56 protein-coding genes, 1 other RNA gene and 3 riboswitches (1 of these 60 running past the window's edge) are annotated in these 57,671 nt (G+C 41.0%); of the genes, 45 read left to right on the top strand and 12 right to left on the bottom strand.

Going from position 1 to position 57,671, the window contains the following annotated elements; all coding sequences use genetic code 11:
* The 7 genes from tpiA to rnr all read left to right on the top strand — a co-directional run.
* Positions 1 to 287 carry the 3' end of a triose-phosphate isomerase gene (gene tpiA / locus FPQ10_RS08580; RefSeq protein WP_144163009.1) on the top strand. 478 nt of this gene lie to the left of the window's left edge, so only the last 287 of its 765 coding nucleotides appear in the window; the start codon falls outside the window, past its left edge; its stop codon occupies positions 285 to 287.
* A complete protein-coding gene (gpmI, locus tag FPQ10_RS08575; protein ID WP_144163007.1) occupies positions 277 to 1,812 on the top strand; it encodes a 2,3-bisphosphoglycerate-independent phosphoglycerate mutase in 1,536 nt (511 codons plus the stop codon). Before tpiA ends, gpmI begins: the two co-directional genes overlap by 11 nt.
* A gap of 266 nt (positions 1,813 to 2,078) precedes the next feature.
* The gene (gene eno / locus FPQ10_RS08570; RefSeq protein ID WP_144163005.1) at positions 2,079 to 3,362 is read left to right on the top strand and encodes a phosphopyruvate hydratase; all 1,284 of its coding nucleotides are present in this window, start codon (positions 2,079 to 2,081) and stop codon (positions 3,360 to 3,362) included.
* Positions 3,363 to 4,286: 924 nt separating this feature from the next.
* Positions 4,287 to 5,540, top strand: coding sequence for a dicarboxylate/amino acid:cation symporter (locus FPQ10_RS08565; protein WP_144163003.1), 1,254 nt, complete (start codon positions 4,287 to 4,289; stop codon positions 5,538 to 5,540).
* 145 nt (positions 5,541 to 5,685) lie between these two features.
* Complete coding sequence (gene secG / locus FPQ10_RS08560) at positions 5,686 to 5,919, top strand: preprotein translocase subunit SecG (RefSeq protein WP_144163001.1); 234 nt, start codon at positions 5,686 to 5,688, stop codon at positions 5,917 to 5,919.
* 180 nt (positions 5,920 to 6,099) lie between these two features.
* Positions 6,100 to 6,846, top strand: a complete 747-nt coding sequence (locus tag FPQ10_RS08555; RefSeq protein WP_144162999.1) for an alpha/beta hydrolase — start codon at positions 6,100 to 6,102, stop codon at positions 6,844 to 6,846.
* Between the two features lie 19 nt (positions 6,847 to 6,865).
* Entirely contained in the window at positions 6,866 to 9,040 is a 2,175-nt protein-coding gene (gene rnr, locus FPQ10_RS08550; RefSeq protein ID WP_144162997.1) for a ribonuclease R, read from the top strand.
* A 48-nt stretch (positions 9,041 to 9,088) separates the two neighbouring features.
* On the opposite strand, the gene FPQ10_RS08545 is transcribed toward rnr, so the two are convergent.
* Entirely contained in the window at positions 9,089 to 9,961 is an 873-nt protein-coding gene (locus tag FPQ10_RS08545) for a GNAT family N-acetyltransferase (protein ID WP_186278619.1), read from the bottom strand.
* Between the two features lie 181 nt (positions 9,962 to 10,142).
* Between FPQ10_RS08545 and FPQ10_RS08540 the strand changes: the two genes are divergently transcribed.
* The 6 genes from FPQ10_RS08540 (at position 10,143) to FPQ10_RS08520 (ending at position 13,554) form a co-directional block, all read left to right on the top strand.
* Complete coding sequence (locus FPQ10_RS08540) at positions 10,143 to 10,481, top strand: hypothetical protein (protein WP_144162993.1); 339 nt, start codon at positions 10,143 to 10,145, stop codon at positions 10,479 to 10,481.
* A gap of 160 nt (positions 10,482 to 10,641) precedes the next feature.
* Positions 10,642 to 11,106 carry an SsrA-binding protein SmpB gene (gene smpB / locus FPQ10_RS08535; RefSeq protein ID WP_144162991.1) on the top strand — a complete coding sequence of 155 codons (465 nt, stop codon included), beginning with the start codon at positions 10,642 to 10,644 and terminating at the stop codon, positions 11,104 to 11,106.
* A 98-nt stretch (positions 11,107 to 11,204) separates the two neighbouring features.
* Positions 11,205 to 11,564: a transfer-messenger RNA gene (gene ssrA / locus FPQ10_RS08530) on the top strand.
* 182 nt (positions 11,565 to 11,746) lie between these two features.
* Positions 11,747 to 12,187: a hypothetical protein gene (locus tag FPQ10_RS08525; protein ID WP_144162989.1), complete on the top strand. Its 441-nt coding sequence runs from the start codon at positions 11,747 to 11,749 to the stop codon at positions 12,185 to 12,187.
* 20 nt (positions 12,188 to 12,207) lie between these two features.
* Entirely contained in the window at positions 12,208 to 12,339 is a 132-nt protein-coding gene (locus FPQ10_RS13340; RefSeq protein WP_255439831.1) for a hypothetical protein, read from the top strand.
* Between the two features lie 228 nt (positions 12,340 to 12,567).
* On the top strand, positions 12,568 to 13,554 hold the full coding sequence (locus FPQ10_RS08520; protein ID WP_144162987.1) for a cation diffusion facilitator family transporter: 987 nt from the start codon (positions 12,568 to 12,570) through the stop codon (positions 13,552 to 13,554).
* 33 nt (positions 13,555 to 13,587) lie between these two features.
* Here the strand turns inward: FPQ10_RS08520 and FPQ10_RS08515 are convergent, their stop codons facing one another.
* Both FPQ10_RS08515 and FPQ10_RS08510 read right to left on the bottom strand, forming a co-directional pair.
* The gene (locus tag FPQ10_RS08515; protein ID WP_144162985.1) at positions 13,588 to 13,860 is read right to left on the bottom strand and encodes a YqhV family protein; all 273 of its coding nucleotides are present in this window, start codon (positions 13,858 to 13,860) and stop codon (positions 13,588 to 13,590) included.
* 70 nt (positions 13,861 to 13,930) lie between these two features.
* Positions 13,931 to 15,136, bottom strand: coding sequence for an MFS transporter (locus tag FPQ10_RS08510; RefSeq protein ID WP_144162983.1), 1,206 nt, complete (start codon positions 15,134 to 15,136; stop codon positions 13,931 to 13,933).
* A gap of 171 nt (positions 15,137 to 15,307) precedes the next feature.
* Between FPQ10_RS08510 and FPQ10_RS08505 the strand changes: the two genes are divergently transcribed.
* On the top strand, positions 15,308 to 16,915 hold the full coding sequence (locus FPQ10_RS08505) for an ABC-F family ATP-binding cassette domain-containing protein (RefSeq protein WP_144162981.1): 1,608 nt from the start codon (positions 15,308 to 15,310) through the stop codon (positions 16,913 to 16,915).
* A 216-nt stretch (positions 16,916 to 17,131) separates the two neighbouring features.
* Entirely contained in the window at positions 17,132 to 18,301 is a 1,170-nt protein-coding gene (gene ftsW, locus FPQ10_RS08500) for a putative lipid II flippase FtsW (RefSeq protein ID WP_144162979.1), read from the top strand.
* Positions 18,302 to 18,577: 276 nt separating this feature from the next.
* Here the strand turns inward: ftsW and FPQ10_RS08495 are convergent, their stop codons facing one another.
* From FPQ10_RS08495 to FPQ10_RS08480, 4 genes are read right to left on the bottom strand one after another with little or no spacing between them, the layout of a single operon-like run.
* Positions 18,578 to 18,988: a Fur family transcriptional regulator gene (locus tag FPQ10_RS08495; RefSeq protein WP_144162977.1), complete on the bottom strand. Its 411-nt coding sequence runs from the start codon at positions 18,986 to 18,988 to the stop codon at positions 18,578 to 18,580.
* Entirely contained in the window at positions 18,985 to 19,839 is an 855-nt protein-coding gene (locus FPQ10_RS08490; RefSeq protein ID WP_144162975.1) for a metal ABC transporter permease, read from the bottom strand. The genes FPQ10_RS08495 and FPQ10_RS08490 overlap by 4 nt, the downstream gene beginning before the upstream one ends.
* 17 nt (positions 19,840 to 19,856) lie before the next feature.
* Entirely contained in the window at positions 19,857 to 20,609 is a 753-nt protein-coding gene (locus tag FPQ10_RS08485) for a metal ABC transporter ATP-binding protein (protein WP_144162973.1), read from the bottom strand.
* 13 nt (positions 20,610 to 20,622) lie between these two features.
* Positions 20,623 to 21,561 (bottom strand): metal ABC transporter substrate-binding protein, encoded by a 939-nt coding sequence (locus FPQ10_RS08480; RefSeq protein ID WP_144162971.1) that lies wholly within the window; start codon positions 21,559 to 21,561, stop codon positions 20,623 to 20,625.
* A 188-nt stretch (positions 21,562 to 21,749) separates the two neighbouring features.
* On the opposite strand from FPQ10_RS08480, the gene copZ reads away from it, so the two are divergent.
* On the top strand, positions 21,750 to 21,956 hold the full coding sequence (gene copZ / locus FPQ10_RS08475; protein WP_144162969.1) for a copper chaperone CopZ: 207 nt from the start codon (positions 21,750 to 21,752) through the stop codon (positions 21,954 to 21,956).
* A 291-nt stretch (positions 21,957 to 22,247) separates the two neighbouring features.
* The gene (locus FPQ10_RS08470) at positions 22,248 to 23,162 is read left to right on the top strand and encodes a proline dehydrogenase family protein (RefSeq protein ID WP_144162967.1); all 915 of its coding nucleotides are present in this window, start codon (positions 22,248 to 22,250) and stop codon (positions 23,160 to 23,162) included.
* On the opposite strand, the gene FPQ10_RS13510 is transcribed toward FPQ10_RS08470, so the two are convergent.
* Complete coding sequence (locus FPQ10_RS13510; RefSeq protein ID WP_144162965.1) at positions 23,155 to 23,490, bottom strand: hypothetical protein; 336 nt, start codon at positions 23,488 to 23,490, stop codon at positions 23,155 to 23,157. The two genes, FPQ10_RS08470 and FPQ10_RS13510, sit on opposite strands and share 8 nt — an antisense overlap.
* A 335-nt stretch (positions 23,491 to 23,825) precedes the next feature.
* Between FPQ10_RS13510 and FPQ10_RS08460 the strand changes: the two genes are divergently transcribed.
* From FPQ10_RS08460 to FPQ10_RS08430, 7 genes are all read left to right on the top strand, one after another.
* Positions 23,826 to 26,228, top strand: coding sequence for a 3-hydroxyacyl-CoA dehydrogenase/enoyl-CoA hydratase family protein (locus FPQ10_RS08460; RefSeq protein WP_144162963.1), 2,403 nt, complete (start codon positions 23,826 to 23,828; stop codon positions 26,226 to 26,228).
* 40 nt (positions 26,229 to 26,268) lie between these two features.
* Positions 26,269 to 27,444 carry an acetyl-CoA C-acetyltransferase gene (locus FPQ10_RS08455; RefSeq protein WP_144162961.1) on the top strand — a complete coding sequence of 392 codons (1,176 nt, stop codon included), beginning with the start codon at positions 26,269 to 26,271 and terminating at the stop codon, positions 27,442 to 27,444.
* A 26-nt stretch (positions 27,445 to 27,470) separates the two neighbouring features.
* Positions 27,471 to 29,255, top strand: coding sequence for an acyl-CoA dehydrogenase family protein (locus FPQ10_RS08450; RefSeq protein ID WP_144162959.1), 1,785 nt, complete (start codon positions 27,471 to 27,473; stop codon positions 29,253 to 29,255).
* Positions 29,256 to 29,412: 157 nt separating this feature from the next.
* The gene (locus tag FPQ10_RS08445) at positions 29,413 to 29,769 is read left to right on the top strand and encodes an arsenate reductase family protein (protein ID WP_144162957.1); all 357 of its coding nucleotides are present in this window, start codon (positions 29,413 to 29,415) and stop codon (positions 29,767 to 29,769) included.
* 77 nt (positions 29,770 to 29,846) lie between these two features.
* Positions 29,847 to 30,233 carry a glycine cleavage system protein GcvH gene (gcvH, locus tag FPQ10_RS08440; RefSeq protein WP_144162955.1) on the top strand — a complete coding sequence of 129 codons (387 nt, stop codon included), beginning with the start codon at positions 29,847 to 29,849 and terminating at the stop codon, positions 30,231 to 30,233.
* Positions 30,234 to 30,303: 70 nt separating this feature from the next.
* Positions 30,304 to 30,663 carry a toprim domain-containing protein gene (locus FPQ10_RS08435; protein WP_144162953.1) on the top strand — a complete coding sequence of 120 codons (360 nt, stop codon included), beginning with the start codon at positions 30,304 to 30,306 and terminating at the stop codon, positions 30,661 to 30,663.
* Between the two features lie 2 nt (positions 30,664 to 30,665).
* Complete coding sequence (locus tag FPQ10_RS08430) at positions 30,666 to 30,995, top strand: thioredoxin family protein (RefSeq protein ID WP_144162951.1); 330 nt, start codon at positions 30,666 to 30,668, stop codon at positions 30,993 to 30,995.
* Between the two features lie 577 nt (positions 30,996 to 31,572).
* On the opposite strand, the gene FPQ10_RS08425 is transcribed toward FPQ10_RS08430, so the two are convergent.
* Entirely contained in the window at positions 31,573 to 31,992 is a 420-nt protein-coding gene (locus tag FPQ10_RS08425; protein WP_144162949.1) for a TlpA family protein disulfide reductase, read from the bottom strand.
* Between the two features lie 87 nt (positions 31,993 to 32,079).
* Positions 32,080 to 32,187, top strand: a riboswitch (SAM riboswitch).
* A 99-nt stretch (positions 32,188 to 32,286) separates the two neighbouring features.
* A riboswitch (SAM riboswitch) is annotated at positions 32,287 to 32,406 on the top strand.
* 73 nt (positions 32,407 to 32,479) lie between these two features.
* Between FPQ10_RS08425 and FPQ10_RS08420 the strand changes: the two genes are divergently transcribed.
* From FPQ10_RS08420 to sufB, 9 genes are all read left to right on the top strand, one after another.
* The gene (locus FPQ10_RS08420) at positions 32,480 to 33,505 is read left to right on the top strand and encodes a methionine ABC transporter ATP-binding protein (RefSeq protein WP_144162947.1); all 1,026 of its coding nucleotides are present in this window, start codon (positions 32,480 to 32,482) and stop codon (positions 33,503 to 33,505) included.
* Positions 33,498 to 34,166, top strand: a complete 669-nt coding sequence (locus FPQ10_RS08415) for a methionine ABC transporter permease (protein WP_144162945.1) — start codon at positions 33,498 to 33,500, stop codon at positions 34,164 to 34,166. The genes FPQ10_RS08420 and FPQ10_RS08415 overlap by 8 nt, the downstream gene beginning before the upstream one ends.
* A gap of 18 nt (positions 34,167 to 34,184) precedes the next feature.
* The gene (locus FPQ10_RS08410) at positions 34,185 to 35,021 is read left to right on the top strand and encodes a MetQ/NlpA family ABC transporter substrate-binding protein (RefSeq protein ID WP_144162943.1); all 837 of its coding nucleotides are present in this window, start codon (positions 34,185 to 34,187) and stop codon (positions 35,019 to 35,021) included.
* A 211-nt stretch (positions 35,022 to 35,232) separates the two neighbouring features.
* Positions 35,233 to 35,403 carry a YuzK family famiily protein gene (locus FPQ10_RS13090; protein ID WP_186278617.1) on the top strand — a complete coding sequence of 57 codons (171 nt, stop codon included), beginning with the start codon at positions 35,233 to 35,235 and terminating at the stop codon, positions 35,401 to 35,403.
* 1,138 nt (positions 35,404 to 36,541) lie between these two features.
* Positions 36,542 to 37,321 carry a Fe-S cluster assembly ATPase SufC gene (gene sufC / locus FPQ10_RS08405; protein ID WP_144162941.1) on the top strand — a complete coding sequence of 260 codons (780 nt, stop codon included), beginning with the start codon at positions 36,542 to 36,544 and terminating at the stop codon, positions 37,319 to 37,321.
* A 27-nt stretch (positions 37,322 to 37,348) separates the two neighbouring features.
* Entirely contained in the window at positions 37,349 to 38,656 is a 1,308-nt protein-coding gene (gene sufD, locus FPQ10_RS08400; RefSeq protein ID WP_144162939.1) for a Fe-S cluster assembly protein SufD, read from the top strand.
* The gene (locus FPQ10_RS08395) at positions 38,656 to 39,882 is read left to right on the top strand and encodes a cysteine desulfurase (protein ID WP_144162937.1); all 1,227 of its coding nucleotides are present in this window, start codon (positions 38,656 to 38,658) and stop codon (positions 39,880 to 39,882) included. The genes sufD and FPQ10_RS08395 overlap by 1 nt, the downstream gene beginning before the upstream one ends.
* Complete coding sequence (gene sufU, locus FPQ10_RS08390) at positions 39,872 to 40,321, top strand: Fe-S cluster assembly sulfur transfer protein SufU (protein WP_144162935.1); 450 nt, start codon at positions 39,872 to 39,874, stop codon at positions 40,319 to 40,321. The genes FPQ10_RS08395 and sufU overlap by 11 nt, the downstream gene beginning before the upstream one ends.
* Positions 40,322 to 40,372: 51 nt before the next feature.
* Entirely contained in the window at positions 40,373 to 41,770 is a 1,398-nt protein-coding gene (gene sufB / locus FPQ10_RS08385) for a Fe-S cluster assembly protein SufB (RefSeq protein WP_144162933.1), read from the top strand.
* 92 nt (positions 41,771 to 41,862) lie between these two features.
* On the opposite strand, the gene FPQ10_RS08380 is transcribed toward sufB, so the two are convergent.
* Positions 41,863 to 42,129 (bottom strand): hypothetical protein, encoded by a 267-nt coding sequence (locus tag FPQ10_RS08380; RefSeq protein WP_144162931.1) that lies wholly within the window; start codon positions 42,127 to 42,129, stop codon positions 41,863 to 41,865.
* A 111-nt stretch (positions 42,130 to 42,240) separates the two neighbouring features.
* Positions 42,241 to 42,546 (bottom strand): DUF3219 family protein, encoded by a 306-nt coding sequence (locus tag FPQ10_RS08375; RefSeq protein ID WP_144162929.1) that lies wholly within the window; start codon positions 42,544 to 42,546, stop codon positions 42,241 to 42,243.
* Positions 42,547 to 42,735: 189 nt separating this feature from the next.
* Here FPQ10_RS08375 and FPQ10_RS08370 point away from each other — a divergent pair, with 189 nt between their 5' ends.
* The 6 genes from FPQ10_RS08370 to FPQ10_RS08345 all read left to right on the top strand — a co-directional run bounded on the left by FPQ10_RS08370 (position 42,736) and on the right by FPQ10_RS08345 (position 49,363).
* Positions 42,736 to 43,725 carry an LLM class flavin-dependent oxidoreductase gene (locus FPQ10_RS08370; RefSeq protein WP_144162927.1) on the top strand — a complete coding sequence of 330 codons (990 nt, stop codon included), beginning with the start codon at positions 42,736 to 42,738 and terminating at the stop codon, positions 43,723 to 43,725.
* A 278-nt stretch (positions 43,726 to 44,003) separates the two neighbouring features.
* Positions 44,004 to 45,230 (top strand): NO-inducible flavohemoprotein, encoded by a 1,227-nt coding sequence (gene hmpA, locus FPQ10_RS08365; protein WP_144162925.1) that lies wholly within the window; start codon positions 44,004 to 44,006, stop codon positions 45,228 to 45,230.
* Positions 45,231 to 45,575: 345 nt separating this feature from the next.
* Positions 45,576 to 46,394 carry a sulfite exporter TauE/SafE family protein gene (locus tag FPQ10_RS08360; protein WP_144162923.1) on the top strand — a complete coding sequence of 273 codons (819 nt, stop codon included), beginning with the start codon at positions 45,576 to 45,578 and terminating at the stop codon, positions 46,392 to 46,394.
* Positions 46,395 to 46,415: 21 nt separating this feature from the next.
* Complete coding sequence (locus FPQ10_RS08355; protein ID WP_144162921.1) at positions 46,416 to 47,783, top strand: bifunctional metallophosphatase/5'-nucleotidase; 1,368 nt, start codon at positions 46,416 to 46,418, stop codon at positions 47,781 to 47,783.
* 99 nt (positions 47,784 to 47,882) lie between these two features.
* Entirely contained in the window at positions 47,883 to 48,191 is a 309-nt protein-coding gene (locus tag FPQ10_RS08350) for a YunC family protein (protein ID WP_144162919.1), read from the top strand.
* A 65-nt stretch (positions 48,192 to 48,256) separates the two neighbouring features.
* Entirely contained in the window at positions 48,257 to 49,363 is a 1,107-nt protein-coding gene (locus FPQ10_RS08345) for an HD-GYP domain-containing protein (RefSeq protein ID WP_144162917.1), read from the top strand.
* Here FPQ10_RS08345 and FPQ10_RS13085 read toward each other — a convergent pair.
* Positions 49,349 to 49,651, bottom strand: a complete 303-nt coding sequence (locus FPQ10_RS13085) for a hypothetical protein (protein WP_186278616.1) — start codon at positions 49,649 to 49,651, stop codon at positions 49,349 to 49,351. The genes FPQ10_RS08345 and FPQ10_RS13085 overlap by 15 nt on opposite strands.
* Before the next feature lie 53 nt (positions 49,652 to 49,704).
* On the opposite strand from FPQ10_RS13085, the gene yunB reads away from it, so the two are divergent.
* From yunB to aceA, 6 genes are all read left to right on the top strand, one after another.
* Positions 49,705 to 50,502, top strand: a complete 798-nt coding sequence (gene yunB / locus FPQ10_RS08340; protein ID WP_255439825.1) for a sporulation protein YunB — start codon at positions 49,705 to 49,707, stop codon at positions 50,500 to 50,502.
* Between the two features lie 62 nt (positions 50,503 to 50,564).
* Positions 50,565 to 50,735, top strand: a riboswitch (Lysine riboswitch).
* A gap of 164 nt (positions 50,736 to 50,899) precedes the next feature.
* Positions 50,900 to 52,453 carry a Na+/H+ antiporter NhaC family protein gene (locus tag FPQ10_RS08335; RefSeq protein ID WP_144162915.1) on the top strand — a complete coding sequence of 518 codons (1,554 nt, stop codon included), beginning with the start codon at positions 50,900 to 50,902 and terminating at the stop codon, positions 52,451 to 52,453.
* Between the two features lie 244 nt (positions 52,454 to 52,697).
* On the top strand, positions 52,698 to 54,221 hold the full coding sequence (locus FPQ10_RS08330; RefSeq protein WP_144162913.1) for a sodium-dependent transporter: 1,524 nt from the start codon (positions 52,698 to 52,700) through the stop codon (positions 54,219 to 54,221).
* Positions 54,221 to 54,325 (top strand): methionine/alanine import family NSS transporter small subunit, encoded by a 105-nt coding sequence (locus tag FPQ10_RS08325; RefSeq protein WP_144162911.1) that lies wholly within the window; start codon positions 54,221 to 54,223, stop codon positions 54,323 to 54,325. The genes FPQ10_RS08330 and FPQ10_RS08325 overlap by 1 nt, the downstream gene beginning before the upstream one ends.
* Before the next feature lie 379 nt (positions 54,326 to 54,704).
* Positions 54,705 to 56,264 carry a malate synthase A gene (gene aceB / locus FPQ10_RS08320; protein ID WP_144162909.1) on the top strand — a complete coding sequence of 520 codons (1,560 nt, stop codon included), beginning with the start codon at positions 54,705 to 54,707 and terminating at the stop codon, positions 56,262 to 56,264.
* A gap of 3 nt (positions 56,265 to 56,267) precedes the next feature.
* Positions 56,268 to 57,542 (top strand): isocitrate lyase, encoded by a 1,275-nt coding sequence (aceA, locus tag FPQ10_RS08315; RefSeq protein WP_144162907.1) that lies wholly within the window; start codon positions 56,268 to 56,270, stop codon positions 57,540 to 57,542.
* Positions 57,543 to 57,671 lie beyond the last annotated feature (129 nt).

The following is a 57,671-nucleotide window of genomic DNA, read 5'->3' as shown; positions in this document are numbered from 1 at the left end:
AAAAAGCAGTCGTTGCCTATGAACCGATCTGGGCGATTGGTACAGGAAAAACGGCATCCAGTGAAGATGCCAACGAAGTTTGCCAAACGATTCGTGAAACACTTCGTGAACTCTATTCCGACGCTGTTGCAGACGAAGTGCGAATTCAATATGGTGGAAGTGTGAAGCCAGAAAATATTGAAGAACTTCTTGCACAATCCGATATTGATGGCGCATTAGTCGGCGGAGCAAGTATGGAACAAGAATCATTTTTGAAATTGTTGGAGGCAGGAGCCAATGCAAAATAATCCACTCGCAGCTTTAATCATCTTAGATGGCTATGCATTAAGAGACGAAGAATTCGGAAACGCGGTGAAGCAAGCACATACACCGAACTTCGATCGTTATTGGAAGCAGTTTCCGACGACAACACTCAAGTCTTCCGGGGAAGCGGTTGGCTTACCGGAAGGGCAGATGGGAAACTCGGAAGTCGGCCATTTGAATATCGGTGCAGGTCGTGTCGTTTATCAAAATTTAACGCGCATTAATGTGTCGATCCGCGACGGTCGATTTTTCAGAAATGAAGCATTTTCAAATGCGATCGAACACGTTAAGAAACATCAAAGCTCCCTGCATATTTTTGGATTGCTTTCTGATGGTGGTGTTCATAGTCATATCGATCATATTTTTGCGTTATTGGATGTAGCAAAACAGCAAGAGGTCCAAAACGTTTATGTACATGCCTTTTTAGATGGTCGGGACGTCGGTCCAAAAACAGCGGTTGATTATTTAGCGCAGCTGAATGAAAAATTGAAAGACGTACCGAATGCGAGACTCGCAACGGTTACCGGGCGTTATTATGCGATGGACCGAGATCATCGATATGACCGCGTGGAAAAAGCGTATCGAGCCATCCGCTTTGGTGAAGGGAACGCAAGTGAGGATGCGATTGAAGCGGTCAAGGCCTCGTATGAAGAAGGCGTCTATGATGAATTCGTCAAACCGATTGTCATGTTAGATGATAACGGTGTGCCTTATTCACGCGTAGATAATGGAGACGCGATCATTTTTGCGAATTTCCGTCCAGATCGTGCAAACCAGCTGACCGATGTATTCATCCACAATCGATTCGAAGTGTTCGTCAATGACTATGAATTGCTGGATGACTTGCATATGGTCACAATGACGCGCTATGACAAAGACTTTCATGTCGGTGTCGCATTTCCTCCGAACCAACCAAAGGATACGATCGGTGAAGTTGTTGCACGTAACGGAATGACCCAGTTACGAATTGCTGAGACGGAAAAATTCCCCCATGTCACCTATTTTATGAATGGGGGTAGGCAGCAGGAATTCGAAGGAGAAAACCGGATATTAATCGATTCTCCGAAAGTTGCAACCTATGATTTGAAGCCTGAAATGAGTGCGTATGGCGTCACTGATGCGCTCATGGAGGTCTTGGCGGAAGAACCGCCGAATTTAATCATTTTGAACTTTGCCAACCCAGACATGGTCGGACATTCTGGAAAACTTGAACCGACGATTAAGGCAGTCGAGGTCGTCGATGAGTGTCTAGGTCGGATTGTCGACCGCATTATTGAGCTCGGTGGGCGTGCTGTTATTACAGCAGACCATGGGAATGCTGATCAAGTAATGAACGAAGACGGTAGTCCAATGACAGCCCATACGACATTCCCAGTACCAGTCATTGTGACCGATGAAGAACTATCTTTACACGATGGCGGTATTTTAGGAGATCTTTCACCAACACTACTGGAGTTGTTAGGAATCAAGCAACCAGGTGAAATGACAGGAACCAGTTTAATTAAATGACTTTTTTGGAGCATGAATGAAGCAGTAAGTTGTATTTTAGATGCGAAGGTGGCGACTCCAGCGGGTCAGCTAAGAACGGCCACGTCCTGTGGCCAACGCTGACACTAGCCCATCCAGGGCTTCGGAATAGCACAGATTGTGCCCGCGGTATAGAAGACACTGCGATTTATCGCAGATGTCGCCCTTATGCCCTTTGGGTAAAAGCGTCCACCGAAAGCGACCTACACTAATTAACAAATAAATAGAACATGAAGGAGCGAGTTTTCATGCCTTACATTATCGATGTTTATGGTAGAGAAGTATTGGATTCACGTGGTAATCCAACAATAGAAGTAGAAGTATTGACTGAGTCCGGTGGTTACGGCCGTGCACTAGTTCCAAGTGGTGCGTCAACCGGTGAGCATGAAGCAGTAGAATTACGAGACGGTGACAAAGACCGCTACCTTGGTAAAGGCGTTGAGCAAGCTGTTCAAAACGTCAATGAAGTCATCGCACCAGAAATCGTCGGATTCGATGTAACCGAACAAGTCGATATTGACCAAGTCATGATTGAGCTTGACGGAAGCGAAAACAAAGGAAAACTTGGCGCAAACGCAATTTTAGGTGTTTCAATGGCCGTAGCTCATGCAGCAGCAGACTACCTCGGCCAGCCGTTATACAAATATCTCGGCGGTTTCCAAGCGACAACCTTACCGACACCGATGATGAATATTTTAAATGGCGGTGAGCATGCGGACAATAACGTCGATATCCAAGAGTTTATGATCATGCCTGTCAGTGCTCCTACCTTTAAAGAAGCATTGCGTACAGGCACAGAAGTCTTTCATGCACTGAAGAAAGTCTTGAAAAATAAAGGCTATAATACAGCCGTTGGTGATGAAGGTGGATTCGCACCAAACTTAAAATCTAACGAAGAAGCGTTGGAAACAATCGTTGAAGCGGTCAAAGAAGCGGGTTATGAAATCGGTACAGATATTAAACTTGCGATGGACGTTGCCGCTTCTGAAATTTACAATGACGGCAAGTATGAATTAAAAGGTGAAGGCGTCACAAAAACAGCTGAGGAAATGGTTGATTGGTATGAAGAGTTAGTCAATAAATACCCAATCGTTTCGATCGAGGACGGCTTGGATGAAAACGACTGGGACGGCTTCAAATTACTAACTGAAAAAATTGGAGACCGTGTACAGCTTGTCGGAGATGACCTTTTCGTCACCAATACGAGGAAGCTTGCAGAAGGTATTGAAAAAGGAATCGCCAACTCTATTTTGATCAAAGTAAACCAAATCGGTACATTGACCGAAACATTCGAAGCAATCGAAATGGCGAAAAAAGCAGGCTATACAGCTGTCATCTCACACCGTTCAGGTGAAACAGAGGATGCGACGATCGCGGACATTTCTGTTGCGACAAACGCCGGTCAAATCAAAACGGGTGCTCCTTCCCGTACAGACCGTGTTGCGAAATACAATCAATTACTACGTATTGAGGACTATCTCGGCGCAACGGCATATTATGCTGGTGACTCAGCTTTTTATAATTTAAAATAAAGTGCGTCTGAGCAAACGATCTGTGGCTGGACAAATTTGTCCAAGCAAAAGATGAACAAGATGAAACCTTGATTGGTGAGTAAAGATACTCATTAATCAAGGTTTTTTTGTGTCTGGATCGTTTTTTAATGTGAGTTCTTAGAGCTTCAGTGTTAAATATGCTGTCTTCAGTGTTTAATCACGAGACTTCAGTGTTAATTTGCGGTTCTTCAGTGTTAATTTGTGAATCTTCAGGGTTAATTTGAAGATCTTCAGTGTTAATCTTCGAAGCTTCAGTGTTAATTTATGGATCTTCAGGGTTAAACCGCGATCCTACAATGTATATCCGCAAACCTTCAGTATACGCCCATCGTCATGATTATCCGCACCTTAGCGGAATATATTTCCGAGTCGGTTTTTCCACTACACTAAATTAGAATGTTAGTACCTGCCTCAACTTGAATGAATTTTTCACAGTCACTTTTTTATTGCTGGGAAAAATTTCTCTTTCATTATAGGAGAAGACACTGTAAAATATAACAGGTGTTATCGGAGGACCATCACGGATAACCTATACGTTCAGCAGGGTTCGACTCTTTTTTATCAATAGAGTCTCGGTAGGAAAGGAAGCAGTGGCAGGCTGAAAATCTACTGGGTTCGTCTATGTTGATACGTGCGATCTATTGTTTTAAGCCGGTTAATCGATCTGCGAGAGAGTACAATAAGCGGTGCAAAAAGCTGTTCGTTTTAACGTTACAAATAAACAGTCAAATGGTGATTCGGAAACATATATATCAGCGACGTAACGGTGTTTAGTTAGCGAGTTTGTTTTATTGAAAAAACTGTATTTTTCACTCGAATAAGAAATCGCTTTCACAAAAAATAATAATTAACTAAATTTTCACATAATTATTAATAACCTATTGTTAAGGAGGGAAATAAAAGGTGAAAAATCTAACGAAAAAGATTGTTATTGCATTATTTTTAGGTATTGCCATCGGTTTAGGCTTAAATATGTTTGCTCCTAGTGCGTTTGGACCGATTGATACGTATTTCTTTACTCCACTAGGAGAAATCTTTCTACGGTTGATTCAAATGTTAGTTGTACCAATTGTTTTCGTATCACTCGTCATCGGGACAGCTTCACTGGGTGATCCAAAAAAACTCGGTAGAATTGGCGGGAAAACAATACTTTTCTTCCTGACATCAACCGCAATTGCGATTACCATTGCTATGTCGTTAGCATTGCTCATCAAGCCTGGTGAGAAAGGATTAATCGATACAACGGGGGTTGAGTATGAGCCGAGCGAAGCACCATCCGTCGTCGATACGTTGCTGAATATTATCCCAACAAACCCAATCGCAGCTATGGTAAATGGGGAAATGCTTCAAATTATCTTCTTTGCGGTTCTGTTAGGCGTTGGGTTAGCAACGTTGAATAAGAAAACCGACCTTATTAAAAAGTTTTTAGATCAAGCATTCGATTTAGTGATGTACGTTGTCAATATTGTCATGTACACAGCTCCATTCGGTGCCTTTGGTCTGATCGCTTCAGCCGTCGGAGGTGCAGGATGGGATGCTATTAAATCATTAGCTGCATACTTCCTCGTCGTCCTTGCTTCTCTCTTGATTCATCTTGTCGTAACTTACGGTTCCGTCGTGAAGTTTATGGCGAAGAAAAGCCCGATTTGGTTCATTAAAAACTTCGCACCTGCCATGAGTGTGGCATTTGGTACTGCGAGTAGTGGAGCGACACTACCGGTATCGATGACGACAGCTCAGAAGCGACTTGGGGTAAAAGAGCCTGTCAGTAGTTTCGTTCAACCACTTGGAGCGACGATTAATATGGATGGTACTGCAATCATGCAAGGGGTCGCGACCGTCTTTATCGCACAAGTATATGCAGAGAGCTTAACGCTTACACAGCTACTGACCGTGCTATTAATTGCCGTTCTCGCGTCCATTGGTACTGCTGCTGTTCCTGGCGTAGGATTGATCATGCTAGCGATGGTTCTCCAACAAGTTGGTCTTCCGGTCGAAGCAATTGGGTTGATTCTCGGGGTCGACCGTTTGCTTGATATGGCGCGAACAGCTGTCAATATCACGGGTGATGCAGCCTGCGCATTATACATTTCGGAAACGGAACCCGATATCGAAGAAGAAACCCACGAACAAGAAGAGTCACCTGCCACAACTTAATAAGCCTTGCTTATAGCCTGAGCGCTTCATATGAGCGTTCAGGCTTTTTCTTTAGTCATAAGCCAATAAAGGGTATTGCAAAATTCAGCTTGTTTATGTAAAATTATTTATATGGATTTGTGTGCAAGCATAGGAGGTCAAAGACATGTACGGTTTCTTAGTGACATTGCTTTTCATTAATACACTCGGTTTGATCATCACCATTCTACTTCAGTCAGGAAAAAGCGCTGGATTATCTGGAGTAATCACTGGCGGTGCTGAACAGTTATTCGGGAAGCAAAAAGCACGTGGTTTAGAAGGCGTTCTACACCGTGTGACAGTTGTGTTAGGGATTACTTTCATGATCATCACGTTCTTGTTAGGCTATATTGTATCTTAATAAATGACGGCAAAACAGTGAGTGAGAAGCTTGCTGTTTTTTTATGAACTAAAAACATTCACCACGAATTAACCTCACTGAAAGAATCACTCACCATTCAAAATACTCACCCATGATTAATTCAATGACAACTCGGGAATCTTAAGATTAGGTATGTCCTGAATAAGGAGGAAATAAACGATGCAGATCAAGAAACCAGAACCATTTACATTCGAAGCAGGAGATCGAGCAGTTTTACTATTACATGGATTTACGGGACATTCAGCAGATGTGCGGATGCTGGGACGTTTTTTAGAGAAAAAAGGTTATACAACACATGCACCAATTTATGAAGGACATGGTGTTGAGCCAGAGGAGTTAGTTGGTACGACAGCCGATCAATGGTGGCAGGATGCCCTTGATGGATACAATCATCTAAAGGAATTAGGTTACGACGAAATCGCTGTAGCGGGCTTGTCACTTGGCGGTGTATTATCCTTGAAGCTTGCGTATCAGAAGCCGTTAAAAGCAGCAATACCTATTTGTACACCGGTATTCTTCGACAATATTAAAGAACTTTCCGGTGGATTTAAGCAATTTGCAAAACAATACAAGCAACTACAACAAAAAAATGAAGAACAGATCGACGAAGAAATTGATCGGTTATTCGAACAATCCGATGAAACATTTGACTCGTTGAGTAAGTTAATTGAAGAGGTTCACGACCATATCGATGAAATTTATGCGCCAACACTTGTGCTGCAAGCTGAAGATGATGAATTAATCAACACGGACAGCGCAAATTATATATATGAACATGTACAAGCGGATGAAAAAGACATCAAGTGGTATGAGGGAGCCCCCCATGTGATCACGTTAAGTGACTATAAAGACCAGGTACATGAGGATGTTTATGCGTTTTTAGAGAAGTTAGATTGGAAATCATAAGGTAAAGAGGTGAATGTAGATGAGTGAGTTAAAAAAAGACCTTCTGAATTACTTTCAAGAGGAAGCCACACACCCGCTGTCTATCGAAGAAGTTCAAGAGATTTTTTCGGCTGAATCGAGCGAAGAGTTGATGGAGTTAATGAAGCGCTTAAATGAGTTGGAAGAAGAAGGCGAACTTGTCCGTACGCGGAAAAACCGGTATGGATTAGCGGAAAGAATGAATCTTGTCCGCGGAACGATTCAAATGCATGCGAAGGGATTTGCTTTTCTGATTCCAGACGATGAGGACAAAGACGATGTTTACATCAATAGCCACGATTTGATGTCGGCAATGAACGGTGATCTTGTACTCGTTCGGGTAAATGTCGATTCAATCGAAGGAAATCGTCCAGAAGGTGTCGTTCTACGAATTTTAGAGCGAAACAATGATAAGGTGATCGGTACGTATCAAGATAATGGGCGATTTGGTTTTGTGATTGCCGATGATAAACGTATTCCGAATGATATTTTTATCCAAGAAGGAAACAACAACGGAGCTGCCGATGGACATAAAGTCATCGTCAAAATAACGGAGTTTCCAAAAGATAAAAAGAGTGCAGAAGGAGAAGTTGTTGAGATTCTCGGTCATGTGAACGACCCAGGAATCGACATCCTATCCATCATTTATAAGCATGGCATCAAGGCTGAATTCGATGCTGAAACGTTAGAGCATGCCAATGAAGTTCCGGAAACAATTGATGAATCCGATATCGAAGGACGCCGAGATTTGCGCAATGAGCAGATTGTCACCATTGATGGCGCAAACGCGAAAGACTTGGATGATGCGATCCGGGTTGAAAAGCTGGACAACGGGAATTTCCTGTTAGGCGTCTATATCGCCGACGTCTCTTATTATGTGACAGAAGGCTCTCCAATCGACCGGGAAGCTTTTGAGCGCGGGACAAGCTCTTACTTGACGGACCGTGTCATTCCGATGATTCCCCACCGCCTGTCCAACGGAATCTGTTCCTTAAATCCGCAGGTCGACCGGTTGACTTTAGGTTGTGAAATGGAAATCGATCAAAAAGGCCAAGTCGTGAAGCACGAAATTTTTGAAGCGGTCATCAAAACGACGGAACGAATGACGTATTCAGCTGTGAATTCGATTCTAGATCGTGAAGAGCCAACGATGCGTGAAAAATATGAAAGTCTAGTTCCGATGTTTGAAGCGATGGAAGAGCTTGCTCAAATTTTACGCAAGAAGCGGATGAACCGTGGAGCAATTGACTTTGATTTCAAGGAAGCTGGAATTGTCGTTGATGATGAAGGTCATCCATTGGATATTAAAATATTGGAACGCGGTGAAGCGGAGCGATTAATCGAAGAGTTTATGTTGGCTGCGAATGAAACAATTGCCGAGCATTTTCATTGGATGGACGTACCGTTTATCCACCGAATTCACGAAGATCCTGAAGCATCGAAATTGCAGCGATTTTTCGACTTCATCGGAAACTTAGGTTACGTCGTTAAAGGAACGAGTGATGATGTCCATCCGAAAGCTCTTCAGCAAGTGTTAGAAGAGATTGAAGGAAGCAAAGAGGATATGGTCGTCAATAAACTCATGTTGCGTTCAATGCAACAAGCGAAATATTCACCAGAGTCGGTCGGTCACTTCGGACTGGCAACAGAGTTTTATACGCATTTTACTTCGCCAATCCGACGGTATCCAGATTTGATTGTCCACCGTTTGATTCGAACGTATTTGATTCATGGTGATTTAAGCGATCAAACGATTGACGAATGGAAAGAAAAACTTCCTGATATCGCACGACATACATCTGCAGCGGAAAGAAGAGCTGTCGATGCGGAACGCGAAACGAATGACCTGAAGAAAGCAGAATATATGACCGATAAAATCGGTGAAGAATTTGACGGTCTTGTGAGCTCCTTGACGAACTTTGGATTGTTCGTGGAATTGCCAAATACAGTTGAAGGTCTTGTGCATATTAGTTATCTAACAGATGATTACTATCACTATGACGACCGTCATCAAGCAATGATCGGTGAGCGAACGGGTAAAATCTTCCGGATCGGAGACGAAGTTCGCGTACGTGTGATTGGCACCAACATCGATGAACGTGCTGTTGACTTTGAAATCGTTGGTATGGACAAACCAAAGCCAAAGGGAAAAAGAAGCGCACGGAAAGTCAAATAAACTAAAAAAACTATCCTTTCGTCTTCTGACGTTAGGATAGTTTTTCGGTTATCGATCGAACCATTTCCCGTGCAGTACCCACGGATCTTGAAAAGTAAAAGCGTCCTCATCTGGCACTTCTGCTCGCTGATTGTCTGTTAAATCGAAGCGGATGTAGATGTCTTCTTCACTTTGTTGAGCAAGTCGATGTTTCGCATGGGAAATGGTTTTCAATAATCCCGGCTGCTCCCACAAATCTTCCCATAAATAAATGGTCTGTGCATATTTATATTTTTTTTGGTCATCTTTTACGATAACGAAACTATCTTCCGCTTCATTTTTAAACATCATCCAATCCTTGATGATTTCATCTTTAAATAACGTCGGACTTGCTGGAAAAGGATAATAGCTTTCATAAGGAAATATTGTTTTTGGATCTTTGGATAGTGGATTCAACCAACGTTTTTTCTCATCGAGTTCAGATATTTCTTTCCACAAAGGACCCGTTTCAGTATCCAGTTTTTTATCATCAACGACGGTCGAAGCGTGCAGGTCAATCAATTGAGGTAACCCTAATTTATTCAACACCTTCATTCCTGAATAATTATGACGTTGGGTATTACCGCCAACCCAATTGACTCCATCTAACTTTTCGATTTCTTGAATGACGCGTTCCAACAATTTTGTTGCCAAACCTTCGCCACGATATCGGACATCCGTCCGCAACCTCCCGAGCATCGAGTATTGATCGGCAAAAATGGTAAAGCCACCAACCGATGCAAGTTGATCACCCACAAACAGCCCATAAACCATATGTTCTTTATGTTCAATTAAGCGATCAAAAATACGAACGACATAATCGTCTTCAATTCCCGTTTCCATTTGCTCAAGCTTTTCCCGATCAACTAAACTAAGTTGTCTAAAATGTATGGTATCAATCACTTGCTGCAACCTCCTATTTCGGCGAACATCACAGTTATTTCCACCCATATCTTGACACAAACTTCCTTTGATTGTCTATTAAATAATTTGTGGTTGTCGTTGAGTTTGTTTTGGCGACTAGAGAGATTGATTGGGCGGCTCCACCCATCTTGTCGAGCGGTTGTAGTGCTTCGTCGAGTGGTTGGAGCTGTTTGTCGAGCGGCTGGAACTGTTTGTCAGGCGGTTGGAGCGTTTCGTCGAGCGGTTGGCACGCTTTGTCGAGCGGTTGGCACGCTTTGTCGAGCGGTTGGCACGCTTTGTCGAGCGGTTGGAGCGTTTCGTCGAGCGGTTGAAGCGCTTCGTCGAGCGGTTGGAACTGTTCGTTGAGCGGTTGGCACGCTTTGTCGAGCGGTTGAAGCGCTTCGTCGAGCGGTTAGAGCGCTTCGTCGAGTGGTTGGAGCGTTTTATCGAGCGGCTAGACGCGCTGGTCGAGCGGCTCGATCGAATTTATGGGTGGCTTGCACATATATCGGGCGTCTAGGCGCTATACTCAAACGAGCAAGTCACAGCCATATGTTTGAACAGTCAGCCCACTTCGTTCTCACACCTTATTGCCTTTGTATACAATGAAGAAATAGTTACAGTTTAAAAGATACACTTCATTTGGTAAAATAACGTTATGCAGTAGAGGAGGAAGGAAAATGGCTAAAAAAGATTCAAATGCCATTGCAACCAATCGGAAAGCCCGTCATGATTTCTTTATAGAAGAAACATACGAAGCTGGATTAGTTTTGCAAGGAACCGAAATCAAGTCCATTCGAGCTGGTCGGGTCAACTTGAAAGATGCCTTCGCAAGGGTATCTAATGGTGAAGTGTATGTTCATAACATGCATATTTCAACTTACGAACAAGGCAATCGATATAACCATGAACCAACCCGTTCTAGAAAGCTGTTACTTCATAGAAGCGAAATCAACAAGCTGATCGGACAGACACAAATGAAAGGGTACTCACTTGTGCCACTAAAGATATACATCAAGAACGGAGTTGCTAAATTACTGATTGGTCTCGGTAAAGGTAAGAAGAAGTACGATAAACGTGAGGACCTGAAACAAAAAGCGGCAAAACGCGATGTCGAGCGTGCGATGAAGGAACGCTTCCAGTAAGCTTCCCTATGTAAGCAACATCTTTTCATTTCCGTGGAAATATGCTATAATATTAATTGTAAGACAAAACATTCATCACAAAATGTTTCCCTTTTTACGGGGACGTTTTGGATTCGACAGGGATAGGTCGAGCTTGAGTTGCAAGCCGAGGCGACGGCTCGTAAAACGTCACTCAGTTAATAATAACTGGCAAACAAAACGATTTCGCTGTAGCTGCGTAAGCAGTTCTACAGGATCCTTCCTGCTATCGCCCGTGTAGCAGATAGAAGGGTCTCAAATGAAGCGGGCTACGCTGAAATCCACCGTCTGAGGATTTCAGAAGAGACTAATCAGACTAGCCACTCGGAAGCCTGTTAGTGGGCCGAAGAGCTGGCGAATGACGAATACGCTAACTAAGCTTGTAGAAGCTTGAGTGCCGATATCTCTGGACGCGGGTTCGAGTCCCGCCGTCTCCATACATCAATACGACGAATAATAAACGTCACATTTCTTGTACATCAAGAGTTGTGGCGTTTTTTATTTTGCTACAGATTTTTTGAAGTAAGTATCAGTAAGTGTGCGTAAATGTTCTGAATAATTGATATATTTATGTTATAATTGTATATTAGCCAACAAACGAACCGTTATAGGGGAGAGCAAAATGAAATTAAAATCAAGTAAGTTCATTTTTATAACAATCTTATTGATCCTTAATTTAGGATATATCTCAATAGAGATTTACAAATCAATTCTAAGCAAACCTTTAGGACCGACCATCACTCAATCAGAGTTTTCCAGAATAAGTACATTATCCGATTTTGCCTATCTGTTCGAAGTTGCTTTTATCCTTGTTTCACTTACATGGATTTTATTAATGTTCATCAAAAGAAACCGGACTCATTTCATACAACACGCTGGTATTCATGCATCATTACTAATATCCTTATTTGTTATTAATTACATTTTAAGTTGGTCCTTTAATGCGCCTGTTGGAAATCTAACGCAATTGTTGTATGGTCCATTTGTATTTGTGATTGGTGCAATGATTTATTTTGTGCTTACTGAATTACTCTTTAAGAAAATTCGCTATAAAAAAGTATAACCCATTAACTGGGGACGCAATTGCTACGGAAGCAATTGCGTTTTTTGTATTTTAAGCTAAACATTCAAAAAAGCGTGCTAACCGTTCAAAAGGTCATTGTCACCGTTCAAACAACTGAGCTAACTGTTCAAAAAGAGGCTGTTACCGTTTAAAAGCTCGTACTAACCGTTCAAAACGTCGTGCCGACCGTTCAAAAAATCGCGCTAACCGTTCAAAAAATCCCAACAGCCGCAAAAAAAATCACTTAAACCACTTAATAAAGCATACCAACCGCTTAATCACACACTCATCCATGAATTTTCCGCTTCCTAATTTTCCATACATGGATAAAAACACACGAAATCGGGTAATTTCTAAAGTAGTAGGAAGGGAAGGAGAAGATGCGGATGATTAAATTATTGAAACGAGGAAACCGTTCTTCTGGTTTGTCTGCTTTAGGTAATGTTGCAATTGCCATTATTAAAGGAATTGCAGCATTGATCAGTGGTAGTGGCGCGATGTTTGCGACGATGATCCACTCCATCGCAGATTCGCTCAACCAGGGAATGGTTTTCTTCGGAAGTGCTTTAGCTGAAAAGAAGCCAACGAAACGTTTCCCGACTGGTTATGGAAGAGTCGTGAATTTATTCGTCTTATTAGCGGTTATCGTCGTATCGATTATGGCTTACGAAACAATTTTAAATGGATGGCATATTATTCAAGATCCTGAACCTTCATCCAATTTGTGGTTAATGGTTATTGTCATGGTCATTTCAATTGCGATTGATGGTGGTGTATTATTGAAAGTCATGAAAGAAGTCGTGCATGAAGCGCGTGCCGAAAAAGACGGGAACTTTATTGTCGAATCGTTTAAAAATATTAAGTATGCCCAACCACCGACACGGTTGGTGTTTTACGAAGATAATGTAGCTACAGTTGGTGGTACGGTGGCTTTGATTGCGATCATCATTTCACATATAACCGGCAATTATGTGTATGATGGAATCGGAACAATGATCATTGGTATTTTATTGATCGGGATTGCCATTAAAATCGGTTACGACAATACGATTGGGCTAATCGGTGTTGCTGCGCCGAAGAAGATTGAGACAGGTGTAGCGCAGATTATCTTAAATGATCCAAAAGACGTCGATATCCAAAAGATGCGCATTCTTCAAGAGGGCGGAGACTATCATGTGGAAGCTTATCTTGAATTGGAAAAAGGTATGACTCTTGCGGACGCGGATGATGTTAAATTCCGTGTAGCCGATCAAATTCTTGAACAATCATATATTGACGATGTTTTTCTCGGGATCATCGAGTCAGATGATCAACAGACATGGACAGACATTAGTCTTGATCAAAATGAAAATGAAGATAAAAAATAAAAAAACGGTTAACGATGTTTCAGTCGTTAACCGTTATTTTATTTTGAGGCTCGTGATAATTAATAAGATGCCTCCAATTAGGCAAACAGCTTTTAATAATGAAATTTTCCCTGCAAGTCCATACAGTCCAATGAGTGTGGTTGAAAGTAACATCGTTGGACCGACCAATGCTAATAAAGAATTGATCACTAACGCTTTGGACAAATCATTGAATTTAAACATCATGAATGCAGCGGTGATTTCAATTCCACCTGAGATGATTCGTAAAAAGATGATGGATAATAATGTTCGTTCCATGACCTGCATAATATCCTCCTTGAACACACGACTTTTTACAAGATATGCGACAAGGAGGAGAACTAGTCCATTTATTCAGTTAGGTACGTTCAGGTCGAATGAATAAAACAATGGAGCCGAGAAGGAGAATGCCGATCCCACCAGCAACAATATAGCTTACTGCCAGGAAATTTTTCATTAACAAAGACATCAACGGAGGTCCAGCCGCAACCCCGATAAACCTTGCAGCACTATAAATCGAAGTAATCGTTCCGCGCGCATCTTTTTGAATATTTTCGGTAATCATGGCGTCCAATGTTGGCAGTAATGCGCCGATAGCGAGACCAGTGATGCTAATGACGAGCAGAAGGATTTCAGCTGAATCGGATGAGCCAACAAAGCTGACACTGACGGAAAGAATAATCATTGATAAGATCATGACCGTTTTCATGACTGTCAAACTGCCCTTGATCCACTTACCGATGGTGAAAGCCGTGATACATAAAACAATTAGCGGAACGGCGAGCAGAACCCCTTTTCGCACGCCTTCGATACCGTATTCTTTTTCAAAAATATCGGATAGAAAGAATAACACACCGAATAAGACGAGCATTACATATGCTCCTATGCCGAAAATCGTATATAACCACGGACCTTCAATACTGAATATCTTTTTCGTTTTCGCCAAAAATGTTCGAAAGGCGGGTGGTTTGGCAATGTCTCTCGGCACTTTGATAAAGAAGACGACCAATATAAAGGAAATTAAGCTAAAGACAGCAATCGAGATAAACGGTAAATACCAAAGAATTGTTGCGAAAAAAGCACCGACAATCGGGCTTAACACTTTACCGAATGTGTTGGACGTCTCAACGACACCTAAGTTCTCACTGGCTTTTTCATCATCGTCTTTATACAAATCACCGACGAGAGGAAGGATAATGGGAGTAGCACCCGATGCACCGACACCTTGTAAAATTCGGCCGACAACAATCCAAGCAAAAGGATTTTCTATTTTCCAAGAAGCGTATGCGGCAATCACACCGCCAATCAAGGTCAAAAGTAAACTCGGCAAAATGACAATCTTTCTGCCGTACCGATCCGATAAATAACCAGCAATAGGTATTAAAAAAATGGCTGAAACGGAATAACTGGTGATGATTAAGCTTGATTGCAATGAAGAGATACCGATTTTTTCCTCAAAAACCGGCAATACAGGAATGAGCATAGAATTGCCTAGTGTCATGACGAGCGGAATGGAAGCTAACGTGATTAGCCCCCAAACACCTAGTGGGTCTTTTGAATTCATTGATTAGCACCTCGGAATTTTTTCATACTATAGTTAATGTGTCCGTGATGAATGTTTCTATGAAGGTAGATGATTGGAAATAAATTTCAAACTGTTCGTTGTTATCTATCGGAAAATCTTTAAAAAGGTGCTATAATGATATTCGTTAAGTTTAATGATGGAGGCTGTTTCATGTTACAAGCAACTAATGTCGGGCTTCGGTTTTCAGATCGCAAGCTCTTTGAAGATGTTTCAATAAAATTTACCAATGGGAATTGTTACGGTTTAATCGGCGCGAATGGTGCCGGGAAATCAACATTTCTAAAAATTCTTTCGGGTGAAATTGAACCCCAAGAAGGTCATGTTTCTGTAGGGAAAGATGAGCGGATCGCTGTTTTGAAACAGGATCACTTTGCTTACGAAGACGAGAATGCCCTCAATGTCGTTATGATGGGGCATGAGCGATTATATGAAGTAATGCAAGAAAAGGATGCAATCTATTCCAAAGGCGACTTTACGGAAGAAGATGGCATGCGTGCGGCAGAGTTAGAAGGCGAATTTGCTGAAATGAATGGTTGGGAAGCTGAAGGTGATGCTGCGACTTTACTACAAGGTCTTGGCGTGAAAGACGAATTCCACGACAAAAAAATGGCGGACCTTCCTGAAACGGAGAAAGTAAAAGTACTTCTTGCACAAGCATTATTCGGTAACCCGGATATTTTACTATTGGATGAGCCGACAAACGGACTCGATTTGCAAGCAATCCGTTGGTTAGAAGAATTCTTGATCCAATTTGAAAATACCGTGATCGTCGTTTCACACGACAGAAACTTCTTGAATAATGTCTGTACACATATTGCTGATTTGGACTTTGAAAAAATCACGCTATATGTCGGTAACTATGACTTTTGGTATGAGTCCAGCCAGTTAGCATTAAAAATGGCGCAGGACCAAAACAAGAAAAAAGAAGAAAAGATTAAGGATTTAAAAGAGTTTATCGCGCGGTTCAGTGCCAACGCGTCAAAATCACGGCAGGCTACGTCCCGTAAAAAGCTATTGGATAAAATTACGTTGGATGATATCAAGCCATCCTCACGGAAATATCCGTACATTGCCTTCCAACCGGAACGTGAAATCGGCAATGACCTATTGGAAGTCAATGGACTTTCTAAAACAATCGACGGTAAAAAAGTATTGAACAACGTCACTTTCCGTTTGAACAAAGACGATAAAGTCGTTCTGCTTGGTGATGACATCGCGAAGACGACTTTGCTTAAAATTTTAGTCGGTGAAATGGAACCGGACGAAGGAAGTTATAAATGGGGAATCACAACTTCTCAATCCTACTTCCCGAAAGACAACAGCTACTACTTTGATGGTGTTGATAAAACGTTGATCGATTGGTTACGTCAATATTCACCGGAAGATGAAAGTGAAACATTCTTGCGTGGATTTCTTGGCCGTATGCTTTTCTCTGGAGAAGATGTGTTCAAAAAGGCAAGTGTCCTTTCTGGGGGAGAAAAAGTACGTTGTATGCTATCCCGCATGATGTTGAGCCATTCGAACGTATTGGTTTTGGATGATCCGACGAACCACTTGGATCTCGAATCCATTCAATCGTTGAACGATAGCTTAATCCAATTTAAGGGTTCTGTGATCTTTACTTCTCACGACCATCAATTTATCCAAACGATTGCCAATCGCGTAATTGAAATCACCGATGAAGGTGTCGTTGATAAATCCGAATCATATGAGGATTATATTGAAGCAGAAAAGAAAATTACAACACCTGTTTTGTAATAGGTGTCATATAAGAAACCATCTTTCGTCTCGTGCGGAAGGTGGTTTTTTATTTCAAAGAAATCATTCGAACGAGCGAATTTTTTACATCGTCTAGTCACCCTGTGTATAGCATTCAAATTGCTGTTTTTCTAGGTAAAATATTAATTTGAGTAAAAAGATACTGTTAAAAATCGGGATAATTCATGTATAGTTATACTATGGGAGTGTTGACCAGTGAAAAACCATTTAAAAAATATAGATTATCCACTTTTCGTTATTATATTATTGTTAGCATCGGTTGGTATTGTCATGGTTTATAGTGCGAGCTTTGTGTTCGCAGGATTAGACCCTGATTTAAATAATCCTGATTTTTTCTTCGACCGTCAGAAACGTTTTTTGATTTTTGGATTTTTCGTTTTTGGCCTCACAAGCCTATTCAATTACCGTAAGCTAGGTCCGTTTATTCCCATATTTATATTAGGAACAATCTTTTTATTGGTGTTGGTTTTAATTCCAGGTGTCGGAGTAACGAGAAACGAAGCGACACGTTGGTTGAATTTAGGATTCATTCTTCTCCAGCCGTCTGAAGTGGCTAAAGTTGCTTTGATCTTATATTTTGCGAAAGCTTACACAAACAAACAAGAGAAGTTGCATCATTTTGGACAAGGCGTTATGCCGCCATTGATTGTGTTGTTACTTGTTTTTATATTAATCGTATTTCAACCCGATTTGGGTACGGCCGTTTCAATCATTATCCCTTGTGGAATTATTTTGATGTTTGCCGGGATCCGATTCCGTCACCTATTCTTGCTAGGAGGAACAGCATTAGCTGGTGTAATATTATTGATTTTGACAGAAGGTTACCGAATGGAACGACTAACCGGGTTTCTGAACCCTTTTTCAGATCCAAGTGGTGAGGATTATCAGTTGGTTCATTCATTGATTGCCATTGCGAGCGGGCAAGTTAATGGTGTGGGGTTAAGCAATAGCGTTCAAAAAGCCGGATTTTTACCGGAAGCGCATACCGATTTCATCATGTCGGTCATTGCTGAGGAACTAGGCTTACTCGGCGTATTGTTTGTCATCGGCTTATACATTGCATTTATGTTTAAAGGGTTAATGATCGCCAAACGAGCGACCGACCAATTTGGACAGTTACTTGCATATGGAATTACTTTTCAGATTACCTCACAAGTATTCATTAATCTAGGTGCGATTACCGGGTTAATGCCAATTACAGGGATTACATTGCCGCTCATCAGTTACGGTGGTTCTTCCTTGTTGATTACCTTTTTCCTTTTAGGGATATTGATGAATATTGCGGTGAAAGGAAACATCCGAAGAAGAGGAATGGAGCCAAAAAAGAAAGAATCTGAACGAACATATCAGGCACAATCACTCTAGACAACAAAGCAAAAACCCGTACGATGATCTAAACGTTCTTTAGCATCAACGTACGGGGTATTGTAGGTTAGTCCGAACTTAAATAAATGTGCCCAATTGCTAGATATATGAACCCAAGCCAAAAATATATGAGCCAATTCGAGCGTATATGAACCCAATTCGAACGTATATGAGCCCAATCCACGGATATATGCACCCGAAACATGTGAATATGCACCCAAATACAAAATATATGAACCCTCGCGCTAACTATATGGCAGAGAGCCATAAAAAATTTTATTTACAAACCGGGCATAACCCATAAACTTCGAATTTATGGCTTTCAATCATATACCCTTGAAACTTCGGTTGAATGAAATCCATCGGACATGTTTCGATGGATTTTGTTTTACCACAATTGTTACAAATAAAGTGGTGATGGTGATGTTCATGCCCACAAGAAAAACGAAAATGTTTTTCACCATCCAATTCGGTTGATTCCAAAATATGCAGATCATGAAACAAATGCAAGTTCCGGTAGATTGTGTCGTAGCTGATTCCAGGATATTTTACGCTCAACTTTTCCCAAAGATCACTTGCGGTCCGGTACCCATCTTCTTCCGCAAAAAACTCTAAAATATCTTTCCGTTTATCGGTAAACTTATAGCCCTCGTTTTTTAATAGATTCAACGCCTCATTCAAATTCATGAATGCTCACCTTCAATTCTTCCGAGTGATTTAATCTTTTTGGCCAATAACGTCAAGCCGAGTAGCAAAACAGCTGTGAGAACAATCGTCCCACCAGGTGGGATCTCTAAATAATAGCCGGAAATCAGTCCGACAATGACAGCTGTTTCTCCATATAGAATACTGTACCAAATCGTTTGTTTAAAGCTTTTTGCCACGCGCATGCTCGTTGCGACAGGAAGTGTCATCAGTGCAGATACGAGCAAAACACCGACAATTCGGATTGAAGCGGCAATCACTAAAGCGGTTAAAATCATGAATAGGTAATGAATGAATCGAGCACGAATGCCGGATACTTCAGCAAATTCTTCGTCAAAAGAAAGGGCAAATAACTTTTTATAAAGAACAGAGACAATTAGGACGACGAATATAGCTGTACCTAAAATCAATAACAAATCATTTCGACTGACGGCAGCGACGGAACCGAATAAATAGGAATAAATATCTGTGTTGATTCCGTTCGCTAAAGCAATAAATACAATGGCTAATCCAACACCGAGTGAGTGAATAATCGGTATCGCAATTTCTTGGAATTCTCGATATACTGAGCGCAACTTTTCAATAATGACGGCACCAGCGATGGAAAAAATCATACCGAATTGAAATGGTGTAATCATGGTCGCCATCGGTTGCTTTTGCATAAACATGCCAAATGCAATTCCCGCTAATGTGACATGGGAAAGACCGTCCGCAATCATCGCTTGTCGCTGTACAACGATAAATGTTCCGAGCAATGGTGCGATCAAACCGACGAGCAATCCGGTAAAAAATGTGTTTCGAAGTAGTTCGTAATTTATTAGGGCTTCTAGCATCTAATTTCTCCCCTCACCTAATGGTCATGATGGATGACATTGAAGTCATGACCATAAAATGTTGATCTTTTTTCATTGCTTAACTGTTCAAATTCGTTTGGGTCTCCGTGATAGTGCAAGTTTTTATTGAGACATAGCAAGTCATTCACTTGTGTTGTAATTGTGCCGATATCATGGGAAACAAGAATTAAGGTAATACCCAGTTCCCGATTTAAAGTGGATAGTAATTGGTAAAATTGCTCAACGTTATCTGTATCGACACCGACCGTTGGCTCATCCAAAATGAGAAGCTTCGGTTTATTGACGAGTGCTCGTGCAATAAATACTCGTTGTTGTTGCCCACCGGATAGTTCACCAATATTTTGATTGGCAAAGTCGATCATGTTGACTTGTTTCAAAGCCTGGTTGATTTGTTCGTTCACATTGGACTGGGAGCGAAAAAGTGAACTGCCAGCGGTCAGCCCCATGCCGACAACTTCTTTAACGGTTGCGGGAAAGCCACGGTTGAAGCTGTTTGCTTTTTGTGAAACAAAGCTAATATGCCCCTTATTCTTAAATCGCTGAATAGGCTTGCCAAATATTTCGATGGATCCTTTTTGGACCCTTTCAATTCCTAAAATCAATTTAATCAACGTTGTTTTACCTGAACCATTTGGACCAACCAAACCAACAAAGCTACCTTCTTCAATATCGAAACTGACATCTTCCAATACTGAGTGATGATTATAGCGATGCGAAAGATGACTGACGGATACTAGCGGTGTGCTCATGAGGCCAACCTCCTTATTTTTTCGTTTCTTTAATGACGTTTAAATTTTCTCGCATTAAATCAAAATAATCTTTGTTTTGCTGAATGTCTCTTTCGGTCAATGATTCGAGTGTGTGAATCTTCAATATACGTAAATCCATTTCTTCCGCAATCGTCTTAGCTAGACGGTCTTGGCTGATTGTTTCTAATATGATGTGATCAATGTCTAGATGATTCACTTCATCAAAAATTTGTTTCAGCTCTTTCTGAGAAGGTTCTTGTGAAGAAGAAACGCCGCGAACCGATAGTTGTTCGACTCCATAACGCTCCGTCCAATAGTCAAATGCTTCATGCGTGACAAACAATGTGTAATCGTGAGTTGTTAACGTAGCATATTCCTGATCTAACTGTGCGAGTTCAGTTTGTAGCGCGGAAAGATTTTGGTGGAAACTTTCTTCAAATTCTGGATAAATTTCAGTCAAGTCACTAGCAATAATTTCTGCCGCATGGCTCATTCGGACGGGGTCCAACCAAAAATGAGGATTATAATCATGTTGATGCCCGTGTGACTCCTCTTCGTGCTCATGCGTATTGTCAGAATGGCTATCATTGTTTGTTTCAAATAGTTCTTCATGATCGGCTAACTGGTAAACAGATAAACCTTGTTCAGCAACCGCACTAGCAAGCGTTTCACCGAAGGCTTCCAATTGATCTCCGATATAAAAAAAAGCGTCATTTGAAGATAATTCAATCATTTTTTTCGATGAAGGCTCGTAAACATGCGGATCTGTACCAGGTGGAATGACCGTATCAACATCTACATGCTCGTTCGCAATTTTAGAGATTAAAAACTCAAGCGGATACATTGAAACAGCGACGGAGTGACTTTTTGTCTGCTGTGATTCATTATTCGAATTGCATGCACTCATTAGTACGATAAATAAAAGCAATGTCGTCAAAAATATTTTCTTCATTTAACGTTACTCCTTATAGACGGATATCGTAATCGTTACGATTTAAAATGAACAAAAAAAGTATAACTTATTCAATCCGACTAGTAAATAGGAATGCTTACGATTTATAAAAATATACAACGCTTTTTCTTGATTTTTATCCATACATACGAAACAATAAAATCACACAAATGAAAGGTGGGAACAAAATGCAAATCACATTAAAAGTATCCGGAATGACTTGCGGTCACTGCAAGCAGTCTGTAAATGATGCACTTAGTAATCTAGAAGGCGTTCAATCCGTAGAAGTTAATTTAGACTCAGGGAACGTAGATGTCGCGTACGAAGATTCCCTCGTTTCAAAGGAACAGTTGATTGAAATCGTAGAAGATCAAGGTTATGATGTCGTCGCTTAAGACATAAAGTGTACAGGTCCCATTTAGGGGCCTTTTTTTATGGGGAAATTTCCGCTAGTTGAATCAGTTACAATAAATTAGAACTTACGGGATTCAAGGGCATTATCGTACAGGGAAACGGTCTAGAACCCATTTTGATTCTTTCAATATGGAGAAATACAACTAGCAACTAACCCTTTTAAAAAAAGAGCAATCATTTTAAAAAAACAAAATTCTGAAAGTACAAAATTCACAAAATCCATGATAGAATGGAAAGCGGTTACATAGTTTCAGACAGAGAGGTTGAGGCAGATGGAGAAAGTCATGAGAAAGTTTTTTCTGTTTTTATCTGATAACAAATTTTTTACGAAAATGGCGAGAAAATATGGATTGAAATTTGGGGCAGGCCGTTTTGTGGCAGGTGAAGAAATCAATGATGCGAAAACGACGATTCAGGGATTAAATGAAAAAGGATTGTCGGTTACGCTTGATTTTCTAGGTGAATTCGTAAGTGAGTCAGACGAAGCGAGATCCAGGGCTGATGAATGTGTAAATGCGATTCAAATGATCGGCGAAAACCAGCTCGACTCTCAGCTTTCTTTAAAATTGACTTCATTAGGATTAGATATATCTGAAGACCTTGTCCTTGAGAACATGGAAAAAATCTTAGAAGCAGGGAAGAAACACGATGTGTTTGTCACCATTGATATGGAAGACTACGCACGACTACAAAAGACATTAGATATATTTGAGAAGTTAAAGCAAAACTATGACGGGATCGGCACAGTCATGCAAGCGTATTTATACCGCGTATCAGATGACGTGGAAAAGCTGGATCAATACAGTCCGAATTTACGCTTAGTGAAAGGTGCTTATAAAGAATCGTCAGAGGTTGCTTTTCCTGAAAAGAAAGATACCGATGAAAACTTCAAAAAAATCATTGCTCAACATCTCCAAAATGGAAATTACACCGCAGCGGCAACACATGATGATGCGATTATTGAATTCACGAAGAAATTTGCAGAAGAACACGATATTCCACGCGATCAATTTGAGTTCCAAATGTTGTACGGGATACGCAACGAACGACAGGATGAATTATCAAAAGAAGGATATAAAATGCGTGTCTATGTACCATACGGAAATGATTGGTATGGCTATTTTATGAGACGTCTAGCTGAACGACCAGCCAACGTAGGATTTGTGGTGAAAGGGATATTTAAGTAATAGAACGATTTTTGAGCCGCCCGATAAGCGGGGCCGAACCGCTCGACAAACGCGTGGAGCCGCTCGATAAACACGTGGAACCGCTCGACGAACGCGTGAAACCGCTCGACGAACGCGTGTAGCCGCTCGACGAACGCGTGTAGCCGCTCGACGAACGTGTGTAGCCGCTCGACAAACGCTTGGAACCGCCCGACAAACGCTTTGAGCCGCTCGATAAACGCGCCGAACCGCTCGATAAATGCGTGAAACCGCTCGACAAACGCGCCGAACCGCTCGATAAATGCGTGAAACCGCTCGACAAACGCGCTGAACCGCTCGACGAACGCATTGAGCCGCTCGACGACCGCGCGGAGCCGCTCGATCAGCTGTTCCAACCGCTCGATAAAAGCGCCGGACCGCTCGATAAACGGTCCAAGCCACCAAATAAAAAACTTCTCGAAGGGTAGCGTAGAAACTATTGCTCTACCCTTCATGCAAGACAAAAAAGCAATTAGATTTGATAAAAAAAGTTAGAAATTTTGAATAATCATTATAAAATGGTTTGCGAATTATCGGAAAATAATTTATAGTATAAGATAGAACACTTTGGATAGTCATTGACTGTCCAAAAAAATTTTCGAGTAAAATGAATGAGTATTCATTCAAAGAATAGGGGGAAGTTTCATGAACCGTCAAATCAAGCGTGCAGCTGTTTTAGGCTCTGGTGTTATGGGAGCTGGAATTGCAGCACATTTGGCAAACGTAGGAATACCTACATTGATGTTGGATATTGTTCCTCGTGAGCTAACGGAAAAGGAAGAAAAGAAGGGTCTCACATTACAAGACGCTTCTGTTCGAAACCGTATAGCGAATGAAAGTAAAGCGAAATTGAAAAAACAAAAACCTTCTCCAATCACGAGTCAAAAAAGCCTTGATCTAATTACGACAGGGAATTTTGACGATGATATGGAGCAATTAAAAGAAGTTGACTGGATTATTGAAGTCGTTGTCGAAAACTTGGATATTAAGAAAAAAGTTTTCGAACAAGTGGAAGAGCACAGAACAGAAGGTACGATCGTTACATCAAACACTTCTGGGATTTCGATTAATGCAATGGTGGAAGGCCGTTCGGAAGATTTTCAAAAGCATTTTCTTGGAACGCACTTTTTCAACCCGCCACGTTATCTGAAGCTTCTTGAAGTGATTCCGACTGAGAAAACAGATCCGGAAGTCCTTTCATTCGTGAAGGCATTCGGTGAAGATGTACTTGGTAAAGGTGTCGTTGAAGCAAAAGATACACCGAACTTTATCGCGAACCGCATCGGAACGTACGGCTTATTAGTGTCCGTTCAAGAGATGCTCAAAGGTGGTTACAGCATTGGTGAAGTTGACTCTGTAACTGGTCCTATGATTGGTCGTCCGAAGAGTGCGACTTTCCGTACGCTTGATGTCGTCGGTTTGGACACGTTTATTCACGTAGCCAAAAACGTGTACGACCAAGTTGAAGGTGAAGAAAAACAAGTTTTTGAAGTGCCAGAATTCATGAAGAAGATGAATGAAAAAGGCATGATCGGTGCCAAAGCTGGTAAAGGTTTTTACCTGAAGAAAAAAGGTGAGAAGGGTAGCGTCATCTACGAATTGAACCCTGAAACCTTAGAGTATGAAGATGAGCAGAAAAAATTGAAAACTGAAGCAACCGGTCAAGCCAAGCAGCAAAAAGGTGCCAAACGAAAAGTAAAAGCACTGGTGAATGCAAAAGGCGACCGTGGTGGCGATCTTGTTTGGAATATCACAAAACCAACGCTCATTTATTCCGCTGAATTACTCGGTGAAATTGCCGATGATGTGAAGGCGATTGATGAAGCGATGAAATGGGGCTTCGGTTGGCAGCTCGGACCATTCGAAATGTGGGACGCAATCGGAGTGAAATCTTCTGTTGAACGAATGAAAGAAGAAGGCGCACAAGTACCTGCTTGGATTGACGAAATGCTTGAAAGCGGATTCGAAACATTTTATAAATCCGAAAACGGAAAAGAGTATTTTTATCACAACGGTGAATATGTGGAAAAAGACGTCAATCCAAAAGAAATTAATTTGAAATTACACAAAGAAACACATGGTGTCATCAAGAAAAATTCAGGTGCAAGCTTGATCGACCTAGGTGATGACGTTGCACTCCTTGAATTCCATTCACAAAGCAACGCGATTGGACCAGACATTCTTCAAATGATCAATTATTCATTGGAAGAAGTGAATAAAAATTATAAAGGGCTTGTCATCGGGAACCAAGGCAAGAACTTCTGTGTCGGTGCAAACCTTGGCATGATGCTGATGGAAGCTCAAGACTTTAACTTCATTGAATTGGAAATGATCGTTAAACAATTCCAAGACACAATGATGAATATTAAATATAATGAAAAGCCGGTTGTCGTCGCACCGTTTGGTATGACGCTAGGTGGTGGAGCTGAAGTCAGCCTTCCAGCTGCGAGCATTCAAGCTTCTCAAGAGACGTATATGGGCTTAGTTGAATTCGGTGTCGGTTTAATTCCAGGTGGTGGCGGAACGAAAGAGCTTTATTTGAAGTCACTACGCGGCTTGCCACAAGGACCTGATTTCGATTTAACGAAAGTAGCGAATGACGTATTTGAGAAAGTGGCAATGGCACAAGTGTCCACTTCAGCCGCTGAAGCACGTGAAAGCGGATTCTTGGATAACCATGACAAAATCAGTGTTAATGGTGATCACCTCATCTATGACGCTAAACAAAGTGTGCTTGGCTTAGCAAAAGCAGGGTACCAAGCGCCAAAACGTGAAAAAGTACCTGTTGTTGGTGAACCAGGCTATGCAGCGATGTTACTGGGAGCTAAAGGCCTTGTACAAGGTGGCTATGCTTCTGAACATGACTTGAAGATTGCTGGGAAATTAGCTTATGTTCTTGCAGGTGGAAAACTTGCATACGGAACACTGGTCGATGAACAATATCTACTTGACTTAGAACGAGAAGCATTCATCAGCTTAATTGGTGAAGCGAAAACACAACAACGTATGCAGCATATGTTGATGAAAGGTAAACCACTACGTAACTAATAAACGGAATAACTCCAATTCGAAAAAAGGGGGAGAAATTGTGAGAGAAGCAGTCATTGTCGCAGGTGCAAGAACACCTGTCGGTAAAGCGATGAAAGGATCATTCGCAAATACACGTCCAGATGATCTTTCCGCTGTAACCGTAAAAGAAGTATTGAAACGTGCGAACAATTATGACGGCCCAATCGATGACATCATTATCGGTTGTGCGATGCCTGAAGCAGAGCAAGGAATGAATATGGCAAGAAACATCGGAGGTCTTGCTGGGTTGGATCATGATGTACCTGGCATTACAATCAATCGTTATTGTTCATCAGGACTACAAAGTATTGCCTATGCAGCTGAGCGAATTATGCTTGGAAATGCGGAAACGATTATCGCTGGTGGAGCTGAATCCATGAGTTTGATTCCGATGGGCGGACACGTTATCAAACCAAACTTGGACTTAGTTGAAAATGCACCAGGCTATTACATGTCAATGGGACATACAGCTGAGGAAGTTGCACAACGATTCGGGATCTCCCGTGAAGACCAAGATGCTTTTGCTGCTCGAAGCCACGAGCGTGCCGAGAAAGCATTAAAAGAAGGTAAATTTGATGATGAAATCGTTCCGGTTGATGTTGTACAACGCAAAGTCGGTCCAGAAAATAAAGTTCATGAAAAGACGGTAACAGTTTCCAAAGATGAAGGTGTACGTCCGGGTACAACACCTGAAGTTTTATCGAAATTGAGACCAGCGTTCACGATGGGTGGTTCCGTCACAGCTGGTAATGCTTCACAAATGAGTGATGGTGCAGCATCTGTTTTAGTCATGGACCGTGAAAAAGCAGAGAAAGAAGGACTGACACCAATTGTGAAATTCCGTTCATTCACCGTACAAGGTGTCGAGCCTGAAATCATGGGGGTCGGACCAGTTAAAGCAATTCCGAAAGCAGTAGAAATGGCTGGTCTTGAATTGTCGGATATCGGATTGTTTGAACTCAACGAAGCATTTGCTTCTCAATCATTACAAGTCATTCGTGAACTTGGATTAGACGAAAACATCGTTAACGTAAACGGTGGAGCAATTGCATTAGGTCACCCACTCGGTTGTACAGGTACGAAGCTGACTGTTTCATTAATGAATGAGATGAAACGTCGTAACGTGAAATATGGCGTCGTCACAATGTGTATCGGTGGCGGTATGGGTGCAGCTGGCGTATTTGAATTACTATAAAACATTCATTATTGGAGGGTAAACGTATGAGCGAAACACAAGAAAAAGTAATTAAAGGCGGAGGCTTCTTAGTAGAAGACATTGCTGCTGAAGATATGTTAACACCAGAGGATTTTACAAGTGAGCATAAAATGATTGCCAAAACGACGGAAGAGTATGTAAAAGGTGAAGTTTGGCCAGTCCTTGATAACTTGGAAAATCATGAGTTCGATAAGTCTGTTGACTTGCTTAAAAAAGCAGGAGAGCTTGGTCTTCTAGGTGCAGACGTACCAGAAGAATACGGCGGACTCGGATTGGATAAAGTCAGTTCTTCCTTGATCACTGAGAAAATGTCCCTTGCTGGTGGATTCTCCATCACTCACGGTGCACACGTTGGTATCGGCTCGCTACCAATCGTTTTCTTCGGTAACAAAGAACAAAAAGAAAAATATCTACCTGTCCTGGCAACTGGTGAGAAGTTAGCGGCTTACGCATTGACTGAGCCAGGTTCAGGATCTGACGCATTAGGTGCAAGTACAACAGCTAAGTTAAATGAAGCGGGAACTCATTACGTACTTAACGGTGAAAAACAGTGGATCACTAACTCAGCATTCGCAGACGTATTCGTCGTCTATGCGAAAGTCGATGGCGATAAGTTCACAGCATTTATCGTTGAACGTGAATTCCCTGGCGTATCTACTGGACCTGAAGAGAAGAAAATGGGAATCAAATCTTCTTCTACACGTACATTAGTGTTGGAAGATGCAGAAGTACCAGTTGAAAACGTACTCGGTGAAATCGGCCGCGGTCACATTATCGCGTTCAACATTTTGAACGTTGGTCGTTATAAACTAGCAATCGGTGGCGTCGGTGGTGCGAAACGTGCCATTGAAGTCGCTACGAAATATGCAAACGAACGTAAACAGTTCAACACACCAATCTCAAGCTTCAGAATGATTCAAGAGAAACTAGCAAATATGGCAGCTCGTACGTATGCCAACGAAAGTTCCGTTTACCGTACAGTTGGTCTTTTTGAACAGCGTATGGGTGGATTATCCCAAGAAGAGTTGAACGACGGATCAGAAGTTGCGAAAAGTATCGCGGAATACGCAATCGAATGTTCCATGAACAAATATATGGCAACAGAACTACTTGATTATGCAGCTGATGAAGCTGTTCAAATCCACGGTGGCTATGGCTTCATGCAAGAATATGAAGTTGAGCGTATGTACCGTGATTCAAGAATCAACCGTATTTTTGAAGGAACAAACGAGATTAACCGTATGCTCGTCCCAGGCACATTCATGAAAAAAGCCATGAAAGGCCAGCTACCACTTCTTGAAAAAGCAACAGCATTGCAAGAAGAGCTGATGACAATGATGCCTGAACCGGTTGGTGACGAAACACTTGAACAAGAGCGTTACCTACTGAAAAACGCGAAGAAGATCGGCTTATTGGCTGCAGGAATCGCTGCTCAGAAGTTCCAAGATAAGTTAGAACAGGAACAAGAGTTATTAGCGAACATTGCTGATATGGCTGGTGAAATTTACAATATGGAAGCCGCAATCCTTCGTACAGAAAAAGCAATCAATAAAGACGGCGAAGAAAAGCATAAACAGAAAGTTCTTTACACACAAGTTTATGTTCAAGAAGCATTTAACAGCATCGAAGCGGATGCAAAAGAAACATTAGTTGCGAGTGACTCTGGGGACAGTCTACGCATGATGCTTGGTGCCCTTCGTAAACTAACTCGTCACGACCCAACAAACGTAATTGAGAAGAAACGTGAGATTGCGAAGACATTAATTGAAGAAGAAAAATATACGGTTTAAAGATAGGTTAATAGATTGACCATTACCTCAGTGGAGTAACTTCTGCTGAGGTTTTATATCGTTTTTCATTTCGTAAGTAACCAAAGCTTACTATACAAGTTGTGTCTTCCCTCATCCAAACGGAAATATGCTAAACTAACGGTGGAGGTGTTTTCAGATGACAGTAACGATCTATCAATATCCAAAATGCGGCACATGTCGGAAAGCATTAAAATGGTTGGATGAGAACAATATAGCTTATGAATCAGTACATATTGTCGACAACCCACCAAGTGAATCCGAATTGAAGAAGATTATCGAACAAAGCGATCTGCCGATCAAGAAATTCTTCAATACATCAGGAAAAAAATACCGTGAATTAGGGTTGAAAGACAAGCTGGATGACATGGCTGACGATGAGAAAATCAAGCTACTTGCATCAGATGGAATGTTAATGAAACGTCCATTGGTGACGGATGGCAAAAAATCAACAGTAGGATTCAAAGAAGAGACTTTTGAATCGGAATGGAAATAAAACAGCAAGAATGTGTCATCCATTCAATAAATATAGTAGAATATAAGTAGTTAAATGGTTATAGGAGGGGTCGAACGATGAATTTACCAAAAGATTTACGTTATTCAAAAGAACACGAATGGGTGAAAGATGAAGACGGTAAGGTTCGAATCGGCATTACGGAATTCGCACAAGACGAACTAGGGGATATTGTGTTTGTTGAATTACCAGAAGTCGGTGACGAATTGGAATTGGATGAGCCATTTGGCAGTGTTGAATCCGTTAAGACAGTGTCTGAATTATACGCACCTGTTTCAGGAAAAGTTGTCGAAGTTAATGAAGAATTAGAAGACAGCCCTGAATTAGTGAACGAATCCCCATACGAAGGAGCTTGGATGGTTGTTGTTGAATTAGACGACTCATCTCAGCTAGAAGAACTAATGGATGCTGACGCATATCAAAAAATGACAGAAGAAGAAGAATAGAACCTTGAAAGCTGATCGATCGTGATCAGCTTTTTCCATAGGTAATGAAAACAAAATTTGGTGATCATACATGGATGAGTTGTCAAAGGTAATTATCGTAGAAGGAAAGCAAGATAAGAAAAAAATTAAACGGGTACTTGAGGATGAAGCTTTTATTTTATGTACATTCGGAACACTTGGTTTACATGCGTTAGATTTAATGATTGAAGAGCACCAGCTAGATGATCGTGATGTGTTTATTTTGACGGACGAAGATGAACCAGGCATCAAATTAAGAAAGTTACTGAATCAAGAAATCTCTCATGCTCAAAACCTCTATATCGACCGAAAGTATCGGGAAGTTGAAGAAACACCTGAGTACGTGTTAGCATCAATTTTACAAGCAGCTGATATAAATGTTGATGTGGATTTTTTGAAAGGGTTTGAATGAGCATGAATGCAATTAACGAAAAGAATGCGCAATTTCTAGTAAAGAAAAAGCAGTATCATATATTATTTATCAATAGTCCCTTCTGCGGTACATGTAAAGTGGCAAAACGAATGCTTCTTTATATAGAAGACACACTGGAAGACAGTAAATTTTATGAACTAAATGGACTGACTGCACCAGATTTTCTACAACAGTACAATATTATGAGTGTTCCATGTTTAATGGTGTTTAAAGACGGCAAGCCAGTCGATCGAATCTATACATTTCACTCTGTGCCATATTTATTAAAAGAACTTGGACCCTACTTGGTCACGGAGAAAAATAAAATATAATTATACTTATACATCTGACATGCCGAACGAAGGATACTCCTTGCGTTCGGTATTTTTTATGGAAGGCAAGAAAATGGAAAGCCGTTGATAAACGTCATGAAGCCGTTGAAAAATGCAGTGAAGCCGCCGAAAAAACATGAGAAGCCGTTGAAAAATCGGTAAAAGCCGTCGATAAAATATGCGAACCCGTTGAAAAACGTCATGAAGCCGTTGAATAATGAGTAGAAGCCGCCGATAAATCCTCCGTTAAGTTCGATCTTTCCATAAAAATAGGCTGTGACAAAGTTATAAACTTAGAAGCACGAATATTAATCTAACTTAGCGTAGGAAATATACGGAGACTTCTGCGGTCAACTAAATGCGGCCACGTCCTGTGGCCAACGTTGACACTAGCCCGTCCTGGGCGTCGGGAGCAAAAGCCTAGGTGAGACCCCGCAGTGCGAAGCACGAGGAGGCTCAACAGCTGCCCGCGAAAAGCGGAGTATATTTCCGAAGCGGGTATTTCCGCATTACTAAATTAGAATGTTCGTATCTGAGTCAACTTTAAAGATATTGTCCCAGCCTCATTTAGAAACGCTTATGCCAATGCTTTACTGATTACCTGCAAAATCTCCACAAAGTCAGCTTGATCACCGAATCGACCGACCACTTCACCATTCTTATCAATGACGATTGTCGTTGGGACGGAAGTGCAATCATAAAGGTCATATACTTCACGACCGTTATCTTTCAAAACGGGCTGGGTTAAAAATTGCTCTTGATATTTCAACGCTTCTTCCTCTGACCGCTCACGACCAGTCACGTTAATCGTAATCATTTCTAATTCATCGTTACGCGTTGTTTTATAAAATTGCTCTTTTTTCGGCAAGTCTCTTGCACAGTCTGGACACCAAGATACCCAAAAAGTAAGAACAATGACTTTTTTGCCGAGTACTTCATCTAGAGAGAATGTTCGGTCTTCATTTAAGTAAGGTAATTCAAACTGAGGTGCTTTCATTTTATATTTCCCCTTTTTCAAAAATAAGATTGACGACCAACTCGCTTCATGCTAATATTAACATTAATACAAATCGCATAGCAAAATTTCTTATCAAGAGTGGCGGAGGGAACGGCCCTGTGAAGCCCGGCAACCATCGAATTTATTCGAAAGGTGCTAATTCCTGTTCATGCTGAGTGCATGGCAAGATAAGAGAGAGATCAAACGTTTCTTTCTTGTTCTTGCAAGGGAGATTTTTTTATGTGTTAACAACGTATCGCTTTAACGTGTTAAATTAACAATTTTATAGATAAACTCTTATCAAGAGAGGTGGAGGGACTGGCCCGATGAAGCCCGGCAACCACTGGATGATGTTTAAAATCATCCAACAGGTGCTAATTCCAGCAAAGCAGGGGATGCTTTGAAAGATAAGGGAACGAAGGCCCGATTCCTTTCTGTTCTCTTATGCAGGAAGGTTTTTTTATTTACTAAAGAAAGAGGGAGTTACATGATATCGATTAAAAAGCTTTCGAAACATTTTCAAACGAAGGATCAAACGGTTCAAGCAGTCGATGATGTTTCATTAGATATTGAAAAAGGTGAAATCTTTGGTGTGATTGGTTATTCTGGTGCAGGTAAAAGTACGTTCGTTCGTCTGTTGAATCGACTGGAAGAACCGACGAGTGGAGAAATCACACTTGACCAGCAGTCATTGACCCAATTAGGAAAAAATGATCTGCGGAAAAAACGACAAAAAATAGGAATGATCTTTCAGCATTTTAACCTACTTTGGTCTCGTACCGTTTATGAAAACATTGCATTTCCTTTAGAAATTGCTGGTGTCGATAAACAGAATAGCAAAGAAAAAGTGAATGAATTGATTGAGCTTGTGGGATTAAAAGGAAGAGAAAACAGTTATCCATCACAGCTAAGCGGTGGTCAAAAACAACGTGTTGGCATCGCCCGAGCGCTCGCAAACGATCCCGAAGTGCTGCTTTGTGATGAAGCAACTTCCGCCCTCGATCCGGAAACGACGGATGATATCTTGGATTTACTTGTATCCATTAATGAAAAACTGAAATTGACGATCATCTTAATTACGCATGAGATGCATGTCATTCAAAAAATTTGTCATCGCGTAGCAGTTATGGAGCAAGGGAAAGTCGTTGAAGTCGGTGATGTGTTGGAAGTGTTCATCAATCCGAAAGAGAAAACGACGAAACGATTTGTTCAGCAATTATCACCGCTTGAACATGACCCTGAACGGTTGAAAGATTTCATTACGGAAGATGAAAGCAAAGAAGTGGTGAAGCTACATTTCGTCGGCGGTACAGCGAGACGGAGTTTGATCAGTGAAGTCGCAAAACAGTTCGATGTTTACGTGAATATATTGCAAGGATCAATTTCACAAACTCAGGAAGGCTCTTACGGTACATTGTTCGTTGAACTGGATGGGGAGCGAAAAGTGATTGAAGCATCGATGGAGTATATTCGCAACTCAGGTGTAGAAGTAGAGGTGGTTACAAATGCTTAACGAATTATTCCCAAATGTCATCATGGATGACTTATGGACAGCAACGTATGAAACATTATATATGACGGTTATTTCAGTAATCGGCACTTTTATTCTCGGAATTATTCTCGGTTTAGTTCTTTATTTAACCGATCGAGGAAATCTTTGGAGCAACCGGTTGGTGAACGGAATCACAGCGACGTTCGTTAACGTTTTCCGTGCCATCCCGTTCATTATATTAATTTTATTGCTCATTCCATTTACAGACTTTTTGATGGATACCATCCGTGGACCGAAAGCAGCTTTACCGGCATTGATTATCGGTTCGGCACCGTTTTACGCACGGTTAGTTGAAATTGCCTTAAAGGAGGTAGATAAAGGGGTAATTGAGGCAGCAAAGTCAATGGGGGCAAAAACCCACACGATTATTTTTAAGGTTTTATTGCAGGAATCAAAACCAGCACTAGTCGGAGGTCTGACGGTTACAGCAATTGCGTTAATCGGTTATACAGCTATCGCAGGAGTGATTGGCGCAGGCGGCCTTGGTGATTTAGCTTATATGAATGGTTTCCAACGAAGAAATAATGATGTTGTCTTTGCATGTACCGTCTTTATCGTCGCCATCGTCTTCATTTTTCAATGGGCAGGCGACTTTACGGCAAAAAAAATGGATAAACGATAAAAGGGGAGTTTAAAAAACATGAAAAAATTATTATTGGTTTTATTAGGAATTACATTGATTGTGACATTGGCAGCGTGTGGATCATCTGATGAAGAAAGTAATGGTGATTCTAACGGAGAAGATACTACTGAAATTGTCGTTGGTGCAACAAGCGTTCCTCACGCTGAAGTGTTAGAGGAAGCAAAACCGCTTCTTGAAGAAAAAGGAATTGACCTAACGATTGAAACGTACCAAGAGTATGTATTGCCAAACGAAGACTTAGATAACGGCACACTCGATGCAAACTACTTTCAACACATTCCTTACTTTGAATCACAGCAAGAAGATATTGGGTATGATTTTGTGAATATTGGCGGCATTCATATCGAACCTTTAGGCATTTATTCTAAGAACATCGAAAGTATCGATAATGTAGAGGAAGGAACAGTCGTACTTCTAAGTCGTTCTGTTGCCGACCACGGAAGAGTTCTTACTTTGCTTGAACAGAATGATTTGATCAAAATAGATGAAAATGTAAACAAAGACGCTGCAACTGTTGAAGATGTGGTTGAAAACCCATTGAATCTTGAGTTTGATGCAAGTATTGAACCAGCAATGCTTCCGGAATTTTATGAAAGAGAAGAAGATGCATTAGTCGCAATCAACACAAACTACGCAATCCAAGCGGGCCTTGAACCGAGAGAAGATTCGTTAATTATTGAAGAGTCCGACTCACCTTATGTGAACATCATCGCAGCGCGCGCAGAAGATGAAAATAACGAAGCGCTCCAAACTTTGGTCGAAGTTCTTCGTTCTGAAGAAATCACGAATTTCATTGAAGAAAAGTATGAGGGCGCTGTCGTACCGGTTAAATAAAATCTGAATCTTTAGCATTCGAGAGAAATGTTCAGTTATCCATACCAATTATAAGAATGAGGGGTATAACATCAAATAAGATGTTTATACCCCTCTTCATTCGGATAAACCTAATCTATAAGGGTTTTTGAATCCTTAACATTCGTGGTATTCTATATAACATCAAAGACGAAAGGAATGATTTTTCATTATTAATGACAATGAGATTGACTTGAATTACACAGAGGATATGGAGAAATCCATGCAGCAATCTCACGGAATGGGGTACAAAGAATACAGTATGAACCTCAATCGAAGACTACAAGTTGAACAAAAGCGAGAGAATGATTATAAGAAGTGTAATAACTTAGTTTCAGAAGTTGGACGACAATTACATCGTTAATGAATAAAAAAAGCCCATCAACTCCAGCCAAATTATTGGTTGGAGTTGTTTAAATTAGGTGGTGGATCTTTAGGTTACATAAGACCTTCTGGGAGTTTTTGTGAAAAATATCCCGTAGTAGAGAGTGGTTATCAAACACGGAAGCCGATCAATATTAGAATCATCCGTTGTTGAGCGTGCCTATCAAGCCCGGAAGCCGACCAATTTTAGAGCCTTCCGTAGTAGAGAGCGCTTATCAAGCACGGAAGGCGAACAATAATTGAATCTTCCGTAGTAGAGAGCGTCTATCAAGCACGGAAGGCGAACAATAATTGAATCTTCCGTAGTAGAGAGTGCTTATCAAGCCCGGAAGCGGATCAATTTTAGAGCCTTCCGTAGCTGAGAGCATCTATCAAGCCCGGAAGCGGATCAATTTTAGAGCCTTCCGTAGCTGAGAGCATCTATCAAGCCCGGAAGCGGATCAATATTAGAAACTTCCGTAGCTGAGAGCATCTATCAAGCCCGGAAGCCGACCAATTTTAGAGCCTTCCGTAGCTGAGAGCATCTATCAAGCCCGGAAGCCGACCAATTTTAGAGCCTTCCGTAGTAGAGAGCGCTTATCAAGCCCGGAAGCCGATCAATTATAGAAACTTCCGTTGTTGAGCGTGCCTATCAAGCCAAGAATTCGAACAATTATTGAAGCTTCCATCAAAGCACGTTCTCGACGGCATTTCGCGCTGCACAAGCACTCATTTAAGTATCGAGACGAGAACGCCAATCAAGCCCGGAAGCCGATCAGTATTAGAATCTTGTTTATAGAAGGCTACTAACCCCGCGTTTAAAAAACTGAGTCGGAGAGTCCTATATAAGCGAGATTCTGATTCTCATCATTCGGCCTTTCATTCTCACCATGAAAAACTCCTTCTATATCAATCTAAAACTCCACAATTCCAATGCCAAGAAATCAACATTTTACGAAAAATCAATAACTTACGTCGTTTCAGTTTAATATTCCTTGTATCTTTACTATAATAGAGGTTGTGCCGAATAAAGGTCATTCTTCGGCGGATGGTTGATTATAAATTATAAATGTTATAAACTAAGAATGAGAATAGATTGGGAATGACCAATATATATCATAGAAAATGGAGGTATTGATATGGCTGGATCAACTTTAGAGATTAAAGATCTGCATGTCGAAATTGAAGGGAACGAAATCCTGAAAGGGGTTAACCTAACGATAAAGGGTGGAGAATTCCACGCAGTGATGGGACCGAATGGTACAGGTAAGTCTACATTGGCGAGTGCTATCATGGGTCACCCGAAGTTTGAAGTGACGAAGGGATCCGTTCATTTAGATGGAGAAGATGTTCTTGAAATGGAAGTAGACGAGCGTGCTAAAGCCGGTCTATTTTTGGCTATGCAATATCCAAGTGAAATCAGCGGTGTCACAAACTCTGATTTTCTACGTTCTTCAATTAATGCGAAGCGTGAAGAAGGCAACGAAATTCCATTAATGCAGTTTATCAAAACAATGGATGAGAACTTGGACTTCTTAGATATAGATAAAGATATGGCTCAGCGTTATTTAAACGATGGATTTTCCGGCGGTGAGAAAAAGCGGAATGAAATCCTTCAGTTAATGATGTTGCAACCAGCAATCGCGATTTTAGACGAAATTGACTCCGGTCTAGACATTGACGCATTGAAAGTTGTTTCTGAAGGAATCAATAAAATGCGTAGTGAAAACTTCGGTTGCTTAATTATCACTCACTATCAGCGTCTACTGAACTACATCACACCAGACCATGTACACGTTATGATGCAAGGTCGTGTTGTGAAGTCTGGCGGACCAGAACTAGCTCAACGCCTAGAATCAGAAGGTTATGAGTGGATTAAAGAAGAGCTTGGAATCGAAGACGAAACTGTAGGCCAGTAAGTGATCATAAAGATTGGAGGGTGAATAATGGCAGTAGATACAAAACTACCATACGATGAACAATATATTACTGAGTATTCTCAGAAACGGAACGAACCTGAGTGGTTTCGTGATATTCGTTTAGAAGCTTTACGTCAATCGGAAGATCTCCCAATGGCGAAAGCAAATAAGACACGGATCATTGATTGGAACTTCACGAATTTCAAACATGATGTAGCTGGTGAACCAATTCAGGACTTCGATACACTTCCTGAACAAGTTCGTGTTCTTTTAGGTGAAGAAGGAAGCGCACAAAACTTGATTATTGTCCGGAATAACGATGTAGCGTATGCAAACCTTTCACAAGAATTGAAAGATAAAGGCGTTATTTTTGAAGACATATTCACTGCAATGAACGAACATAGTGACCTTGTTCAAAAGTACTTCATGAAAGATGGCGTTGCGATCGATGAAAACAAAATGACTGCACGTCATGCGGCGCTAATGAACAGCGGTATATTCGTGTACGTTCCAAAAAACGTTGTTGTCGACGAACCAATCCAGGTTGTTTTTTGGCAAGAAGATGACGAAGCGGGCATGATCAATCATGTTTTATTAGTCGCTGAAGAAAATAGTGAAGTCACGTATCTTGAAAATTATTACTCAGCAAATGCGAATAAAGAATCTGTTGCAAACTTGGTCAGTGAAGTATTCGCTCACCAAAACGCAAAAGTTTCTTATGGTGCTGTCGATCACTTGGCAGAAGGGACAACGGCTTACGTTAACCGTCGTGGCGTTGCAGACCGTGATGCGAATATCGAATGGGCACTTGGTCAAATGAATGACGGAAATACGATTTCTGACAATACTACCCATCTAAAAGGTGACAATTCTTTCTGTAACGCAAAGTCCGTTTCTGTTGGTCGTGGAAAACAAAGACAGAACTTCACAGCGAAGATTGTAAACTGGGGTAAAGATTCTGATGGTTATATCCTTCAGCACGGTGTCATGAAGGATCGATCTACAGCTTACTTCGATGGAATTGGTCAAATTGAGCATGGAGCAACACGAGCGAATGCGGAACAAGAATCTCGCATTTTGATGTTGGATGAAGGTGCACGCGGTGATGCCAACCCAATCTTATTGATTGATGAAGATGACGTAACCGCAGGACACGCAGCTTCTGTCGGCCGTGTTGATCCAATGCAGTTATACTACATGATGAGTCGCGGGATCTCTAAAGAAAATGCAGAGCGTCTGATTATTCACGGATTCTTAGATCCAGTTGTTCGTGAAATTCCAATCAAAACTGTTCAAAAACAATTGAAAGAAGTTATTGAAGGGAAAGTATACTAATGAATATGGCAGAAGTTCGCAAGCAGTTTCCAATACTGGATCAGGAAGTTAATGGTCATCCATTAGTCTATCTCGATAGCGCTGCGACTTCCCAGAAGCCTCAAGTAGTTATCGATGCGATAGATGATTATTACCGTCGCAATAACTCGAACGTTCACCGTGGTGTTCATACACTGGGTTCACGTGCTACTGAAAGTTATGAAGGTGCACGCGACAAGGTGAGAGAGTTCATCAATGCATCATCCATCAAAGAAGTTGTTTTCGTTCGAGGCACAACGACCGCAATCAACATGGTTGCGTCTAGTTACGGCCGACAGAACTTGTCCGAAGGGGACGAAATTGTTCTGACGAAAATGGAGCATCATAGTAACATCATTCCGTGGCAGCAAGTAGCGAAGGAAACAGGCGCTAAGTTGAAGTATCTTCCACTTTATGAAGATGGAACGATTTCACTGGATGATGTACGTGAAACGGTAACCGATCGAACGAAGATTGTTGCTGTGACACATGTTTCTAACGTTTTAGGTACAATCAATCCTATTAAGGAAATTGCCGAAATTGCACATGAGCATGGGGCAGTCATCGCTGTTGACGGTGCACAAAGTGTTCCGCATATGAAAGTTGATGTGCAAGAATTGGATGTTGATTTTTATGCCTTCTCAGGTCATAAAATGATCGGTCCTACAGGAATTGGTGTACTCTACGGTAAGCAATCGTTGTTAGAGAACATGGAGCCGGTTGAATTCGGCGGTGAAATGATTGATTTCGTTCATTTGTATGAATCAACATGGAAAGAGCTGCCTTGGAAATTCGAAGGTGGCACACCAATTATTGCAGGAGCAGTCGGACTGGCCACGGCCATCGACTTCCTGAATGAAGTTGGTTTAGATGAAATTGAAAAACATGAACATGATGTTGTTCAATATGCAATGGAGAAAATGAATGAGATTGATGGAATGACAATCTACGGACCGGATGCACAGGAACGCGCAGGTCTTGTTACGTTCAACTTAGAAGGCGTCCATCCTCATGACTTGGCGACAGCGCTTGACTCACTCGGCATTGCAGTTCGAGCAGGTCACCATTGTGCACAGCCATTAATGCGTGAACTTGAAGTCGTTGCAACTGCAAGAGCGAGCTTTTACCTGTATAATGATAAGAAAGATGTAGATCATCTTGTCGAAGGACTAAAAAAAGCGAAGGAGTATTTCGGAGATGTCTTTTAACAATCTAGATACACTCTATCGACAAGTCATCATGGACCACTACAAAAATCCGCGAAATCGCGGTACAATAGAAGATGAAGGTTCGATTACCGTTGAGATGAACAATCCAACATGCGGAGATCGGATCGATTTACAGATGAAAGTAGAAGATGGAATCGTCCAAGACGCTAAGTTTGAAGGTGAAGGATGTTCCATCAGTATGGCATCTGCTTCTATGATGACGCAGACTGTAACAGGTAAACCAGTAGAGGACGCCCTCAAAATGTCAGAGATTTTCTCTGAAATGATGTTGGGCAAAGATATAGATGAAAAGGAATTTAATCTGGATGACATGGGTGATGTGCAATCCTTGCAAGGAGTAGCAAAATTCCCAGCCAGAATTAAATGTGCGACGCTCGCATGGAAAGCCATGGAGAAAGGCGTCGGTGACGAACAGTAATCAGGCAGTTACGCCTGGTTCACTGTTTAATCATTACAAGGAGGGTGAAGTATGGCTAAGAAAGCACCTGAAGTAGGCGATTACAAGTATGGTTTTAGTGACCGCGACGTATCGATTTTCCGTACTGAACGTGGTCTGACTGAAGAGGTAGTTCGTGAAATTTCTCGCCGTAAAGAAGAACCAGAGTGGATGCTTGAGTATCGTTTGAAAGCATATGAAATATTTCATAGTAAGCCAATGCCACAGTGGGGTGGAGACCTAGGCGAATTGGACTTTGATGAAATCACTTATTATGTGAAGCCATCTGAGCGTTCTGAGCGTTCTTGGGATGAAGTACCTGAAGAGATTAAACAAACATTCGATCGTCTGGGAATTCCAGAAGCTGAGCAGAAATATCTTGCAGGTGTTTCAGCGCAGTACGAATCGGAAGTTGTTTATCACAACATGGAAAAAGAGTTAGAGGAAATGGGTGTTATCTTTAAAGATACGGACTCTGCTCTACGTGAAAACGAAGACTTGTTCCGTGAGTATTTCGGTAAGTTGATTCCATCTGCCGATAACAAATTCTCAGCACTAAACTCTGCAGTTTGGTCTGGTGGCTCATTCATCTATGTACCGAAGAACACAAAAGTGGAAACACCACTTCAAGCTTACTTCCGTATTAACTCTGAAAATATGGGACAGTTTGAGCGTACGTTGATCATTGTAGATGAAGGCGCATCTGTACACTATGTTGAAGGTTGTACAGCACCTGTTTACACTTCCAGTTCACTTCACAGTGCGGTTGTTGAAATCTTTGTGAAAAAAGATGCGTATTGCCGTTATACAACGGTCCAAAACTGGGCGAACAACGTTTATAACTTGGTTACGAAAAGAGCAACAGCAGAAGCGAACGGTACAATGGAGTGGATTGATGGTAACTTAGGTTCTAAGTTGACAATGAAATACCCATCCATTCTGTTGAAAGGCGAAGGTGCTCGTGGTTTGACACTTTCCATCGCATTAGCTGGTAAAGGACAACACCAACACGCTGGTGCCAAAATGCATCACTTGGCTCCAAATACGTCTTCTACAATTGTTTCGAAATCCATTTCTAAACAAGGTGGTAAAGTAACGTATCTTGGATTGGTTCACTTCGGTAAGAAAGCTGACAACGCACGTTCGAACATTGAGTGTGACACGTTGATCATGGATAACGAATCCACATCTGATACGATTCCTTACAACGAAGTGTTGAACGAAAACATTTCCTTGGAACACGAAGCGAAAGTTTCTAAAGTATCAGAAGAGCAGCTCTTCTACTTGATGAGCCGTGGTTTGAGTGAAGAAGAAGCGACAGAAATGATCGTCATGGGCTTCATCGAGCCATTCACAAAAGAACTACCAATGGAATATGCAGTTGAAATGAACCGCTTGATCTCCTTCGAAATGGAAGGATCTATCGGTTAAGGCTATGATAAATCCCCCATCACCAAATTGTGTGATGGGGGATTGTTTAAATTACTGGAACGTGAAGAGGCTGGGATCACATTGAACTAGATTTAAATATTACGAGTGAGTAGGCACTGACTGATGTCAGTGCTTTTTTGTGCGTGAGAAAACGTTAATATTGAAGGCTTTTCAATTAACCCTGAAGCCGCGCGCAAAAACCCTGAAGTTTCACGAATTAACCCTGAAGGGCCGCGCATCAACCCTGAAGCTTCACGAATTAACCCTGAAGCTTCGTGAATTAACCCTGAAGGACCGCGCAATAACCCTGAAGCTGCGCGCATCAACCCTGAAGTTTCACGAATTAACCCTGAAGCCACGCGCATCAACCCTGAAGTTTCACGAATTAACCCTGAAGCCGCGCGCAATAATCCCGAAGTCGAGGAAATGTAACATTTATAGCACTAGAAAGGCATCCGCGAAGTGAAAGTTTAATCGCTTTTCTCGATCAACGTTAACGAATAGTCACCAACTTGGTTTTCTTTATATAAATTTGTAACGGATGTCGTGTATTTCTGAATGGTAGCAGGGAATCTTACGTTTAATGCAGGAACGTTTACGTCGAAGTCGTTTTTGTATAAAAAAGTAGCGACACGATGATAGTCTTCGCTCGTTACTTTGAAATCAACGTGTACTGTTTTTCGCTTTTTTCCCGATTGAGGATCGACCACTTCATCCGTATAAAGATTGGTTGCTTCTATTTTTAAATCATCATTTAATATAACTGTTTGTTTCATCGTTTAATCACCTCACTGATCTGTGGAAACATCTTATCATGTAAGCGTTCTTCCCCCCAAGTCAATTGCTTAGGTCATAATCTCTAAGCAGATTATTCTATATGCCGGTCAACGAGTGATAGAATAAGGTTTGTAATGATGAACATACTTACAATCTAAGACTGAAGTGTTCGTGAAAGGATGTTATATATGAAGTTAAGCGTTTTAGATCAAGCACCAATCACTAGCGGAAATACCGCTGTCGGTGCACTTGAAAAAGCGGAAGAGTTAGCTATTGTAGCTGATGAGTTAGGATATACGCGGATGTGGATGGCAGAGCACCACGGAACGAGAGCATTTGCGAGCTCTGCTCCAGAAGTGACTGCTGCACGATTAGCTGCAAAAACGAATCAAATTCGAATTGGGACAGGCGGCGTCATGATGATGCACTATTCACCATTAAAAATGGCCGAAGTATTTAAAACATTAAGCGCATTCTCGCCAGGACGAATTGATTTTGGTGTTGGACGTGCACCTGGTGGAGACCCTCAATCGATGTATGCATTAGCTGAAGGTCGTCAACCAAGAGTGGATAATATGTATGAAAAATTCGATCACACCTTGCAACTCATCAATGACGAACTGACTGAGGATAAATTGTATGCAATGATTGCAAGTCCACGAGGCGTTACATTACCTGAAGCATGGATGCTCGGTTCAAGCGGAAACAGTGCCCTTGAAACAGCAAGAAGAGGGGTAGGTTACTCGTTTGCACAATTTTTTAATGGACAGTTATCCAACGAAATTTTAAATATGTACCGAGAAAATTTCATTCCATCTCCTTTTATGGAAAAACCTGAAATCAATGTTGCCTATTTAGTGACAGCAGCAGAAACAAAAGAGGAAGCTGAGTATGAAGCAAAGCCACAAGATATCGCTCGATTGTGGTTGATGCAAGGGAAAATGGGGCAATTGCTAACACCTGAAGATGCCAAAGATTATCCGTTGTCTGAAATGGACCTAATGAAAATAGAAGAGAGCAGAAAACTGCACATTGTCGGTTCCGCAAAGGAAGTTGCTGAGAAATTACAAGTTGAGCAAGAACAATATGGATTTGATGAAGCGATGATTTGTAGTATTCAACATTCACAAGAGAAACGATTGCAAGTGTACCGTTTATTGGCAAAAGAGTTATTCTAACAATCGTTTATAAACAGGGTACCTATTCATCACACATGTTAAAAATTTATTCGATAATTTTTGTTGAAAAAACTGCGTACTAATTCTTATTGGATTTGTCTAATCAAGCATACGGTCATCTTTTCGAACGTTCACGCTGAATTAGACATTTTTCCCTCGTTTATTGAACAAAGCAAAGGGAAATCTACATTTATAAGTGGCCTTTTATCACTTGATACATGAATTGCATAAAACTCTGCAACATGTTCAATTTCAACTTAGAGAAGGAGAGGTTTAGCATGTTAGATGAAAAAACAATCAAGACAGTTAAAGAAACAGCTCCCGTATTGAAAGAACATAGTAATGAAATCGGTAAACGATTTTACCAGTTACTGTTTAAGAAAGTGGCCGATCTCTATAACCTTTTTAACCAAACGAACCAAAAACGAGGCATTCAGCAAGAAGCGCTTGCTTATTCGGTTTATGCGGCAGGTGAAAATATAGATCATCTCGAGGCGGTTGAGCCAGTCATTAGACGGGTAACAGAAAAGCATGTGGCAATAGGTGTAGAAGCTGAGCAGTATCCGGTTGTAGGAGAAACATTGTTGGAAGCTGTCAAAGATGTACTTGGCGAAACGGCATCCGATGATATATTGGACGCTTGGGGGAAAGCGTATAAATATATCGCCGATGAATTTATCCGGATTGAGAATGAACGATATGAAGAGTTGGAGAACATGCCGGGTGGCTGGAAAGGATTTCGGGATTTTGTCGTCGACAAGAAAGAAAGTGACTTGATTACATCATTTTACTTAAAACCAAAAGACGGCAAGCCGATTGCTACTTTCAAGCCGGGGCAGTATCTAACAATTAAAGCAGACATTCCAGGAGAAAAGTATACGCATATTCGTCATTATAGTTTATCAGACGCTCCGCGAAAAGATTACTATAGAATTAGTGTAAAAAAAGAAGAAAGTAGTGAGCAAAACCCTTCAGGAATCGTTTCAAACTATTTACACGAATCCGTTGAAGAGGGTGATGTATTATCTTTTTCCGCACCAGCAGGTGACTTTGTTGTCGAGCCATTAGACAAGCCGCTTGTATTAATTAGTGGTGGAGTCGGAATTACACCGATGATGAGCATGTTAAATACGTATACCGAAAAAGATAAAAATCGAAAAATTATTTTCATCCATTCAAGCCGCAATGGAAATATACAACCATTTAAAGAACAATTGACAAACCTTGCACAAAATAATAAGCAAGTTGATTATTATGTTTGTTATGACTCTCCAACTGACGAAGACCAAAGAGAGAAGCGATATAATAAAGAAGGTCATATTGATCTAGATTGGTTAGAGTCAATCTTACCAACGAATGATGCTGACTTTTACCTCTGTGGGCCAATGCCATTCTTAGAAGCGATGGTTGGTCAATTGAATCGTTGGAATGTACCTAAAGAGCAAGTGAAATATGAAGTGTTTAACCCTGTTGCGATTTTAGGTGCAGAAGAAGGTCAACAATAAAAAATATAAATATGGATGCCAGTCCCCTCTCATCTCGTACAGAAAATGAGAGGGGACTCTATATAATTGTTGTTCATTTTCTGAAGTTAATATGCTGACTTAAAAATGATTGATGTGTAAGAGTTCATGATGATCATCAGATACGTGGGTACGGTCTTTAACTACTTGACTGATGCTGGCTAGAGATTGAAGGCTTGGAAAAAATGTATATGAACCGTATTGATCTCCTCTAGTTACTTCACTATGAAACGCTCCTGATTAACGATATAATTAAAGTAGATGCAAAATAAACGACAGAATGAATGCCAACAAAGCGTTTAGCGTTTAAGAAGGGAATCTCGTTCGATGGTTTTTTTGATTATGTTCATGATAGGGGTCACCACTGCATTCATCGGAAGTATAGCCGGATTAGGTGGTGGTGTGATTTTCGTTCCCACCATGCTTTTCTTAGCACAAGTGAGCAGCGAATTTTCTTGGGCGACTCCCCAAAACATCGTAGGGATCTCTCTTGTCGTCATGGTTTTTACAGGATTATCTTCAGCATTGACCTTTATGAAACGAAAACGAGTGGATATCGTCAGTGGTTCACTGTTTTTGGCAGGGAATTTACCTGGTGCCTTGCTCGGTGTTTACTTAAATCAATATATTCAATCCGGTTTGTTTGAATTGTTATTAGGCTTTTTAATGTTAGTCATTGTTGGGCTTTTTTTCATTAAAAAGTATTTACCTCAACGTCAGTATGATGAAAATCATGAGAAAAAGACACATATTCATCGGAAGTTTTTAATCGCGGGTTATGAAGTGAAATACTCTTTCTCCGTAATATTAGGCATACTTGTCGGCTTTACTGTAGGAATGCTGTCTGGCTTATTTGGCATCGGCGGTGGATCATTGATGGTTCCGGCAATGATTTTATTATTTGGCATGCCGGCGCATATCGCAGCACCAACTTCCATGTTTATGATTTTCTTTTCGAGTTTACTATCATCTTCAGCTCATATTCTTTCTGGTCATATTGTATGGACGTATGCATTAGCAGCCATTCCAGGCTCGTATCTCGGTGGCGTATTGGGCGCGCGTGTCAATCAGCACTTAAGAAGCGAATCAATCGAATGGATTTTACGGATTATTATGACCATTGTAGGCATACGATTAATTATATAGCTGTATAGAAGGAGTAGCTTTATGAGAGAAAATATTCATTTGTACTTTACAAGTGACTTACATAGCCATTTTGAAAATTGGCCAAAGATTATCCATTCAATGAAGCATGAAATGAGCAAGCATGCAGATGAATTTCATCTCATTTTAGATAATGGTGATCACCTGGATCGATCGCATTTTTATACGGAAGCAACCCTGGGTGAAGCGAATATCCGATTGCTGAATGAAGCGGATTATCATGTGGTGACTCTCGGCAATAATGAAGGCATTACGTTACCTGAAGAGCAGTTATATCACTTATATGATGACGCCGACTTTTCAGTAACTTGTGCGAATATCGCACCGATTAATCAAGATAAACCTGATTGGTTAAAGCCTTATGAAGTCTTTGAAAGTGACCAGGGAACTAAAATAGGGGTGATCGGTTTAACGGCTCCTTTTCAATTGTTTTACGAACAACTTGGCTGGACGACTTATGAGCCAATCGAAATGTTAGAGCAATATATGCCGGAGTTAGAAGAGCGTTGTGACATCATCGTGCTACTTTCGCATTTAGGTGTTTATCAAGATGAGTTGATCGCGGAAAAATTTCCGATTGATGTGATTATCGGAGGCCATACGCATCACCTATTTAACCAAGGACAAGTTCATGATGGAACATTACTGAACGCAGTCGGTAAACATGGTTTTTATTTCGGTAAAGTTCATTTGGTTTACGACCATCAGAAGAAACAAGTCATACAAAGTGAAGGCACAGCTGTAGAAATTGGGGATGAGCAAGATCAAGAAACAAAGGCATTGATCGAAAATATTCATCAGGAAGCTGAGGAAGTATTGGGGAAAACAGTGGCTGTCTTAGATGAAAATTACCCTGCGAATTGGTATGAGGAAACAGAGCTGATGAATAACTTTGTTGATGAATTACAAACATGGACAAATGCTGATTGTGCCATGTTAAATGCCGGTGTTTTATTGCATGGATTCTCTGCTGGTGAAGTAACGAGGAAGGATATTCATAGTAGTTGTCCGCATCCGATGAATCCGTGCGTAATGGAAATGACCGGAAAGGAATTGTTGGAAACAGTAAGGATGTTTGAAGGAAAAGAATTTATCGAGTTTGAATTGAAGGGTCTAGGCTTCCGTGGCAAACGAATCGGTAAAATGATCTACTCTAATTTAACCGCTCAAGTCCACCCAAAGACAGACTTTGTCGAGAAAATTTGGTTGGATGAAGAAGAAGTTGAACCGAATCGAGCATACCAAGTTGCAACAGCAGACACCTTTTCATTTCCATCACTAGTACCGACAATTGCTTCCGTTAAAGAGAAACATTACTTTATGCCTGAATTCATACGTGATGTTTTGGAGAAAAGCGTGACGAAGCTGTAGCTGATTCATAAAAAAGATTTAAAAGTGCTGGCTCAAACAAATTGGGACTGGCACTTCTTTTTTTCCTTTTCATAGGGTAAAAAAGAGGAGGCTGGTTTTATGATTCATACAGAACCGATTTGGATTGAGGGTCACGGATTTACGTTTGTTCATGTCGAGTTACCGAAAACTAATCTATTAGTCATTTATAATGATTTTGGCTACATTATGTGCGGTGCCTTGGACGTCGACCTGCTAAACGATAAGCTAGGTGACAGAAACATTGTAGCTGGCCGTGCGGTCGGCGTAAGAAATCGCGACGAATTGTTGTATGCACCCCTACAGAAAGTAACGAATTATTCTATCGAAAAATTTGGCTGGTATGAGGGCATTATGGGGAAGCAGGCACTATTGGCTTTGACGAAATAAGGTTGTCAGCAGTTGCATAATAATTTATGATGAAATTAGTCGAATAATAGTGATGGGGATAATTTATGAAAACAGCAAAAATCCAAGACCTTAATGAAGGAGATATACTAGCTAGACCAATTACTGACTCATACGGAAGAGTTCTTTTGCAAAAAGGAGTTAAATTTACAAACCGGATCATCCAACGGTTGGCGGATTTTCAGTTTAAATACGTCTATGTTCAAGACGAACTGACAGAAGACATTTATCCTCAAGACCTGTTGGATGATCAAATTAGATTTGAAACAATCCATTATATTCGGGAGTCTTTTCGTGCGTTTAATGAACAGCCGACAAATCTAAAGAGAAATCAATACATATTGGAAAAGTCATTGAAAGAAGTTCAAAAAAAAGTTGGAGAAATCAATGAAATCATCCAAGACAACGAGGAAATTTTATCGATTATGTCGGATCTATTTTTGTATGACGACTATGTGTACATGCATTCATTAAATGTAACGGTATATTCGTTGGCACTTGCAAATGAGCTCAACTATCCGAAGCATAAAATCGAGCAAATCGGCATTGGCGCGCTATTACATGATCTAGGAAAAACACAAGTACCTAAATCCATCTTAAATAAACCTGGAAAATTGACGGATTTAGAATTTTCGATTATCAAAGAGCATACAATCTATGGCTATGATCTGCTTAAGCATGCGAATCTTCCGAATGAAGTAAAATACTGCGTCGTTCAGCACCATGAACGATTAAATGGAAGTGGTTATCCATATGGACTTGTCGGTCCCAATATTCATCCGTACGCACAAATTCTCGCGGTGACCGATGTGTTCGACGCTGTCACGACAAACAGAGTTTATCGACCCGGTTTGTTGCCACACGAAGGTTTGGAGATTTTGTATTCCGGAAGCGGCGAATTGTTTCTGCCAGAGTACGTCGATTTATTCCGGCGCAATATCTCTATTTATCCAAATGGCGCAGAAGTCGAATTGAGTAACGGAGCAAAAGGAATTATTTGTGAACAGAATAAACACCTACCAGACCGGCCAAAAGTGCGCATTTTAGAAAATGAAGAAGGAAAGCTACATAAAAGCCAAGTCTATGAAATTAATCTAGCAACAACTTTAGATGTCATGATTACTCAATGTAATGTAAGTTCATTTAATGGATGAAGACTCGCCCGGTGGCGAGTCTTTTCGTTTGGAGTGGGTTTTTTTAGGTTGATCAACAGTTGGAGAGCTTTTATCAGCAGTCAGTGCGCCTTTATCAACAGTTGGAGAGCTTTTATCAACAGTCAGTTCGCGTTTATCAACAGTGAGCTCGCGTTTATCGACAGTTGGAGAGATTTTATCAGCAGTCAGTGTGCGTTTATCGACAGTTGGAACGGCTTTATCAACAGTGAGCGCACGTTTATCGACAGTCAACCCCTCTTCATCGACAGTCAGCGCACCTAAATCCATAAGTCATGTCCGCTTACTCTGATGCATAAACTTCAGTGTAAGGGGGTTTTCGTGTGCGCAGACGACCGAATAAGCTAATTTGGAAGAAAAGAAAGCCCAAAAGTTTAGGCCAGATCCTATCGATGACTTTTGTTGTGTTTATTTGTTCGCTTATTCTGTCTGTCTGGGTGATTGATAAAGGAATTGAACCGACTTTAATTGATATCGCTGAAAAAAAAACAAGCCAGTTTGCACGAGAAGCCATCAATGAAGCGGTCAGTAAGCGAATTGTTGACGACCTTCAAGTAGAAGATTTGGTTCAAATTGAAACAGACAACGATGGTGAAATTGTGTCCGTCGGGTGGAATGCGGTTGTTGTAAACCGGGTTCTTCGAAATACGACGTTCCGTGTACAAAACTTCCTGAAGCGAATCGAACGGGGTGAGATTACTCCAGAGGACTCCTTGGATTTTGATATTGATGATGATGTAGTCATTCAAGAAGATACAGTGGAAGAGCATCGGGCGATTGTTCGAATTCCGATCGGGCAAGCAACAGGGAATACGTTGTTAGCGAATCTCGGTCCCCAAGTTCCTGTCCATTTCAGTGTAGTTGGTGATGTGCAATCAGACTTTCGCCGGAAAATAACGGAATACGGTATTAACAATGCGATGATTGAGTTGTCGATTAACATTCAAGCAAACGTGCAAATCGTTATTCCTTTTTCTACATCGACAACAGTTGTTGAGACAGACATACCCGTATATGTTGGTGTCATTCCAGGAAAAGTACCGAACTTTTATAGTTCAGGCAGTGATTCTTCATCCGACATTGATCTAGCCGTACCTCCCGAGGAATTTACAGGACAATAGAAGTATGCTATATTATCGGTACGAGTAAGAAATCAAAAAATTAAATAGAAAACAACCACCACTGATGGGGTAGAGGCGCAGTTAACAAAAGTAAGTTATGCGAGGGTGACACCGATGACCATAAACGAAAGGGTTAATTGCCGAAGTATGATTGCAGTCACGGCATTCATGCTGGAATGTACTTGAAGAAAGTGCATTCTCTCGTACCGAAATAACGGGGAGCTACAGATCGGGGAAATGGACCAAAAGTAATGGTAGATTTCTCTATCATTACTTTTTTTATTTGTGAAAAATAAAATGCCTAAAATATTTTCCACCAGAAGAAAATAGGCTAGTAGTAAGTCCAAGAAAAACTTAGAAAAGAATGAATTACATTACACAAAAAGGAGTGGGGTCAATGGAAGGTACGATTTATTCATTAATACCGCCGATTTTAATGATTATCCTTGTGTTGCTTACGCGCAAAGTGTTGCTTTCGTTAGGCGCAGGGATAGTTGTTGGGGCATTAATGATTGAGAGTTTTGATATTTTTGAAACCATTAAACGAATTTGGTTTACGTTCCAGGAATTATTTTATGCCGAAGGTGCCTGGGATCTGTGGAGTATCCAGCTAATTATCTTTTTATTATTTTTAGGCATGTTGATTGCATTCTTAACAGCATCTGGTGGAGCAAAGGCTTTTGGGGATTGGGCTATTCACAAAATTCGGACACGCGAAGGTTCACAGTACATGGCGGGTTTGTTGGGGATAGGCATTTTTATCGATGACTATTTCAACAGCTTGACGATTGGCCAAGTATCTCGTCCAGTTACCGATCGACATCGTGTTTCTCGTGCAAAGCTCGCTTACTTAATTGATTCAACATCAGCGCCCGTGACGGTTTTGTCTCCGATTTCGAGTTGGGGGGCTTATATCATCGGGATTATCGCAACGATTATTTCTACGAATGAGTTGACGAATTACCAGGCGTTTAATTCCTTTATTCAAATGGTACCGTATAACTTTTATGCGATTTCTGCAATTTTACTCGTATTTTTAGTTGCTTGGTTAAATTTAGATATCGGGCCGATGAAAAAACATGAAGATCGTGCCAAAGAAACAGGCCAATTGGTCGACCCAGATAATGATGATATACCTGGTGATTTACAATCAGAGATTTATGAAAATAACCTAGGAAAAGTCGGCCATTTAATGATCCCGATCGTCGTGTTGATTGTCGTGACACTATCTATGATGATTTATACAGGTATTCAAGCAAGTGGTGAAATGAGTTTGATTTCCATATTTGCGGCTACAGACGTTAATTTATCTTTAGTTGTTGGTGGGTTCATCGCGTTGCTCATCTCGATTATCTTTTATTTCACACAAGGCGGTGAAAAAACAAGTTTTGGGCGTGTAAGCATTGAAGGCATTAAAGCCATGCTGCCTGCCATTTATATCTTAGTGTTAGCTTGGATGATTGTTGCGATCATCGGAGCTATTGGGACAGATGAATACTTGGCAAGTTTAGTGGAAAAATCAAATATCGACATTGCTTACCTTCCATTCTTACTCTTTATCGTCAGTGGCTTTATGGCTTTTTCAACAGGAACTTCATGGGGAACATTTGGGATCATGCTACCGATTGCAGGTTCAATGGCCGTGACACTTGATCCAAGTTTATTCATACCAGCATTGGCATCAGTACTTGCTGGTTCAGTATTTGGCGACCACTGCTCACCGATTTCAGATACATCTGTCCTGTCATCAACCGGTGCAGGGGCCAACCATATCGATCACGTATTAACACAGATCCCATATGCCGTTTTAGCTGCAGTGGCTTCAAGCGTTGGATACCTATTATTTGCATGGACGGATTCCCTGCTCTTGTCGCTAATCGTTACGATTGCTACTTTAGTTCTATTAGCCTATTTGGCAAAACAATTATTCATGAAAAAAGATACAGCATAAATTTAGCTCAAAGCCGCTTTAATTACGGATAAAATCGTAATTAGAGCGGTTTTATTTATGTGGTAAAACTAGGAATTTTTTACCTATTAATTTAAATATTTCTTTTTATCAAAATACTTTGACAATAACTGATTACCCTATTATAATAAGCAAATAAGTAGTTGTGAGTATTCTGAACTTTTAAACATTATATGCTCGCAAACTACATAGAATTTTAGTATAAATATCGAAAGGGGAGAGAAACATGAACGAACGTTCACAGTGGGGAACTAGGCTAGGATTCCTGCTTGCGGCGATGGGGTCGGCCATTGGTTTAGGTAACATCTGGCGTTTCCCCGCAGTCGCTTATGAAAATGGTGGGGGAGCATTTTTTATTCCGTACTTATTTGCTTTATTAACTGCAGGTATACCGCTTCTCATCATGGAATATACAATCGGGCATAAGTATCGTGGATCTGCACCGCGATCCTTAAGTGGAATCAGCAAAGGTTTCGAATGGATTGGTTGGTGGCAAGTGCTAATTTCTTTTGTCATTTCAACCTTTTACGCGGTCATTATCGCGTGGGCAGTCATGTTTGCTTACTTTTCATTCGGACAACAATGGGGAGACGATACGAGTGGATTCTTAACTGGTAACTTCCTAGAAATGACGGATCCAGGGAAATTCGGAAGTATTGTTCCATCCGTCTTCATCCCATTAATCTTTATCTGGGTAGTCGTTCTAGGTGTCTTGGTCCGTGGTGTCAGAAGAGGGATTGAGGTTGCAAACAAAATCTTTATTCCGACATTGGCTGTCTTGTTCTTATTGATCGTTATTCGAGCGGTTACATTAGACGGAGCATTAGATGGTTTGAATGCGTTCTTCCAGCCGAATTGGGATCAAATCATGAGCGGTCAAGTCTGGGTCGCGGCATATGGACAGATTTTCTTTAGTTTATCCATTGGTTTTGCGATCATGATTACGTATTCTTCTTACTTGGGAAGAAAGTCAGACATTACTAATAATGCGTTTATTACAGGGTTTGCGAACTCTTCATTTGAACTGCTTGCAGGAATCGGAGTTTTCGCAGCACTTGGATTTATGGCGATGGCAACAGGTCAAAACATCACTGATGAAGGATTTGTACAAGGCGGAATTATGTTGGCGTTTGCCGTCTTCCCGGAGATCATTAACCAAATGCCATTCTTACCAGGTGTATTCGGTTTCTTGTTCTTCGCGTCACTCGTCTTGGCAGGTCTATCATCGTTGATTTCAATTTCAGAAACGTATATCGCTGCTGTTTCTGAGAAATTTAATATTTCTCGTACGAAATCAGTATTATTTGGTGGAGGTCTTGCCGCAATAATTTCCATTGCTTATGCCACGCAAGGTGGGCTTGTATTGCTCGATACCGTCGACCACTTTATTAATAACTATGGTGTAGCATTGGCGGGTCTGTTTGAAGTTGTCGCAGTCGCTTGGTTTGCGAAAGGATTGAGAGATCTACAATCCCATGCAAACTCGGTATCTGACATTCCATTGGCTGCATGGTGGAGAGTATCGCTGGGTGTCATCACACCAGTTGTTTTAGGATATATGATGCTTCAAAACATCAAATCAGAAATCTCAGCAGCATATGAAGGTTATCCGTTAGACTTCCTGTTTAACTTCGGTTGGGTAGTTGCGATTGGTGTCATGATGGCTGGTGCCTTATTCGCAACGAAAAAATGGCCAGCTCAACAAGTAAACCAAGCTGCTGATGACGATGATGAGGAGGTGGCGAACTAATGTCTGCCGGAGCCGTTGTGATGATGATTTTAGGAATGGTTATTATTTGGGGAGGCTTAGCCTCAAGTATTGTTTATGCAAGGAAGAAAGCAAAGGAAAGCTAAATAAAATGATTTCATGAAAGAATCGGTTGCTGATGTTTCAAAAACATCAGTGACCGGTTTTTTTATTGGTTATCAGTCGTTGATCTATAAAGTTTTTAAAAATAATTGCAAAAATTTTGTGATTAAGGGTTGATTTTTAAAAAGATAATACATATACTGTTTTATAACAGCAGTAAATAATAATAGTTGTACTATAAAAGGAGGGTTCATAGTGAAACAGACTTCTTGCTGTGAATGCGGAAAAGTGATTGAGCATAACTGCCAGCATCTTGTATGTGAATATTGCTTATCAAAAAGAGCAGAGTAATTTTTTTGCTCAATCTGTACTAGTACAAATAATAAACAATAAAAATGTAGTATAACAATAGGGGTGTAAAGGATGTCTACGACTGACTTATCTCAACAGTACGACCAGGTTAAACAGGTGGAGAAAGAAATTTTGACGGAAGGTGCCGTTGATTTTCTTCACAAGCTACACAAAAACTTTAATGATAAACGAAAACATCTTTTGAAACAACGTGAAAAAGCGCAAGAGGCTTTAAATCAAGGAGCTACGCTACACTTTTTAGAAGAGACAAAACAAATTCGTGAGAGTGATTGGACGATTGCTGATATACCTGAAGACCTTCAGGATCGCCGGGTAGAAATTACTGGACCAGTCGACCGTAAAATGATTATCAATGCATTGAACTCAGGTGCAAAGACGTTTATGGCGGATTTCGAGGATTCTTCCAGTCCGACATGGAGCAACATGATCAACGGACAAAAAAATCTAAAGGATGCTATTCGCCGGGAAGTTGATTTCACGGCCGATAATGGAAAGTTTTATCAATTAAACGATAATCCTGCTGTACTAATCGTCCGCCCACGCGGATGGCACTTAGAAGAGACACACTTAACGGTAGAAAATGAGCCAATGTCAGGGAGCCTTGTTGATTTCGGTTTGTATTTTTATCACAATGCGAAGCAACTGATCGAGCAAGGTTCAGGCCCATATTTTTATTTGCCTAAATTGGAAAATCACCAAGAAGCAAGGCTTTGGAATGACGTTTTCGTATTCGCGCAAGATGAGCTTGGTGTTCCTCAAGGGACAATTAAAGCAACCGTTCTTATTGAAACGATTTCTGCAGCTTTTGAAATGGATGAAATTTTATTTGAGTTGAAAGAGCATTCAGCAGGATTGAATTGCGGACGCTGGGATTACATTTTTAGCTATATCAAAAAATTTCAGAATCACGAGCATGTACTCTTTCCGGACCGTAAATTGGTGACGATGGAAGTACCGTTTATGAGAGCGTATTCACTGTTGACAATCCAAACTTGCCATAAGCGGAATGCTCCGGCAATTGGAGGAATGGCAGCACAAATTCCTGTGAAAAATGATGAAGCGAAAAACAAAGAAGCTTATGAAAAAGTGCGCAACGATAAATTACGTGAAGTAAAAGATGGCCATGATGGCACATGGGTCGCGCATCCGGCGATGGTTCAGCTTGCAAAAGAAGTTTTTGATGAACACATGCCGACAAAAAATCAAATCGACCGTCAGTTAGACGATTTGCAAGTGACAGCGGAACAATTACTTGAAGTACCAGAAGGGCCGATTACCGAAGGGGGTCTTCGTGCGAATATCGAAATCGGCATTCAATATATTTCAGCTTGGCTCATAGGACGTGGAGCAGTTCCGTTAAACAACTTGATGGAAGATGCAGCAACTGCTGAAATTTCAAGGGCGCAAGTTTGGCAATGGATCAAGCATCCTGAAGGAAAGCTTGAAACGGGAGAGAAAGTGACGGTTGATTTAGTGAAAGATTTGTTGGATGACAATTTAGAGGCTGAGCATCCACAGGCGACAAAACTATTTTTAGATCTGATCGAACAAGATTCGTTTGAATCATTTTTAACATTACCAGCTTATCACGTATTAAAGGAAGGGGAATAAAAGATGAATAATAGAGTAGAACAGATGAAAAAAGACTGGGAAGAAAATATGCGTTGGGTCGGTGTTGAACGCCCCTATTCGGCTGAAGATGTCGATCGTTTAAAAGGTAGTTTACAAATTGAACAGACGTTAGCCAAAAGAGGATCCGAGAAGCTTTGGAAATTAATCAATGAAGAAAACTATGTAAATGCACTTGGTGCGTTAACGGGTAACCAAGCGGTTCAGCAAGTAAAAGCGGGATTGAAAGCTATTTATCTAAGTGGCTGGCAAGTGGCAGCTGATGCCAATATGGCCGGTCAAATGTATCCGGATCAAAGCTTATATCCGGTCAATAGCGTGCCGAATGTTGTGAAGCGGATTAACCAGGCATTGCAACGGGCAGATCAAATTCATTATTCGGAAGGTGACGACTCTATTGATTGGTTCGCACCGATTGTAGCGGATGCGGAAGCGGGTTTTGGTGGCCAATTGAATGTGTTTGAACTAACGAAATCAATGATCGAAGCAGGAGCATCTGCCGTTCACTTTGAAGATCAACTTTCATCTGAGAAAAAATGTGGTCATTTAGGCGGTAAAGTGTTATTGCCGACGCAGCAAGCCGTGAAAAATTTAGTTTCTGCTCGTTTGGCAGCAGACGTGTTGGATACGCCAACCGTCATCATTGCCCGAACAGATGCAAATGCGGCAGACTTAATTACGAGCGATGTCGATCCATACGATGCTCCGTTCTTGACGGGTGAACGTACAGTGGAAGGCTTCTACCGCACGAAATCCGGTTTGGACCAAGCGATTGCCCGTGGATTGGCTTATGCTCCGTATGCTGATTTAATTTGGTGTGAAACGTCTGAACCAAATCTGGAGGAAGCACAGCGTTTTGCAGATGCGATTCATGAAAAATATCCAAATAAATTGTTGGCTTATAACTGTTCACCTTCATTCAACTGGAAGAAAAAATTATCGGATGAAGAGATTGCGAATTTCCAAAAAGAACTCGGAAAAATGGGCTACAAATTCCAATTCGTCACATTAGCTGGATTCCATGCATTGAACCACAGCATGTTTGAATTAGCTCGTAAGTATAAAGACGAAGGAATGAAGGCTTACTCTGAGTTACAGCAAGCTGAATTTTTCAGTGAAGAGTTCGGTTACTCCGCGACCCGACACCAACGAGAAGTTGGAACAGGCTATTTCGACGAAGTATCCCAAGTCATTTCTGGAGGCACTTCATCGACAACAGCTCTTGCAGGATCAACCGAAGCAGAGCAATTTAAAAATTAACAGGTATAGAAAACCGCTCCGAGTTGGAGCGGTTTTTTGAGTGCTACCCTTGTAATCGAGGGTAGCGCACAATTTTCTTTCGCTACCGTTGAATAGGAGGCTTCTAATCGAGGGTAGGGCATAATTTTT

This window comes from Allobacillus sp. SKP2-8 (assembly GCF_007559355.1).
Classification (GTDB): Bacteria; Bacillota; Bacilli; order Bacillales; family Alkalibacillaceae; genus Allobacillus; species Allobacillus halotolerans.
Note: the sequence above shows the minus strand (reverse complement) of the source record. Positions and strands in the feature narration are given on the sequence as shown.

What these genes read in the sequence shown, in the direction of transcription:
- FPQ10_RS08480 (WP_144162971.1), bottom strand. Translation starts at nt 21,561, where the DNA reads ATGAAGAAAATATTTTTGACGACATTGCTTTTATTTATCGTACTAATG.
- FPQ10_RS13510 (WP_144162965.1), bottom strand. Translation starts at nt 23,490, where the DNA reads ATGCGTTCGTCGAGCGGTTCAGCGCGTTTGTCGAGCGGTTTCACGCAT.
- FPQ10_RS08445 (WP_144162957.1), top strand. Translation starts at nt 29,413, where the DNA reads ATGACAGTAACGATCTATCAATATCCAAAATGCGGCACATGTCGGAAA.
- aceB (WP_144162909.1), top strand. Translation starts at nt 54,705, where the DNA reads ATGTCTACGACTGACTTATCTCAACAGTACGACCAGGTTAAACAGGTG.
- sufD (WP_144162939.1), top strand. Translation starts at nt 37,349, where the DNA reads ATGGCAGTAGATACAAAACTACCATACGATGAACAATATATTACTGAG.
- FPQ10_RS08510 (WP_144162983.1), bottom strand. Translation starts at nt 15,136, where the DNA reads ATGAATTCAAAAGACCCACTAGGTGTTTGGGGGCTAATCACGTTAGCT.
- FPQ10_RS08435 (WP_144162953.1), top strand. Translation starts at nt 30,304, where the DNA reads ATGGATGAGTTGTCAAAGGTAATTATCGTAGAAGGAAAGCAAGATAAG.
- gcvH (WP_144162955.1), top strand. Translation starts at nt 29,847, where the DNA reads ATGAATTTACCAAAAGATTTACGTTATTCAAAAGAACACGAATGGGTG.
- sufB (WP_144162933.1), top strand. Translation starts at nt 40,373, where the DNA reads ATGGCTAAGAAAGCACCTGAAGTAGGCGATTACAAGTATGGTTTTAGT.
- hmpA (WP_144162925.1), top strand. Translation starts at nt 44,004, where the DNA reads ATGTTAGATGAAAAAACAATCAAGACAGTTAAAGAAACAGCTCCCGTA.
- FPQ10_RS08335 (WP_144162915.1), top strand. Translation starts at nt 50,900, where the DNA reads ATGGAAGGTACGATTTATTCATTAATACCGCCGATTTTAATGATTATC.
- FPQ10_RS08370 (WP_144162927.1), top strand. Translation starts at nt 42,736, where the DNA reads ATGAAGTTAAGCGTTTTAGATCAAGCACCAATCACTAGCGGAAATACC.
- FPQ10_RS08460 (WP_144162963.1), top strand. Translation starts at nt 23,826, where the DNA reads ATGAACCGTCAAATCAAGCGTGCAGCTGTTTTAGGCTCTGGTGTTATG.
- FPQ10_RS08350 (WP_144162919.1), top strand. Translation starts at nt 47,883, where the DNA reads ATGATTCATACAGAACCGATTTGGATTGAGGGTCACGGATTTACGTTT.
- FPQ10_RS08555 (WP_144162999.1), top strand. Translation starts at nt 6,100, where the DNA reads ATGCAGATCAAGAAACCAGAACCATTTACATTCGAAGCAGGAGATCGA.
- FPQ10_RS08495 (WP_144162977.1), bottom strand. Translation starts at nt 18,988, where the DNA reads ATGAATTTGAATGAGGCGTTGAATCTATTAAAAAACGAGGGCTATAAG.
- FPQ10_RS08355 (WP_144162921.1), top strand. Translation starts at nt 46,416, where the DNA reads ATGAGAGAAAATATTCATTTGTACTTTACAAGTGACTTACATAGCCAT.
- sufU (WP_144162935.1), top strand. Translation starts at nt 39,872, where the DNA reads ATGTCTTTTAACAATCTAGATACACTCTATCGACAAGTCATCATGGAC.
- FPQ10_RS08470 (WP_144162967.1), top strand. Translation starts at nt 22,248, where the DNA reads ATGGAGAAAGTCATGAGAAAGTTTTTTCTGTTTTTATCTGATAACAAA.
- smpB (WP_144162991.1), top strand. Translation starts at nt 10,642, where the DNA reads ATGGCTAAAAAAGATTCAAATGCCATTGCAACCAATCGGAAAGCCCGT.
- gpmI (WP_144163007.1), top strand. Translation starts at nt 277, where the DNA reads ATGCAAAATAATCCACTCGCAGCTTTAATCATCTTAGATGGCTATGCA.
- FPQ10_RS08330 (WP_144162913.1), top strand. Translation starts at nt 52,698, where the DNA reads ATGAACGAACGTTCACAGTGGGGAACTAGGCTAGGATTCCTGCTTGCG.
- FPQ10_RS08425 (WP_144162949.1), bottom strand. Translation starts at nt 31,992, where the DNA reads ATGAAAGCACCTCAGTTTGAATTACCTTACTTAAATGAAGACCGAACA.
- FPQ10_RS08525 (WP_144162989.1), top strand. Translation starts at nt 11,747, where the DNA reads ATGAAATTAAAATCAAGTAAGTTCATTTTTATAACAATCTTATTGATC.
- FPQ10_RS08395 (WP_144162937.1), top strand. Translation starts at nt 38,656, where the DNA reads ATGAATATGGCAGAAGTTCGCAAGCAGTTTCCAATACTGGATCAGGAA.
- copZ (WP_144162969.1), top strand. Translation starts at nt 21,750, where the DNA reads ATGCAAATCACATTAAAAGTATCCGGAATGACTTGCGGTCACTGCAAG.
- FPQ10_RS08520 (WP_144162987.1), top strand. Translation starts at nt 12,568, where the DNA reads ATGCGGATGATTAAATTATTGAAACGAGGAAACCGTTCTTCTGGTTTG.
- FPQ10_RS08485 (WP_144162973.1), bottom strand. Translation starts at nt 20,609, where the DNA reads ATGAGCACACCGCTAGTATCCGTCAGTCATCTTTCGCATCGCTATAAT.
- FPQ10_RS08360 (WP_144162923.1), top strand. Translation starts at nt 45,576, where the DNA reads ATGGTTTTTTTGATTATGTTCATGATAGGGGTCACCACTGCATTCATC.
- FPQ10_RS08415 (WP_144162945.1), top strand. Translation starts at nt 33,498, where the DNA reads ATGCTTAACGAATTATTCCCAAATGTCATCATGGATGACTTATGGACA.
- secG (WP_144163001.1), top strand. Translation starts at nt 5,686, where the DNA reads ATGTACGGTTTCTTAGTGACATTGCTTTTCATTAATACACTCGGTTTG.
- FPQ10_RS08375 (WP_144162929.1), bottom strand. Translation starts at nt 42,546, where the DNA reads ATGAAACAAACAGTTATATTAAATGATGATTTAAAAATAGAAGCAACC.
- FPQ10_RS08490 (WP_144162975.1), bottom strand. Translation starts at nt 19,839, where the DNA reads ATGCTAGAAGCCCTAATAAATTACGAACTACTTCGAAACACATTTTTT.
- FPQ10_RS08515 (WP_144162985.1), bottom strand. Translation starts at nt 13,860, where the DNA reads ATGCAGGTCATGGAACGAACATTATTATCCATCATCTTTTTACGAATC.
- FPQ10_RS08325 (WP_144162911.1), top strand. Translation starts at nt 54,221, where the DNA reads ATGTCTGCCGGAGCCGTTGTGATGATGATTTTAGGAATGGTTATTATT.
- FPQ10_RS08420 (WP_144162947.1), top strand. Translation starts at nt 32,480, where the DNA reads ATGATATCGATTAAAAAGCTTTCGAAACATTTTCAAACGAAGGATCAA.
- rnr (WP_144162997.1), top strand. Translation starts at nt 6,866, where the DNA reads ATGAGTGAGTTAAAAAAAGACCTTCTGAATTACTTTCAAGAGGAAGCC.
- aceA (WP_144162907.1), top strand. Translation starts at nt 56,268, where the DNA reads ATGAATAATAGAGTAGAACAGATGAAAAAAGACTGGGAAGAAAATATG.
- FPQ10_RS13085 (WP_186278616.1), bottom strand. Translation starts at nt 49,651, where the DNA reads ATGGATTTAGGTGCGCTGACTGTCGATGAAGAGGGGTTGACTGTCGAT.
- FPQ10_RS08345 (WP_144162917.1), top strand. Translation starts at nt 48,257, where the DNA reads ATGAAAACAGCAAAAATCCAAGACCTTAATGAAGGAGATATACTAGCT.
- FPQ10_RS08450 (WP_144162959.1), top strand. Translation starts at nt 27,471, where the DNA reads ATGAGCGAAACACAAGAAAAAGTAATTAAAGGCGGAGGCTTCTTAGTA.
- eno (WP_144163005.1), top strand. Translation starts at nt 2,079, where the DNA reads ATGCCTTACATTATCGATGTTTATGGTAGAGAAGTATTGGATTCACGT.
- sufC (WP_144162941.1), top strand. Translation starts at nt 36,542, where the DNA reads ATGGCTGGATCAACTTTAGAGATTAAAGATCTGCATGTCGAAATTGAA.
- FPQ10_RS08430 (WP_144162951.1), top strand. Translation starts at nt 30,666, where the DNA reads ATGAATGCAATTAACGAAAAGAATGCGCAATTTCTAGTAAAGAAAAAG.
- FPQ10_RS08410 (WP_144162943.1), top strand. Translation starts at nt 34,185, where the DNA reads ATGAAAAAATTATTATTGGTTTTATTAGGAATTACATTGATTGTGACA.
- FPQ10_RS08505 (WP_144162981.1), top strand. Translation starts at nt 15,308, where the DNA reads ATGTTACAAGCAACTAATGTCGGGCTTCGGTTTTCAGATCGCAAGCTC.